Source organism: Comamonas sp. w2-DMI, assembly GCF_040187735.1.
Classification (GTDB): Bacteria; Pseudomonadota; Gammaproteobacteria; order Burkholderiales; family Burkholderiaceae_C; genus Comamonas; species Comamonas terrae.
Window position 1 is genome coordinate 167,227 of record NZ_JBANEL010000006.1, and the last position, 57,671, is coordinate 224,897.

The window sequence follows — 57,671 nt, forward strand, 5'->3', positions numbered from 1 at the left end:
GCCGTAGCAGTCGCCATGACTTCGGAGTTGCCCGTGAACGGGACAAGCTTGAGTGTCTGGCCGACAAGGGTCACACGTGCGGCATTGAATACGCCATTGTTTTGCTGGTTGCCTTTGTAGCCGTCCTTGGCAGTCCAGTAGCCGCATTCCACCTGCGTCTCTTTGTTTTTGGCCGTGATCTCGGGGGGCCATTGCGCATTTATGCTTTTCGTGCCTGCTTTCTGGGCGTCGGTGCAAACGGAGGCATTCTTGAACCCGTTGACTGACTCCAAAGCGGCCAAGTCCGCAATGCGCTGCAGGTCGCGCTTGGCCGAATACATGTAGCCGATCTGGATGACGCCCAGCAAGGCTAGCAGTACCAGCGCCAGCAGCGCAAATTGCACCAGCAGAGCTCCTCGCTGCACATGGTATGCGCAGCGGGGGACGGCTCGAGGTGCGTGGAAGGGCATATATGTCTCCCGCATTTTCTAGAGCACCTTGAAATGCACGACGATGCGGTCACTGATGTGCAGCTTGGTCGGCTCGGCCAACCAACTGCTGCTGCCGCCCAGCAAGGGGTGCAGCGTGTATTCCACGTCGAATTTGAACTCGCCCTTGCTGCAGTCCCATGTAGCAGGGCTTGGCATGGAAAACTGGTTCGCGTCCAGGCCGCTTTGCGTGAGATGCTGCCGTATGGTTGTCTGTACCTTGGATTGGATAACGACACGGTTGCTGCCTGCATTGCTGCCATCGCACGGTGGGGAAGTGCTGGTGATCAGCGTCAGCGCATGGCGTGCCCCATCGCCCGCTGCACGGTTCAGTGATTGCTGTGTCTGGAATGCACTCCAGAACACCAGCAGCCCCAGCAGCAGGACAATCATGAGTGTGGCGATCAGCGCAAACTCGATGGCGGCGACACCACGCTGACGCAGGCCAGAAACAATGATCCGGCGTGTTATCACAGCATCCTCCTGTCTACCAGCAGGCTGGCGCTGGCCTGCAGAGCAACCGGCAGAACAAGGCCCAGACCCGGAATGGCGGGAGCAATGGCGTTATCGCGGTAACCGGTAATGGTGTAGGACACCAGGACCATGCACGGAGTGCGTATATCGCAGACCAAGCCGGCGTTCAGGCTGGTGTCCTGCGTGCAACTCTTGTCATCGAGAGAGCTGACGCGGCAGACCGTGAATTTCACATTGCTGGCATTGGGCCGAAGGGTGGCAGGGAGCCAGGCCAGAGCGTTTGCCACGGTTTCCCGTGCATTCACCTCACGGTCGGCCCAGGTGGGGGCATACCGCAATGCCGCCCTGGCACCTTCCTCGACGGCATGCTGCATGGATGAGCGCACCAGAAATGTCAGGCCATAGCAGATGATTCCATACAGCAGCGCAAAAAACACCGGGAAGATGATGGCCCACTCCAGCGCATAGACGCCGCGCTGGCGGCCGCGTGGGGCTGCGCAGATGGCTGTGGAACTATGTCGCGGGAACATGGGATCGCTCCTTGAAAAAGGTATTGGCAAGAAGTGCGCTACTTGGCGCTTACGCCCGTTTCGTATTGCTCGGGGATGGTGGTCTCGAAGCTCTTGAGATAGCGCTGGTAGCTGCGGCTGGCCTGCTCGCCGTCGATATGGCGTGGGCGCAGGCCCGGCAGGGTGCTTTGCATGTCGAAAAGCCGTTGCGTCGCGCTGCCGATGGCAATGCGGTGCAAGGGCTGTGCGGGGGCCTCCCGGTGGTCCGAGGCAGCAGTTGGGGCTGGCGCACTCGCATGGTGGCTGCTGCCTTCGGGTATTGGAGCGGGCACAACATCGGCCTGTACGGAAGCCACGGTACGCTCCGTGGCTTCCTGCGTCTGGGCACTTGCTGCGGTTGCGGCAGATGCCAGCAGCATCGACAGCAGCAGGGGATGCAGCCGGGTCGACGGAAAGGTGAAAGGACGGGGCATGGCTGGCTCCTAAAGCGGGTTGTCGCGTGTACGGCTTTCCGATGCCAGTGCGGAAGCAGGCGCGGTGGTGGCATCTCCGGAAGGGGGTGCGAGCTGGCGGGTGGCCTGCAGCTCCGGACCGGCTTGCTGGACTTGTGTCTGCTGCAGCATCGGCACCTGTACCGGCACCGAAGGCCCAGCCTGTGCAGGACCTGAATCGGCACGTGCCTGCACAGCCTCACGTACGCTGGCAAGCTGGGTCTGCAGCGTCTGCAGGGAGTGCTGGTCTATCAGTGCGGGTGCATTCTTGCCCTGGGGCTGCGAAAGGCGTTGCAGCAGGCGCGTGGCTTCTGGCTGGTTGCCGCTGGCCAGCCAGTAAAGGGCGAGGTTCAGCTGCACGCGGGCGTTGGCAGGCGCCAGCTGCGCGGCCTGCAAGATGGGCAACTGAGCGGCCGCCAGGCGGCCGTCCAGCATATGCGCATAGGCCAGGTCGCTGAGCACGTTGGCATCGATGGGGTTGAGCTTGCGGGCCATTTCCAGCTGCGCCACAGCCTGGCCGTACTGGCCCTGGCTCGCATGGAGCAGCCCCAGACCGCGTCGTGCACGTGCCGTGGTGCTGGTGTCGCCTCCTGTCAGCAATGCGGTATAGGCCTGATGGGCCTGCGAAAACTGGCCGGTATTGCGCAATGCGTCGGCTCGCAGAAGCCGGATCTGCGGTGTGCTGCCGTATTGCTGTTCGAAGGCTTCGGTATGCGCGAGAGATGCATACCACTGGCCGGCCTGCTGCATCTGCGTGATCAGATCCAGATAGGTCTGTGCGGTATCGACCCTGGTGGCCTGTTCGGCCTGCAGCATTTGCTGCCGCGCCTCGGCAGCCGTGTTGTCCTGCGTCACGCCATAGCCCTGCGGCGGTGCCTTGCTGGCACAGCCGGTTGCTGCTGCGGCGGCCAGAATCACGGCAATCAGCCGGTGCTCGGGCCGGAGGTATTGGTGTGGCATGCTTAGCGTCCCCCCATGCTGGAAAGTGAGCGGATCACCGCCATGAAGCCGGGGCCTGCCGTGATCACCAGGAGTGCGGGCAGCAGGGTCAACACCATCACGCCCGTCATCTTGACGGTGATGGATCCGATTTTTTCCTTGAAGCCGGCCTGGCGCTTTTCGCGCAGGCGTATGCCGAATTCGCGCAGCGGCTCCTGGACGGCGCCCCCATGGCGGTCCACTTGCACCAGCAGGTTGACGACGGCGCTCATGTCTTCGTCGGCGCTCAGGTGCGTGAGCCGCTGGAATGACTGTTCGCGGCTGCGCCCGCTGGCATAGAGCTGATTGGCCAGAGTCAGTTCGCCGCTGAGTACCGGCAGCACGCTGCCGAATTCAGTGGCCAGGATCTGCAGGCTCTGGTCGATGCTCAGGCCCACGCCCTGCAGCAGCCGCAGCAGGTCCACAAACAGCGGCAACTCTTCCACGACCTGCCGGCGTCTTTGGCGGGCCTTGGACTGCATCAGCCATTTGGGCAGCATCAGGCCGAAGCCGAAGCTTAGAAATCCATAGATGAGAGCCTTGCTGCCGCTGGGCTGAAGCACCAGCAGGGCCAGCAAGGGCAGTGCCGCTGCCAGCACGATGCGGCTGCCTATGTAGGCTAGGCTGCCGTTACGCAGACTGATGCCGGCCTGGTCCAGCAGCTTGCGGTCCTCATCGGCCAGCAGCGCCTTGGCAATGCCTTTGTCCAGCCAGGAGGGTGGCTGCACGCTGGCCGCCAGGTCGTGGAATGCAGCAGCGCCGCTGTTCTGTACCGCGCCGGGCATGGAGCTGCTGCCGGGCAGGTTGAACGGATGGGCTGCCGAAGCCGCTGCGGAGGCCGGTGCCTGTGCACTGGCCTCGCGGGCGTGTAGCAGGTTTTCCACACGCTGGGCCGCCAGCGCCGAACGCCGCAGGCGCCAGATCATGTTGCCGGCCAGCAGGGCAATGCCAAGCGCACCCAGGCTCAGGCTGATGGTCCATAACTGCTGGGGCGTCATGAGCTGCCTCTTTCCGCACCGGCGGGTGCCATGGTGCCTTTTGCTTGCCGGGCTGTCATTTGAGCCTCGCAAGACGGTAGAGAAGGAATGCGCCCAGGGCTTCCAGTGCCGCTGCTGCCAGAACCATCTTCCGGCCGCTGGCGTCCTGCCACATGCGCATGAAGTAGCCCTGGTTGAGCACCATGATCAGGGTGCCCACCACGATGGGCAGCAGTGCCAGCACCCAGGCCGACAGGCGGATTTCTGCCGACAGCGCATGCAGCTCGCGCTCCGCCGACTGGCGATCCCGGATATAGGCCGACACGCGCTCCAGCACCAGATCGGCGCGTCCGCCATAGCGCACGCTCATGCGGAACACGGCCGCCAGCAGTCCGAACTCCGGGAGGCGCCAGTTGCGTTCCAGCTGTCCCATGGCCTGCCCCAGGTCGGGCAGGGCACTCAGGTTGGCAGCAGCCTGTTGCAGCGCATCGCCAAGCGGCGCAGGAACGTTGTTCACCGCCATCTGGAAAGCCGCATGCGGCGAGTTGCCGATGGTGATCAGGCGCACCATGTTGTCCAGAAAGCCGGGCAGTTGCTGCAGCAGCTTTTCACGGCGCTTGCTCAGCCGGCGCCAGATGCCGAAGCTGCACAGCAGGTCGTAGGCAGCCAGGGCCAGCAGTCCCAGCAGCGCGCCGCCTTGCAAGGCGGCGAGCACAGCCAGCAGCAGGCCGCCTGCCGCAAGCAGGGCCAGCATGCGCGGCGCGATACCCCAGGCATCGATACCCAGGTGGCGCTGCAACAGGGAGTGCAGCCTGTTCCAGGTGCCATGCGGCGTGGAGGACGAAACCGCAGATGCCGATGCGGCCTGCTGTACTCCCGGCATGGACTGCATGCCGTCGATGGCCGTCTGGCTTGGGAGAATGTCCAGACTGCGCTGCAGATGGCTCTGCACGGATCTGGCCTGCTCCTTGCGATGTGCGCGCGCAAACATCCACAGGGCAAGGGCCAGCAGCAGGCAGGCCATTGCACCCAGGATCAGCGTTGCGGGGGCCATGCCTGTCATCGCACGCCTCCCTGGCCTGCCTGCTGCATGCGCCACCAGCTCAGCAGCTTGGGCGAATGCGGGGAAATGCCCAGCGAAATCCAGTGGTCGATTTCCTGGCCGTCTGCGGTGACCTGGGGTTCGTAGCGGTACAGCTCCTGCATGGAGATCATGTTGTCGGTCATACCCGTCACTTCGGTCAGCGACAGCAGGCGACGACGGCCGTTGGACAGGCGCCCGATCTGCACGATGAAATCCACGGCGTTGGCAATCTGGCGGCGCAGGCTGACCTCGCTGCCCTGAAAGCCGGCAAAGCCGGCCAGCATCTCGGCCCGGTACAGGCATTCGCGCGGCGAGCTGGCATGGATGGTGCCCATGGAACCATCGTGGCCGGTGTTCATGGCCTGCAGCAGATCCAGCACTTCACCGCTGCGCACTTCGCCCACGATGATGCGGTCGGGGCGCATGCGCAGGCTGTTGCGCAGCAGGTCGCGGATGCTGACATGGCCTGTGCCGTCGAAGCCGCCGGGGCGGCTTTCCAGGCGCACCACATGGTTGTGGTTGAGCGACAGCTCGGCCGTGTCCTCGATGGTGACGATGCGCTCGCTGCCGGGTATGAAGCTGGCCAGCGCATTGAGCAGCGAGGTCTTTCCCGAGCTGGTTCCTCCGCTGACCAGGATGTTGCAGCGCGCCTGCACGGCCATTTCCAGAATCCGGCAGATATCGGAATTGAAAGTGCCCAGCTGCACGAGTTCTGTCGGCGTCAGGGGATCCTTGCGGAACTTGCGTATGGACACCGAGGGACCGTCGATGGACAGCGGCTCAATGATGACGTTGATGCGCCCGCCGTCGGGCAAGCGGGCGTCCACCATGGGGCTGGATTCGTCCAGGCGCCGGCCCAGCGGCGCCAGGATGCGGCGCACGATGCGCAGCACATGCTCGTCATCCTTGAAGTGCAGGTTTTCCCGCTGCAGTATGCCGCCGCGCGAGACATACACATTGCTGTGCCCGTTGATCAGGATGTCTTCGACACGCGGATCCTCCAGCAGCGGCTGCAGCGGCCCCAGGCCGGTGAGCTCGCGTGTCAGTGCATGGGCGACCAGCAGTGCTTCCTGCTCGTTCACCGGCACGGAGTGCAGGCGTATGTAGCTGTCCAGCTCCATCAGCACGAACTGTGCGATCGCGGCCTGTGACCAACGGCCGAATTCGGCGCCGAGTTCCTCGATGCGGCTGAGCAGATGCTCGTGCGTACGGTGCTTCAGATCGGCAAACAAAGGCGTGTGCTCGAAGTCGCTGGCCGGAGCTTGCGTCGTAGGGGCGTAAACCGTGGTGGTCATGGTGCGTTCAGCTTCTTCTGATGCGTTGGATGATGCGGCCCAGGGCGCTGGCAGGCGCCTTGCCGGCGAAGGAGTCCAGGGGCGCCAGGCCGGAGGTCTTGCGCTGCCCGGCTGCGATGCCGGGGTGGTATTGCGCCAGCAGGCCTGTCACCAGCCTGTCCACGGCCTGTACATAGGGATCGCGCCGCTGCTGCATGCCCAGCAGCTTCCCCTGGTTCACGGCCTGGGCCAATTCGCGCCGGTGCTCCGGGATGACGGCGAGCAAAGGAAGCTGCAGCTGTCGCGCAATCTGCCGGGCATCCAGCTCGAGCTGGCTGTCATGGCGGTTGACGATGAGCCTCATCCGTTCGCGTTCTATCTGCATCTCTTCCAGGCGCTTGAGCATCTCGGTCGTGGAAACGACGCTGGCCACGCTTTGTTCGCAGACCACCCAGACCTCGCTTGCCCGCCTGACTACGCGCATGGCCAGCTGGGTATGGGACACCGCGCCCAGATCGGTGACCACATGGCGGAAATACTGCCGCAGGCGTTGCACCAGGGCATCGGCATCGGAGTACGACACGTCGCGCAGCAAGGCAGCCTGGCGCGGCAAGGGCAGCAGGCGCAGGCCGCTTTCGTGGCGGGTGAGGCCCGATGAGGCCAGGCGCCGGTCGAAACGGCGCAGATTGCCTACCGCCTCGAGAAAGTCGAATTCGCCCAGAGTGTTCAGATACAGCGAGCAATCGCCGTTGGGGTTGCCCAGGTCGATCAGCAGATTGTCCAGGCCATCGCTGCTGTTCGCGCTGTCCGGTTTGCCGCGCGCCGCGTTGCACAGCTGCTGCTGCAGATACCAGGCCAGATGCGAGGCCAGCAGACTGCTGCCCAGGCCCGCGCGCGCCGCGATGATGGCCGTCAATGGCGCGGCGGGGCCCTGGCTGGAGATGGGTGGATGGCGCTGTATCAGCTCGCGCAGCGTCTGCTGGGCCGCCTGCAGGCTGCCATCCACATCCAGGAAATCCTGCACGCCGGCTCGCAGCGCCGCAAGCATGGATTGCGGATGCCGGGTGCGGCCCACGGCCAGGCAGGGCAGGTGGGGAGATGCCGTGCGCAGCTGTGCCACGAGCTGGGCCGCAGTCTCTGAAGAGCCGGGATCGAACTCCACCAGCACTGCCTGGGGCATGAGCTGCAGCGCCTGTTCGGGCACATTGTTCTGAAAGCCTGTGGTGTGCAGCTGAGCGCCGCTTTGCATGCGCTGCAGCCAGGCCTGGGCCATGGCACTGTCCGGTGTGCCGGCCGCAACAAACAGCAGGTGTATGTTGGCAGTGACCTCCTGGGAATCCAAGGAATCCCCAAGAGCCGGGCCTGCAGGGGGCTGTGCGTTATCCAGGGAACTCGGGACCATGGCATCTGCCGCTGCTGCGCTGGCGGCATTGGGTGCGTGGGGCCGCAGCGACAGCAATGCCTCCAGCGTCGCGGGCGACGTCAGCGAAAGAGAGGAGGGCCGGTCTGCCGAGCTGTCCGCGGCTGGACTGGTAGACGGTTCCGGCGTGAAAGGCTGGGTACTCATGAGCTGGCGTGGGAAGCTATGCATATCAGTACGAAAAGCCGGGCAGTGCCGCACCGGTCTGTACGCCGCCTGCCAGGTACGGACCCCATACCTGCCCCGCATCAGGCTGTTCCGAACGGTTGCCGGGCAGCAGGGCTTCCAGATTGGTATTGGGCGGAAGCGGTTGCACCAGACGTGGCGTGACGATGATGACCAGCTCTTTTTCGTCCTGGGAGTAGCTGAGATTCTTGAAGAACGTGCCCAGGATGGGCAGATCGCCCAGCAGCGGCACCTTGTTGACGCTGGAGGAGGTGGCGCGGCTGACCAGGCCGCCGATGACAAAGCTCTCGCCATCGGCCAGCTCCACCATGGTGTCGGCGCGCCGGGTGACCAGGGCGGGCACGGAAACGCCTGAAATCGTCACGCCGCTGGTGTAGTCCAGGTCGCTGGCTTCCGGAGCGACCTTGAGCGCGATGCGGTCGTCCGAAAGAATCGTGGGCGTGAGCTGCAGCTTCACGCCGAATTCCTTGTAGCGGATGGAAATGTTGTTGCTGGCGCTGCTGGGCACGGGAATCGGTATTTCGCCCCCCGCCAGAAAGCTCGCGCTCTGGCCGGTATGCGCCACCAGCGTGGGCTTGGCCAGCACGCGAACCAGGCCGTTGCCCTCCAGAAAACCCAGCTGGGCGCTCAGCCCATGGCCGCCAAAGGCCTTGCCGAAGCCCAGCACCAGATTCATGGCGCTGGACAGCGCCGTGGGATTGCCCGACGAAGAGCCGTTGTCGCCGCCCGAAGAGCCTGAAGAACCGGAAGAGCCCGAACTGGTGCTGGTACCCGGCGTGTACAGGCCAAAACTGAAACCGTGGCTGTTGGGGCCGCCGCTGACGAGGTTGATGCCAGCACGTTTGAGGGCGGATTTCTTGAATTCCACCACCTGCACGTCGACCTGGACGGTATTGCTGCGCACGGCGACTTGCGAACGGTCGATCAGCGCTGCCTGCTGTGGGCCGTTCAGGCGCAGCTCGGCCAGAGCACTGGCATGCTCGGTTAACGATGCGAGCCGCTTTTCCAGCAGCAGGCGGGGGCCGCCTACCCTTACCAGCCACTGCTGGGGCAAACCTTTGGGCGGCCAGATGGCCAGCGTGGTGCTGCCCGGTGCTTTGGGGGTCAGCAACAGTTCTGCATTCTGGGTGCTGCCCGCCGATGCTGCGCGCAGGACCTTGACATCCAGCACATTGGGATCACCCACGGCAATGCGGCCCAGCGCCATGCCGGGCTGCAGCACATGCTGGCGGCCCACCGAAAGCTGCAGCGCAGGTTCTGCCGCTTCCGGAAGCGCGCCTACGGCAGCCTGCGGCGCAGCTGCAGGCTGTGCCATGGCCGGCATGGAGCCGCACAGCAGAACGGCACCCGCCACAAGGCTGAAGAAGGTGGTTGGCGAGGTGTGTGCGGTCGTCATGTTCTATCCCTCTGGGGCAATGCAGCTTCGGCGTGGATCTGCGCTGTCTGCTTGTTGGGCTTTTGAGTCATCAATTGATAGCTGTAGACGCTTTGCAGGCAAGCGTTTGAGTTCGATTTCAATCCAATGCGGCTTCATGGTTTTCTCAGTAGCTCACGGTCTGTACGGCGGCGCCCTGATGGAATTCCACGGTCTGCTGGCGCGGAGCCTGGGGCGTACGCGTCGTGTTCAAAACCGGGGCCGGGCGGCGCGTGTTTCTGGCATCGGCGCCTGTGGCCAGATCCTTGAACCGCAGGCCTGCAAAAGAGCGATCGACGCCTTGCAGCTGCTCTCCCTTGGGCAGTCGCCCTGCCGCGGGCTGCAGCACGGTGGGCAAGGCTGCGAACAGCGATGCATCGGGCATGGAGGTGTCATCGGGATGGCGCAGCGCCAGGGTGAGCTGGCCGTATTTCTCGGCCAGCGTCAGGCGCTCCACGTCGTCCAGCGGCACGGCCAGCACGGCGGTATTGGCCGGCTGGGCCTGGCTTCGGTCACCATTGCCGCCGCTGCTGCCGCGGCGCATGCTGCCAGTGGCGCTGTTGCTGCCGGACTCTTCTTCCTGCTGGGCTCGCCTGCGCTGCGCAAGCGTCGGTGGCGGGTTTTCGACACTGGCCGTGCCATAGGCCAGCACGCGGCTGCGTGCCAGCAGCAGGCGCGTCTGGGTATCCACGCTGGCATTGTCGGCACCCTGCCTGCCGTCGAGCGTGAAAAACACATCGACAAAATCGCCGGGGCGTACATGGTTGCCGGCAGCCATGGGCTCCTTGACGGCAATGGAGACCGCGCGCTGGCCTGATTCCAGCTGCAGAGACAGGCCGCTGACCAGGTTCTGCTCCAGCAACGGGGCTTCGGCCGCGATGGCCGTGAGCGTGGTGCGGCCCACCGCCGCATCGACGGACTGGATGCCATCGGCAATCGGCGCAGACAGCTGCACGGTCTTGAGGTCCTCGGCCTCCAGGCGCTGCCCGGCCGCCACAGGCCTTGCCGCCACCACGGCACCATGTAAGGGCGCCTGTCTTGTGCTACTGGACTCCGTCTGCGGGATGGAGGATGCGGGTACCGCTGCCACAGGCCGCTGCGGCTGGCGGCCCAGCATCCATGCCATGATGGCCAGCCCGATTGCCACGACCACCAGCAGTCCGGCGAGAATCTTGGTGAGGTTCATGGCGTGTACTCCCTGCGTCGTTGTTCTGAAAGCGTTGATACAGAAGCTTTGCGATCACCGCACATGGAGGGGGCGGTGATGGCAAAGCACCCGTGAGGATGCTCGGCCGGGCTAGCTGGCCGATTGCGGCCCGGTGCGGATCACCACCCAGATGGCGGCCAGTGCCATATAGCCTGCATAGGGAATGCTGCGCTGTATGGTGCGTCTGCCTTCGGCCATGGTGGAGTGCGGCGCAGGCATGGCGAAGGCGACAGCCAGCCGTCTGGGCAGCCATGCCTGCAGCAGGGCCCCATAGTTGCTGCGCTGCAGCCCGCGCCAGGCCAGTACCACCAGGCCATGCAAGCACGCCAGCAGGCTGCCGCCAATCCAGATGAGCAGCAGGTAAGGCGAAAAGCCGAACCACAGGCCCATGACGGCGGCAAACTTCACATCCCCGGCTCCCATCCAGCGCAGCGCATAGAACGGCAGCAGCACGGCAAAGGCCGCGAGCATGCCGGCCAGTCCGTCCCAGGGTTCGACCCAGAACGGCTGCACGCCGCTGAACAGTGCTGTCGCGCCCGAGGCCAGGCCCAGCAGCACCATCCAGTTGCGTACCTTGCGCGTACGCATATCCATCATTGCTATGGCTATCAGCCATAGCAATAGGATGCGGGAGAGAAGCCATGTAGTGGTCATGACTCTTCAAGTAGGGCAGGTCGATGACGCGGCGCTAAATGTTGTGCTCGGGGTTTTAACGACATTAGCTATCTTGCAAAACATATCACCCAATTGGGATCCTACCCCGGAGGCTCCAGCAATGATTGCTACAGCAATCAGTCCCGCAATCAGCCCATACTCAATAGCCGTAGCACCTTCTTCGTCCTTCCAGAAGTTCTTGATGAAATTGGTCATGGTGTGATCTCCATTCACAAACAAGGCCCATGGAACAAGGCAGTGGCCGGCGATGGGCTGACACCGGACGCTGCGGAAAAACAGGCGCACTTCACCACCGTGCGGCGGTGGTGACAGGCTGGTTCTGTGGCAGCGCAAGCAGTTGCGGATCGAGCCTCGGCTCCATGCGCAGTTGCAGGCGCTGTGCAGTCAGTACAGGGGAAGCTGGCTTGGCAGCAAATGGGGCGGTGGCCAGAGCCGTGGCAATCGAGTCCGGCTCGTGGCGCAAGGGCGCTGGCTCGGCGGGGCTGGGGCCAGGCTTGTCGGGAGCGGGCTTGGACTGCTGGGCAAACAGCGAATCCAGCCAATGTTCTGGAAGCTGCCTGGGCAGCAACTGCCCTGTGGTGCGGACGAGGCGCAATTCATTGATGCGCTGGTCATAGATCGCATCGGCTTCGTCGAGCATGAGCCGTTGCATATCGAGCTGCGCATCCAGTACCTGGGAGAGGCTGCCGCGGCCGGCTTCGAGCAGGCGCCGGCGCCCTTCAAAGGCAGCCCGGGCTTCACGTACGGCGTCTGCCAGCTGCGCTTCACGCTGGCGGCCAGCCTGCGAACGGCCCCAGGCGGCGGAAGCGGCTTCGCGTACCTGGCGCCGTACGGCTTCCTGCTGAGCCTCCTGGGCCTGCAGCTCATTGATGGCCTTGAGGATACGGTCGCGCAGCTCGAAGCCGTTGCCGAAATTCCAGTTCAGCTCCACCCCATAGCGCGTGCCGTCGACATAGAGCACACCCTTGGGGTCGCGCGTATGGGCGACGACTGCAGCCAGTGTGGGGAAGCGCTGGGCCTTGCTGCGTTCGACCTCTGCACGGGCGCGTTCGATCTGCTGCGCGATTTCCTGCAACTCAGGGCTGTTGCTTTCGGAGGCCTGCAGCGCGTTGCCCTCATTGGCCGGCATCCATTGCGCAGGCACCTGCAGGTCGGGCAGCCAGTCGTTTTCCGGCGTGAAATTGAAATAGCGCGTGAAGCGCGCCATGGCATCGAGGCGCTGGGATTCGAGCGCATGCTGCTGTGCCAGCGCGCTGGCTTGGCGCGAGGATGCCTGGCGCAGGTCGTTGCGGCCGACGGCGCCCAGCTCTGCACGGCGTTCTTCAAGGCGGGCCAGCTGTCCGATGATGCGGGCCGATTCTGCGGCAATGCTGGCCTTGTGGCCGAAGCGCTGCAGCTCCAGCAAGGCTGTCAGGGCATCGAGCAGCACGTTCTGGCGCGTGCCGTACAGCACGCTGGTCTGGGCGGCTTCCTGAGACTCCGCCGAACGTATGCCGGCGCCGATCGCTCCACCGTCGAGCAGGCTCATGCGCACCTCGGCATTGATGGTGCTGTAGGACTCACGACTCTGGCGCAGCTGGGCATTGCCGGAAGAGGTGCCGACCTTGAAGGTGGGCCAGCGCGCACCGCGTGCCGTATGCACATCGTGGCCTGCAGATTCGAGTGCTGCCCGGGCCTTGCGCACGTCAGGGTGCTCGTCGAGCATGGTGTGCAGCGCATCCAGCAATCGCCGGTTGGCGCTGTCGCCCGCCAATGTACCCGGCGTGAGCTGGTGAGCCAGCTGCAGCTTGGGTGGCTTCTGCAGGGCCGCGGCGGGGTCGACCCCCTGTACTGCGATGGCTTGCGAAGCTGTATCCATGTCTTCGGCCAGCACCGGGAGGGTTACGGCCTGCAGCATGGGAATCAGGCATGCCGCTGGGGCGAGCCGACGCAGCTTGGCCGGCGCCGAAGAAAGTGGGAGCAGGATGCGTGCAATCATCATGGCTCCCTGAAGGCTTCGCTCTGGATGCGCAGCACGGGCCGCAGCAGATACCAGATGAAGGGTTCACGGCCCAGCAGCAGATCCAGCTCGGCCTGCATGCCGGTTGTGATGCGGTTGTCGGTGCGGCCGACCCAGGGCTGCTGCAAGCTGGCCTGGATACGGAAATAGGAAAGGGATTCGGGCTGGTTGGGATCCCGGTCCGCGTCCGGTGCCACCAGCGTGACCTGGCCCGGCACGGAGCCGTAGCGCAGGAAATCGTAGGCTGTGATCTTGACCTTGGTCGCCTGGCCAGGCCGCACGTAGCCGCGGTCAGCGGGACTCAGGCGGGCTTCGACGATGACTTCGTCCTTGTCGGGCACGATCTCCATGATGGGTTCGCCAGGCTTGACCACCCAGCCGGCACCCGAGCTGCGCAGCCCCTTGACCACGCCTTCCGTGGGGGCAAGCACCGCGGTGCGCGTGCGCTGGCTCTGGGCACGGGAAAGGTCCTCCGACAGGCTGAGCAGCTCGCGCTCGGTCTGGGCCAGTTCCTCGGAGGCTCTGCGGCGGAACGCACCCTGGGTCTCCAGCAGCTTGGCTTCGGCCTGCTCGACCTTCGCCCGGTTGCTTACCAGGGTCTGGCGTGCTGCCGCCAGCTCGGTACGCACCTGTTCGAGGGCGCGCTGCTTGTCAATGACTTCCAGCTGACCAATGAGCTGCTCGGCAGCCAATTGCTTGGAGATGGCGGCTTCTTCCTGATGCAGACGAAGGCTGGTTTCCAGGCCCTGAATGCGGGCCTGGATCTGCGCAACATCGCCGCGTGCCTGCAGTTGCTGGGCCTGTGCGGATGCCATGCTGCCCTGATGTTCCAGTGTGCGGGAGGCAAAAGCACCCATTTCCGCCTGCACGATCCTGGGCTCGAGCTCCTTCGGAAAGTCGTTGGCCTTGAGCTGTTTTCCCTGGCTCTCCGCCATCAGGCGCGTCTTGACCGCCTGGGCAGTCGCCATGCGGGCTGTCAACTGTTCAAGGTTGAGACTGTTGCCGCCCAGGTCGATCTCCAGCAACGGCTGCCCCTGCGTAACGGTCTGGCCTTCGCGGACATGAACTGCGGTGACGATACCTCCTTCCAGGTGCTGTACGGTTTGCACGCGATCGGAAGGAATGACCTGGCCGCTGGCGACCACCACGTTTTCCACGGGATAGAAAAGGCCTACGAGCACCAGGATGGCAAGGGCTCCCACGACCAGCTTGCGTTTGCGGGCTGCCTGGGGGCCATCCGCCTCAGCTTGCGGTACGGCGGGCTGTGCATTGGTGGCTTCAGCCGTTCGGGACTGGCGCAGCACCAGGGGCAGATCGTCTTCGCGTCGGGCCCTCATGATGCGAGCTCCTGCACCTGGGAGTTGTCCTGTTCGGTTGTTCCGGCACCTGTTTCTGCAGGCGAGGACGCCGGCTCGCGAGGTGTCCCGAACAGCTCGGGCAGCAGTTGTTTGGGCGAACCGTGCTCCACGCTGCCATCTCCTCGCACGTGATAGATATGTTGTGCCAGCGAAGCCACACGCACGGAATGCGTGACTACGATGACGGTGTGCTTGAGCGAAATATGCTTCAAGGTCTGCAGCAGTGAGGTCTCGCTTTCGAAATCGAGATCGTTGCTGGGCTCGTCAAGAATCAGGACGGAAGGATTGCGCAGGAAGAGCTGGGCCAGGGCCAGTTTGCGCAGCTCGCCTGCGGAGAGACCGGCACCACCTTCTCCCAGCACCGTCTGATAACCGTTGGGCAGGCGACTGATGAAGCCATGGGCTCCGGACAGATGGCATGCCGTGATGATCTTGTTGTCGTCGGCTTCGGGATTGACCATCCGAAGGGAGTCGACGATGGGGCCACTGAACCAGTAAACCTGCTGGGCCAGGCAGCCAATCCAGCGGCCCAGGTCGCTGCGTGGAAACTGGGCCATGTCGTATTCGTCAATGAAAATACGGCCCTGGGTCGGTTGGTAAAGCCCGGCCAGCAGCTTGGCCAGTGTGGATTTGCCCGCGCCATTGCGCCCCACAATTGCATGCAGGCCACCGGGGCCGATTTCCAGTGAAACCTGTTCCAGCGAGGCATGGCCTGAAGGGTACTGAAAGCTGACCTGATCGAGGTGGAACAGTCCGCGTGGACGTGGCAGCTCCACGGTCTGTGCTGCTGTTTCCAGGGGCTCTTCCAGAACTGCCTGCAGGCGCTCGGTGGCCTCGTTGGCGCGCGCCATGGATCGCCAGTTGCCCGCAAGCTGGGCAATGGGCCCCAGCGCCTTGCTCGACAGCAGGTTGACGGCCATCAGGCTGCCTATGCTCATCCATTGCGCATTGATGGCGATGGCGCCCATTGTGATGACCGAAATGGAAAAAAGCGTGAGCAGCACATGGCTGGTTTCCCGGGCATCTTCCATTTCGCCATTCTTGCGAAAGCTTTCGGCCAGCCACTGGTCGTAGCCTGCTTGCCATGATTGTTTGGCTGCGGTGTCGTAGCCCAGAACCTTGAGTGTGCCTCGCGCATTGCAGATCTCGGCAGTGCTGCGGTCCAGCATACGTGCCTGCGCTACTTCCTCCACGCGTCCGCTGCGTACTTCATCCGCCCACCACCAAGCCAGCACGCTCAGGACGACCATGGCAACCAGGATCACGGGAAGAACGGGCCAGGCAATGATGCCGATGACAATCAAGGCCAGCAAGGCCATGGGAAGGTCGAGAACGGAGGTGGCGAGCCCCCCCGACATGCCCGAGCGCATGGAACTGACATCCCGAAACAGCTGCAGCCACTGGCTGGAAGGCCTTTGCTCCAGCGTGGCCAGCGGGTGGCGGAGCATGGCATTCATCAGTGCCTGCGATACATCGCGATCAAGCATGGCGCCGGCTTCGCGCAGTGTCCGGGCACGCTTGCGGCGCAGCCACCATTCCAGGCTCAGAAAGCACAACACGCCTGCAACCATGGCAATCAGGGTGGCCGTGCCGCCGCGTGCAATGACACGGTTATAAACTTGTAACAAAAAGATGGAGGGTAGCAGTCCCAAAAGGCTGATGGGCAGTGATAACCATGCAGCCTGGCGTAGCTGCAATGTTGCCTTGCGGAAAGAATCTGCAATGGCGTTGGAATAGGAGGGGGCTGCTTCTGCTTCTGCTGCCGCCGGATTTGCAGTGGCTGATGCCAGCTGATGGGGAAGCAGATATCGAATCATTGTCTCGAACCGTATTAATTTCCGTTAATGGGAAAGTAGCTTTTTGTTTCCTCTAATGTATCAAAATATTTGCCGATCTATGAGATAGCACAAGTTTTTTAACTTTTTCAAAAATTTATCAATGAACATGAGTTGATAGAAATTACTGATGGCGGGGTAAATTTAGATATATCTGCACTGGTGTTTTTACTAATATTCATAGCAACCTGAAATTATATTTCTATGTTGATAGCTTGTTTCTATGAGATATGATGAATTAATTATTTAATTGGATTTATATTCAAGCTATTTCTTGCCCGTTTTCTCGCAAAGCATCTGCTGCAATTGCAAGATTGGTAGCGGTACGGCCGGCCAATAGGACGGTGTCGCCAGCACGAGTTGTTCTCAGCAGGAAGTCAACCAGGCGGTTCAAATCATTATACCAGTAGACCTGTGGCAAGTCATACAGCGCAGAGGCCAGTCGACGCAGGGGTTCACCGTAGAGCAGTACATGCTTTGCCTGGGTTGACCGGATCAATGGTTCAAGCAGGAGCTGGGAAGATTCCAGATCATTTGCAACAGCCTGTATGCCTGCTAGTGCGATCACCCTGTGGCCGCTGAGCGGAGCATGCGCTTGCAACTGGGTGAATGCTGCTTGCATGGAAACCATATGACTGCTTTGGCTGTGGTCCAGAAGCCGTACGCCATTCGATAGCAATTGAGGCTGTCCCGTACCTTGCAAAGGTTGCCAGTCTTGCAGCAGCTCCTTCACTCCTTCCAGATTTTTTCCGAGGCTTTGCAAAGTGGCCAAAACTGCTTGCGCGTTCTGTGCCATGTGGTGTCCGTCGGATTGCAGCCTGAGCTGTAGATTACCTTTGCCTGTCGATATTTCCCAGCTCCCCTGGCGGTAAGACAGTTCACGTATATGCGCGCCGGAACCGCGTCCAAATGTGGAAAGCCGAATTTCGGCTTCAACTGCGGCCTGAACAATGCATGGCTGGGCTCCCAGCTTGGAATCGATAACCAATGTGGAGCCCTGCCTGAGCGATCTGATGATTTTTTCTAGTAAATAATTTCGTTTCTTTTTGTGTAGGAGTAAATCTTTTTCTTTTGTAGGATTTTTTTGCTTGTGGTTTTCTATGAAATCCAGATTGGAGATAACGACGATATCGGGCTGGATCCAGGGCAACTCATCAAGCAAAGTGGATAGAGGCAGTTCAATCAATGCGCATGGCGCTGCTTCGCTCCAGTTAATCATTTGAATGGGGATATCCTGTGCCAGCAACGCATCTGCACGTGGATCTTCCATGCCTTGCAAACTGCGGCGCAGCATGCTCAGGATGGAAGTTTTTCCCGCGCATCCGGTGGCTGCCACGACCGGTGCCTTGATTCGGAGTCGCGAGGCTTGGGCCCAACTGCGCAATCCCTTGTCGATACGGGGTACATGGAGGACTGGCACGCCATAGCCCGACAGGCCATGGGGCTGATTGCTGATCAATGCAGCAGCTTGCAGCGTCTGCAAGGCAGCCGGGGGGATGCCAATGGAAGTACCTGCATGCCGTACAAGCACTGCTGAGCCGGGCAGATGGTGCAGGCGGTTGATATCCAGGCCTGAGCAAAGAAGCGCTTGCTGGTGCAAGTTGAACCAGGTGCCACCCGTGATGTGGGCCAAGGTGGAACTGTCCCAGCTCATAGGGGGGCTCGTTTGGTAAATTCGCGAAATTCCGGGGGATTCGGATTGCGTCGAGGCATGAGAAGGAGCCCTCATCGCCGAGCGATGCATACGATCCATGCTTTGATCTAGAGTGCGTTCATCTGTCCTGTGTGAGAACTCCTGGGCGTCCGGCCATGGAAAACTTCTCGATGGCTTTGCCCGGGCGCGTTGCAGTTCCAGTGCAGCAATGGCTGTCATGAGCAGATAGGCCGATGTGCGTGCGTCGGCCAGTAGTTCATCGTGGCCGCCTCCATGGAAAAAGGCGGCCTGTGAACGCGCGGTCGGGGAAAGATAGATGGCTTGCTCCGGAAAAACCATGCGATGGCTGAGGGCCTGGAGGATTTCTCGCAGGCTTCCCGACCTGTCGCTTGGTGGTCCGATGAAGCGTGGTGGGGAATCCAAACCCAATAGAACACTTTCTATGACGGCCGCTGGCAGCCAATGCACATGCAACAAACGGCCGGCCTGATGTTGCTGGCAAAAATGCTCTATGAAAAAGTCTTGTTGAAATGGAGACCCAAAGAGGGTTCCCGGAGCAGTGCGAAACCCTATGCCTGCATTGCACCGCATGAAGGCGCTCAGTGCCAGGCTGGACCAGGCTCTCTCGTCAGGCCGGGAAGAGTCAGCGAAGGGGAGCAAGCTTGATGCCACTCTTTCCATGGAGGCATGCAAGCTGTCTTTCTCTCCCTCGGCTTTCACTGTTTCCGCGAAATGTAGTTGATGGGCATGGCGGACCATCACCAGCATGGCCAGGGACAAGTGTTCATGGTCATGTGGCAGGTATTGCAGCTTTTCTTCAAGGTGCTTAAAAGCGCGGTGGATGGCGGTGCTCAAGTCTGCCTGCTTTGTGTAGCGTTGTATGAGCAGCAGCGTGTATGTCAGTCCCAGGTGATCCGCAAGACACCGGTTGCACGGCCAATCCCCATCTGGGCGCTGGTGGCTGAGCAGCAATCTGCTCGTGGAGCGTAGAAGGGCCTCTGGCAATATCGGGGATTGCTGGACACCTTCAAACAGGGGATGCATCCGAGGAACAGCAGTTGCTGCTTCTTTGCCTCCTATGAAGACACCTTGCAGGCCCAGTAGAAGAGCGCTGGATTTCGTGAGCGACTCTGGGGATGACTTGTCTTGGAACCCGGACAGCGTTTCATTGGCCTCATTGGAGAGTTGCTGCAACACAAGTCGAGCATGCTCCAGCTCTGTATCTGCCAATGCCCAGTTTTGGGTGGGGTCCGGAGGGAGTCTGAGGAAATCTGAATTTGGCAGTGAGGCGATATTCAGGACCCAGTCAACCCGAAGTTCCACCTTGCTTTGTTTGCGCGCCCAAGCCCACTGGCGAACTCTTGTTGCGCCTTCTCTCCATGCAGCTTCCAGAGTAGCTGCGCGGACATAGAAAACGCAAGCCTGCTGCCCCTGTGCAGCCACGGTGAAAAACAGGATGCAGCCAGGATATGGCTCTGGCAAGAGCACAAGATGCTGCTCCAGATATCGACGACACCGGCACAGCTGCTGAGACAGCGCAATCTCGGTATCGCTGGAGCAGGGACCGATCTTTTTGTTGCTCGGAGCCGTCGCACTGCTGTGGGCTCGCAACTCGAAGATCGGTTCTGCCATGGCGATCTGGCCGTATGCAGATGGCAAGAGCTTTTGCTTCAGCGGTACTCGAACTCCACGCGTCGATTGCGCTGGTGTGCAGCTTCGCTTGTTCCAGGATCTGCCAGCCTTTCCTTGCCATAGCTCACAGCTTCGACCTTTGAAGAGTCGACCCCCAGGATCTGCAGGCTCTTGCGCACGGATTCCGCGCGCTTCTGGCCCAGTGCCAGGTTGTACTCGCTGCCCCCGCGGACATCGGTATGCCCTTGGAGCATGAGCGATTGTCCGGGATGGCTGCGCAACCATTGCGCATGGCTTTCGACAATCCCCCTGTCGACAGGACGAACGGTGTATGAGTCAAAGTCGAAGTAAACAATATGGGCCACATTCTCCGGCCCGCTTTGACCGCGCTGTGGTTTTACTTCCACTGGCGCCACACTGGCGATGCTGGTGGCAGGGCGGCCAAAGGCATAGTGGTGTTCTATATGTTTTGAGCTGCTGCCAAATGAGGTGCTGCAGGCCGCCAAAACAGATGTCAGCAGCAAAGTGGCATAGAGCTGGTGTTTTTTATACATAAGGTTCTCCTTGGCCTCTGCCGGCACATTTCCTGTGAAGGTGCCGGCAGAGTTTTTAATGCAGCCATGGGGCTGCTGTGCTTCAGATCAGTTGGTGATGCTGCAGCTGCTGGGCCAAGTTCAGCGTGTTGACGGCAACATCTCCAGCGCTGCTCGACTGGCTGCTGATGGCTGAGGCAATCGGCTGCAGCTCTGCGACTGCAGCTTCTGCAGCCGTTGGGGTTACTGCATTGCCACACAGCACGCCGCCCAGGAGGCCCCCCGAGTGGCCTAGCAAGCCGCCCAGTAGACCGGCGCCACCATTGAGTCCTCCCTGCAGTCCACCCTCTCCGGTGACACAACCCAGCAGGCCGCCTTCGCCGGTGATGCTGCCGAGCAGCCCTCCTTCGCCGGAGACGCCGCCCAGCAGACCGCCGCCGGAGATGCCGCCGAGCAATCCTCCCTCGCCGGTGACGCTGCCAAGCACACCGCCGACCACCTGCGTTACACCGCCCAGGGAGCCTCCGTTGATGTTTGTCAGTCCTTCGACAATGCCCGTGACCGGAGCCAGTGCGCCATCATGGGGATTGAGCAACGCATCAGCCACATGGACAACGGGAGCAGCGGGCGTGTCGCCGAGGAGGTGATCAGCGGCGCTTTGCACCGTGGTGATCAAGCCGATGGTGGAGCCCGGGGTTCCGCTGTTGCCTCCACCGAGCAGACCGCCCAACAGGCCGCCTTCGCCGGTGATGCCTCCCAGCAGACCACCGCCGCCGGAGATGCCGCCGAGCAATCCGCCCTCACCGGTGACGCTGCCAAGCACACCGCCGACGACCTGCGTTACACCGCCCAGGGAGCCTCCGTTGATGTTTGTCAGTCCTTCGACAATGCCTGTGACCGGAGCCAGTGCGCCATCATGGGGATTGAGCAACGCATCAGCCACATGGACAACGGGAGCAGCGGGCGTGTCGCCGAGGAGGTGATCAGCGGCGCTTTGCACCGTGGTGATCAAGCCGATGGTGGAGCCCGGGGTTCCGCTGTTGCCTCCACCGAGCAGACCGCCCAACAGACCGCCTTCGCCGGTGAGGCTGCCGAGCAGTCCTCCTTCGCCGGAGATGCCGCCAAGCAGACCACCGCCGCCGGAGATGCCGCCGAGCAATCCGCCCTCGCCGGTGACGCTGCCAAGCACACCGCCGACGACCTGCGTTACACCGCCCAGGGAGCCTCCGTTGATGTTTGTCAGTCCTTCGACAATGCCCGTGACCGGAGCCAGTGCGCCATCATGGGGATTGAGCAACGCATCAGCCACATGGACAACGGGAGCAGCGGGCGTGTCGCCGAGGAGGTGATCAGCGGCGCTTTGCACCGTGGTGATCAAGCCGATGGTGGAGCCCGGGGTTCCGCTGTTGCCTCCACCGAGCAGACCGCCCAACAGGCCGCCTTCGCCGGTGAGGCTGCCGAGCAGTCCTCCTTCGCCGGAGATGCCGCCAAGCAGACCGCCGTTGCCGGTCAGTCCTCCCAGCAATCCATGTTCGCCCAGCACACTTTCGACAATGCCACCCAATCCCGGCAAGCCGCCGCCGGAGGGCGCTCCGGGAAGAGATAGCCCGGCAATAAGCTGATTGAGAGTACCAATCACAGGTTCCAGTGCCTGGTCGGGCACCTGGGTCAGGCCATTGACCAGTTGTGTGAGCACGCCCAGGGGGCCGCCGTCGACATTGGTCAGGCCTTCCAGCACGCCGGTCACAGTGGACAAGGTGCCGTCAGTGGGGTTGGTCAGTGCGTCAAGCAGCTGGCCCACGGGCTCGGCCACGGTGCCACCCAGCAGGTGGTCCACGACATCCTGCACCGAGGTAACAATGCCTCCTCCGTCGGAGCCCCCTGTACCGCCGCCAGGAATCAGGCCGCCCAGCACACCGCCGACGATGTCTCCGATCAGCCCGCCACCGATACCGCCACTGCCGTTGCCCAGACCATTGGTCAGCCCGGCAATGAGTTGATTGAGGGTACCAATCACAGGTTCCAGCGCCTGGTCGGGCACCTGGGTCAGGCCATTGACCAGTTGCGTGAGCACGCCCAGGGGGCCGCCGTCGACATTGGTCAGGCCTTCCAGCACGCCGGTCACAGTGGACAAGGTGCCGTCAGTGGGGTTGGTCAGTGCGTCAAGCAGCTGGCTCACCGGCTCGGCCACGGTGCCACCCAGCAGGTGATCCACGACATCCTGCACCGAGGTAACAATGCCTCCTCCGTCAGAGCCCCCTGTACCACCACCCGGGATCAGGCCGCCCAGCACACCGCCGACGATGTCTCCGATCAGCCCGCCACCGATACCGCCACTGCCGTTGCCCAGACCATTGGTCAGCCCCGCAATGAGTTGATTGAGGGTACCAATCACAGGCTCCAGCGCCTGGTCGGGCACCTGGGTCAGGCCATTGACCAGCTGCGTGAGCACGCCCAGGGGGCCGCTGTCGACATTGGTCAGGCCTTCCAGCACGCCGGTCACAGTGGACAAGGTGCCATCAGTGGGGTTGGTCAGTGCGTCAAGCAGCTGGCTCACGGGCTCGGCCACGGTGCCACCGAGCAGGTGGTCCACGACATCCTGCACCGAGGTAACAATGCCACCATCTCCGCCCGGAGTAGGCGTGGAGCCTCCGCCCAGCAAACCGCCAAGCAGGCCGCCAACCCCTGCAAGCAGGTCGCCGAGACCTCCATTTCCGAGAAGGCCTCCGAGCACATTGTCGACAATATTGCCAATACCTCCTGAGCCTGGATCTTTCAACCCTTGCAGTAAACCGTTGAGGGTATCGATCAGAGGCTCCAGGCCTTGGTCATCAATATTGACCAGACCATCGACAAGGTCGGTAAGAACTCCCAATGGACCGCCTTCGGTATTGGTGAGCTGTTCCAGCACACTGGTGACTGTGGACAAGGTGCCATTGCTCGGGTTGACCAGTGAATTGATCAAATTGGAGACTGGTTCAACTACCGTGCCGCTCGCCAGTCCGCCAATCACATGCTCGACTGACGTAATGAGGCCATGACCGTCGGAGGGGTCTGTCGGATTGGTGGGATCCGTCGGGTTGGTCGGATTCGTGGGATCCGTCGGATTGGTCGGATGCGTGGGATCCGTCGGGTTGGTCGGATGGGTGGGATCCGTCGGTGTGGTGGGGCGTGCGGCAGGAGTCGAATCGTCGTTATTGCTGGATGACGCAATCAATGCACCGGCACCTGCACCGATCAGGCCTGCAAGCAAGAAGTCTCCTAGAACAGAGCCTCCAGCGTCTGCAGTTCCCTTGGTGACGACCAAGCCCAATGAATCGCTTTCCCCGACCGGGGCGACGTCCACGTGGCCGGAAGCCAGATCCAGCACTGTCGCTCCAGCGCCGTTATCTGCCACTGTGGCTTGCGTACCGCCGGTAAAGGTTCCTACCAAGGTCTGGCCACCTTGTCCATTGAACAGTGCCTGAGCACTGCCTTCGGCTGGAACAATGACCTTGTCTCCAATATGCAGCGCACTGCCAGCTTCTGCAGGCATGACCTCTCCCGCGCGAACAATCTGGACTCCGGAAGATGCCTGCGACAGAGTGGCGACAGCACCAGTCTTTTGTACAGCTACCGCGGCAGGAGCCGCATTCGTAGTGCCAAGCTGGGCAATGGCAACGCCGGAGGCCTTGTCTTCCAGTTGAACTGTGCCGAGTGATGCATTGCCTGCTGGCTGTGCTGATTGAGCTGTCATTTTTCTCTCCAGAGGGGTTGAGACGTCAAAGGGCAGACGATGGCCAGAGGCCGTGGAATGTGTCTGGTACCTACATCTGCAACATGCATGCCACGCCGGGTGACGAGTTATGGAGAGACGGTTTGTTTATCTAATGTTTTGTTTTTAAATGGTTTTTTCGGATTTTTGGTTTCCGCCTTGAATGTGTGTTACGGCGCGCGTTACGTAACGCTGTCGTGATTCCTGCGTTACCCCTTTCGCTCGAAGGCCGCATTTATGCAGTGAGAGCCGACGGTCCTATGGGGAATGGCTTCTGCTTATAGAATCAACAGGTTTTGGTTGCAGCTGCCGGTCCGTTGCAACAAATAAAGGCCAATTTCCCCTCATTGCCATTGCGTAGAGAGCGCCAATATGCTGATTGCATCTCGAGTCCTGCCGTCTGTGCCTGGGCACACCTATTCGCTGCTTTCCCGTTCCGTGGCAGCATTAGTCGTTGGGTGGGGCATGGCTGTCCATGGAATTTCGGCCTATGCTTCGCAAGAGGCCGTGGATGAAGTCGCGAAATTGCTGGAGCAGGGCAAGGCAGCGCAGGCAGCCAAACAGGCAGAAAGCTATCTCAAGCAAAATCCCGGTGATGTGCAAATGCGCTTCATGCAAGGAGTGATTGCGGCGGAGCAAAAGCAGAATGCGCAGGCGATCAAGGTGTTTTCCGCATTGACCCGCGACTATCCGAATCTGCCGGAGCCCTATAACAATCTGGCGGTGCTGTATGCAGCCGAAGGGCAGGAGCGAAAGGCATCCGAAGTGCTGGAACAAGCCATTCGGACCAATCCCAGCTATGCGACTGCCCATGAGAATCTGGGCGACCTGTATGCACGCATGGCAAGTGAGGCTTACTCCAAGGCCTTGCAGCTGGATAGCGGACGCCAGGCCATCCAGCCCAAATTGGCCCTTATTACGCAAATTTTTCCCAAACAGGGTGGCCAGGCAAAAGCCGTGGTTGCTCAGGCTGCTCCTGCGCAACCCCTCGCAGCTTCCGCCAAGGCTCCAGAAGCCAAGGGGGCTTTGGCTACAAGCACTGAAGTCAAGCAGGTGGCTTCTGCAACTGCCAAGCAAGTGGATACAAAGCCCGCTGTGAAAGTTGCTGCCGAGACAAAACCAGCTGCGGCTGCGCCGCTTGCTGACACCAGGGCTGCGGAGGCCAAGGCTGTCAAGGTAGCGGTGGTGGAAGATGGGTCCAGAGCTTCTGCCAAGGGGGAGGCTAGCGTGAAGTCTCCAGATACGAAAGTCACGGAAGAAAAGCCCAAGCAGGCACAGGCTGCAGTGGCTGCAGCCGTTGAAAAACCGGCACAGGCCGAAAAGAAGGCAGCAGAAGCTTCCGCGAAATCCCCAGCGGCGGCGGAAGTGGAGTCGGCAGTCAAGGATTGGGCTGCTGCGTGGGCAGCACAAGACATGAATCGCTATCTGGATGCCTATAGCGAGAAATTCACGCCGGCAGATGGCAGCAGCTTGGCCAAGTGGAAAGAGACCCGCCGGCTGCGTATTGTCGGAAAGTCGTCGATTTCTGTTTCCTTGCGTGATCTCAAGGTATCTGTCGATGGCGACAAAGCCACGGCCCAGTTCCGTCAGTACTATGCGGCTGGCGCCCTGAAATCCACTACCAGGAAGACCTTGAAACTGCAGCGTGAGAAAGGGCACTGGCGCATCACGCATGAAGGAACCGGGGCCTGATGTCTGATCGTACAGACCATCTGCCACGATATTCCGGCAGATGGGGGATGCGCACCATGTTTTCCTGCAAGTCGTCCCATGCACTTGTTGCCGCCACAGCTGCGGTTGCGCTGGGTAGCGCATTACTTTGCTCGCAGGTGCATGCCAAGGTAGCCAAGGAGAAGCCCAAATCCAGGCCTGCTGCAGTGCAGCCGGCTGTACCCAACAAGGCGGAGGCCCGGCTCCTGGAAATCATCCAATTGGTAGAGCGGCAGAACTTGGATGGCGCATTGAAGGCGGCGGCAGATCTGACGGCCGAAGTACCTCATTTCCGCGCGGCGCAATTGGTGTATGCGGATCTGCTGCGCTTCAAGACCGGGCGGATGGGGGCAGCCATGGCTGCACCGAGCCCTGCTGGCGGAGTGCTGGTCAAGCACAATCCGGCTGCCGATGTGAAGCAGGCCGGCATGTCTGCCGAACTGCAGGAGCATCTGAGTGGCTTGCAGGATGAACTCAGGCGCCGTGTCCATGCGGCAAGCAGCCTGCCGGCCGCAGGCAGTGTTCCCAGCGAGTTCCTGGCGCTGGGAGGCTCGGTTCGGCGTGCTATTGCAATTGATGCCAGCAAGTCCCGGCTATACCTGTTTGCGAACGAAGGTGGGCATTTGCGCCTGATCGGAAACTTCTATGTCTCCGTTGGCAAGCTGGGTGTGGGCAAAACCGAGGAGGGCGATCAGAGGACACCACAGGGTGTTTATTTCATCGGACGCCAGATTCCTGGCATGAAGCTGCCGGATTTCTACGGCAAGGGCGCCCTGACCGTCAACTATCCGAACGATTGGGACAAAGCTGCTGGCCGCTCAGGCAGCGGCATCTGGCTGCATGGTGCTCCGCCCGACCAGTTTGCACGCATTCCCGAAGCCAGCGATGGCTGCGTGGTGCTTGCCAATCCGGATCTGACTTTCCTCATGCAGTCCGTGGACCCTCAGACTCCCGTGCTGATCCGCGACAAACTGCAGTGGACTATGTCCGGGGATCCTATGCAGCTGAAGGCCGCAGCATCCTTTGCCCAGGTGCTGACCGAGTGGAAAAATGCCTGGGCCAGCGCAGATCGGAGCAAGCTTGCAGATCTGTATGCGGCGGATTTCATATCCTCCGGTACCAAGCAGACGGCTCAGGAGCGTTTGTCGGCGTATTTCAATGGCTCTGGAGCTTCCCTGCAGGAGTTTTCGGTATACGCATGGAAAGATGCCAAGGGTGAAATCCGGATCGTTAATCTGAAGGCCGGCAGCAAGGCATTTGCCGAGGGGCTGCCCTTGCGTCAGTATTGGCGCAAAGTAGGCAATCGCTGGAAGCTCTTCTCAGAAGAAGTCATTGGCTGAGACAGGAGCGTTTTCGCACACAGACCCGGGGTGGACGCCTGCCGGCGCCCGGCAAAAACGTCCCTATGCACAAGGCCACGGGGCGTCTTTGCGACTCAATGCCATTCGGTCGGATTGCTTGTCAAGCAAGGCGTTCGCAACTTTCCTTGGCGTTCTCTGATTGCTGCCGGCGGTGTCATCGAGCACCTCTCAAAGGCCCCATTTCAGCGATGCCGTATATGTCCGCTGAGGGTAAGGGTGAAAGTTCCAATATCGGTAATTGTTGGCATTGTCGATGCCAAAGCTTGCCGACCACTGGCGGTCAATCTGGTAGCGTACACGCAGATCCACAGTGAAATACCTGCTGGCACCAAAGTAGGTGGACGCATTCACATCGCTGTTGTCGAGGTTGGAGAATTGCTTTCCGCTGTAGCGGGCAGCCACGGTGAAGGCCCAGTGGTCGTCAGGTGCATAGCTTGTCCATGCGGTGGCACGCCAGCGCGGCACGCGCGGCTGCCATTTGCCCACGGCCTGGGGGTAGGCCGCATCGGCCACAGTCTTCGAGTTGGCATAGGTCAAGCTGCCGCCCATGTCCACGCCTCGCAGTCCCCAGTTTTTGAAGACATTGCTTCCGTTGTAGGCCAGCTCCACCCCGGTGGTGCGCATCTTGTCCACGTTCTGCACGCGTGAGGTCGTGGTGTTCGGGATGAGCTGGCTGTAGAGTGCATCACGCGTTGTCTCATGGAACAGCGTGGCGCGGGCCAGGCCGGTGCCAAGATCCTTTTCCAGGCTCAATTCGCCTGTCCAGGACTTTTCGGGTTTGAGCGTCGGATCGTTGATGAAGGAGAGCGCCCCGCCGTTGGTCGCGCCGTACAGCTCTCCTACGGTGGGAAAGCGTACGGCACGGCCCATCGAGGCCTTGAGCACCGTGTCGCTGCTCCACTGGTAAGCCAAGGCGGCCTTGGGCGAAAAGTGCGATTCGCTACGGCCGGGATAGCTTTGCCGGCTGGCAGCGGTCGCTGTGTAGCCGTCGCGGGCTTGCCAGTCTTCCCAGCGCATACCCAGCACAGTCTTCCACTGAGAGGAGATGCGCCAGGTGTCTTGGGCCCAGGCACTGGTAGTTTGCGTGTGCCCGCCCACATTGCTAACCAGTGATTGCGGATTCATATTTCCGCTCATCCAGTCGCCGGTCACGTTGCTCTTCGCGATGGCGAGCTTATAGCGGTCATGCCCGATGCCGAAGTCCACGATATGCGCACCCTGCATTCCCCCGGGGCGCCAAGTCCCCTTGGCTGCCAGGGTGCTCCAGCCCGTCCCGTTCTGGTCCTGCAATGTTCCGGCCCCACCGGTGGCTGCCCACGGCAATGCGGCCGTGGGGGCTCGCTGCTGATCTTTAAGGTAGTCGAACATACTGGCGGCTATTTCCCAGTCGAAGGTTCCCCGGGGGCTGTTCTTGAGCGACAGGCCGTGCATCACGTGAGTCTGGGCGTCATTGGCGAGAGGGAAAGTCGCAGGGACCAGCGTATAGGTGCGGCCCTGGATGTTGATGTTGCCGCTGTATACGGGCTGCCCGTCAGGGCCAGCCAGGTAGCTTTGCGAGCGAGCGTGACCTGCGTTCTGCCACCATCCCAGTGTGTACGTGGCTCGCAATGTCGGCGAGAAGTCGTAGGCGAGCCTGAGTTTGGCCTGATCCTGTATCGAGTGATATTGGGTGCCGGTGCCCAGGATGTACCAGGGCTGGTTGGTGGTGTTGAGGCTCGGCACATAGCCGGTCACGGGGGTGCTTACCCCGCCTGTACGCCCCGATGCCTGGGTTGCCGTGGCGAAGGTCAGCGGCTGGCCTTTGTTGTCGCTGTGGTTCAGGCTCAGCCACCAAGACCAATCCCCTGTCTTGCTGCCCAGGCTGGCACTGGTCTGCCAGCTGTTGAAGGTCTGATGTGTGTTGTAGAGATTGTTGGGTTGTGAAGAGTAGCCTGCACTCACATGTGCCTCCAACTTCGTCGGCATGCGCGTGACGTAGTCCACCACGGCGCCGGCGGAATTGCCGGGATAAGCTGCGGAAAACGGCCCATACATCACATCGACGCGTTCGACCTCCTCAGGGCTGACCATGCCCCAGCGAGGTGCGTAGTTGGTGCCGTTGGCGATGCCGTTGCCCAGATAGTTGGAAAGGAGGATGCCGTCCGCATACACGGCCGAACGGGCGCTGTTGCCGGTGCCCGAAGCCCGCGTGGAAAGAACGGCGTGGTTGTAGTCGCCGTTGTAGCGCTTGCGCACCAGCAGGCTGGGCAGGTATTTGAGGACATCCTCGCTGTCGGTGGCATTGATGCGCACATCGATTTCTTCGCGCGTGACACCCTCGATCGTGGTCGGTATCTGCGTGGGCAGCGATGTGGGTTGCCCGCCGGTGACGGTTACCACGCCCAGGGACTTGATGCGTTCCGGGGCATCTTCGGCCGGGCCTGCCTGCTGGGCGTGGATAGAGAAGGAAAAGAGCAAGATAGCCGCAGCGCCAGGCGCATGCGACAGCACGGGGTGTTTCATGGGTAAAGCCTCTGGGCCCTGGGGCCATCGATCTGCAATGACATGCGCAGCCGCATCTACGCAGGACACGGAGCGCCAATGGTTTCAATGGCAAATCAGAGCAGAGGCGGGCCGCGCGCCGGCAAAGGCGCGGCGGTGATTGCCGCTATGCGGGCGGCGGGAATGGTTTGCAGCAGGTAGCTCAAGGGCTGTGGCAGCGGGGGCCGCAGTCCGGGCTCTACAGGGGGCGGGGCGCCCTGCAACATGCACATCGGGCAGTCGAAATGTGCAGCGCCCATCTCCTGAACACCTTCATCGGTCCTGACCGCGGTCTTTATCGTGCCAGCACTGGAGCACACCAGTTCAATCTCGGAGGGATTCACGAGGGGAGAGGCTGCCGCCGCCCCCAGGGACAGAAGGAACCATAGCAACACCATGCGGCCCAGGAGGCCGATGCTTCGCAGGCGAAGATGGTGAAGCGCGGGCATGGTGCAGGATTATCAATGGAAAGCCCGATGAAAGGATGTGGCCGATAGGCGCTTGACTTTGAAGTCAACTTCAATCTTAGAGTCTTGCCGTCATCAAGCAGGATTGCATCATGAAGGTGTTCGCAGCGCTTCAACTTTCCAAGGGTTCCGCTATTCCGATCCAGAAATTGAGCCCCTTGCACGTGGCGGAGCAAGTGGTCAACGGTGGCTGGTACGACCCACATGGTGGCAGCGATTTTTCGCTGGCAAGCTCCGCCGGGCGACGAAACCCAAAGGGGATCCCTTTGGGGCGGGTGATCTTGCAGCAGACGCCTAACGTACCGGGTGTTCGCCGGCACCCGCGTCGGAGAGCGGTATGTGCCAGTGCTGACAGACGCTGGTAATCGACGGAGAGCACATCATGACCATTCATTCACGTATCTCTACGGACTTTGCAGCACCGGCAGTACCTCGTGCAACGCTACCCGACTCACAGATGGCTACGATCAGCCTTGCTGGCCTGGCCGTCCCTGTGGTGAAGGGTGGGCTTTATGACCGCTATCGTTCCAATCCACCGCTGTCCGCCATTGCAGCAGAAGATCCCGATATAGACCTGAGTTGGTTCCGGCAGATCGGAAAGGAGAAGGTGGATATGGGATTCGAATCCTTCTCTCCGAACTTCTATTACCGGAGCAGGCGGATCACGGCCGTTTTCACGGCAGACCTGCAGAGACTGCAGGATCTCATGCCCGCCAAGGTTTTGGAGGCAGTCCATCCTCTGCGGATCTGGCCAGGTCGTGGCTTGGTGGCTCTGACCGCCTATGCCTATGATTGTTGTGACAATGACAGCTGCAACGAAATCGGCCTGTCTGTCATTACCAGCAGGCCCGGTTCGACCGGTCGGGGGCCCTTTGCCTTGTTGAGCCAATCGCTGTCGAGTGACTTATGGGGCTATGTGCTCAAGCTTCCCGTGAATACGGAGCTGGCCAGGGTCCGAGGTGTCGTGGGCTACAACCTGCCGAAATGGCGAACGGACATCAGGTACCGCGAGACGGAGAAATCGGTGATCGCCGAGATATTCGACAGCGAAACAAGTAGGATCGACGTCATGTTCGAAGGCAGGAAGCTGGGCCGTCTTTCCAACAGCGGTTCGCTGGTCACGAACAGCTTCACCAATCTCGATCATCAGGGGCAGCTGACGACAGGCCATGCGATATCTCGCCAGCTCGGTCATGCCAGCAGTTCGCATGCCGATTCGGTGAAAATCCACCTGACGGAGGGCGGCCTGTCGGCATACATCAAGGCTTTGAAGCTTGGGAGGCTGGTCAGGTATGAATACGTGCCGCTCTTTCAGAGCGCGCTGTACGCTCCCCGGCCACTGTGACAGCTCGCCACCGGATCAAGGAGGTCTCCATGCATTTGAACGTCGATGGCAAGCGGTACGAACTTGATGTCGAAGCCGAGATGCCCCTGTTATGGGTTCTGCGGGACGAACTCCACATCACCGGGCCGAAGTATGGCTGCGGCATCGCCATGTGCGGTGCCTGCACGGTCCACGTCGATGGCGCCGCAGTGCGATCTTGTTCATTGCCCGTCGGGCAGGTGCAGGGCCGGGTGACGACCATCGAAGGGCTCGGCACCCCCGATGCCCTGCATGCAGTCCAAAAGGCCTGGATAGAGCACCAAGTGGCGCAGTGTGGCTACTGCCAGCCCGGCCAGATCATGGCGGCAGCCTCCTTGCTCGCAATCAATCCGGCTCCCTCGGAGGCCGAGATAGACACTGCGATGTCGGGCAACCTCTGCCGCTGCGGTACCTATCCGCGCATTCGTGAAGCGGTAAAGGCCGCCGCGCACAACTTGAAGAAGGCCTGACATGGGCAAGCTTGCCAACGCGGCTCGCCGCACCTTTCTGGTCAGCTCGGTTGCCATTGCCGGTGGCGTGGCTTTTGGTACCTATCTGGTACGCAAAACGCCGGCCAATCCCTTGCTTGCAGATCGAGGCAAGGGCCGGGCCGTATTCAATCCATGGGTCAAGATCGACGCCCGAGGCATCACGCTCATCGCTCCCCATACCGACTTGGGCCAGGGCGTGCGTTCGGTCCAGGCGGCCCTCATTGCCGAAGAGCTTGACGTGGATTGGGGGCAGTTCACCGTCGAGCCCGGTGTTCCGAGCGCTGCTTACTACAACACGGCCCTGTCCGGCGAGCAGGTGCCTTTCATGTCCTCCGACACCAGCACCTCCGCAGAAGCCGCGAGGTCGGCCCTGGGGGCATTGTTCAAGGTGCTTGGGCTGCAGCTGACCGGTGGCTCGAGCACTGTGCCTGACAGTTTCACCAAGCTGCGCAGAGCCGGCGCCATTGCGCGCGAAACGCTCAAGGCCGCGGCAGCCCTGCATAGCGGTGTGCCCGTGGCGCAGCTGAGAACGGAGAAAGGCGCGGTTGTACTGCCCGATGGCCAGCGTCTGGACTATACCGATCTGGCACGCGAGGCAAGTACCATCGAGCCCGTGCAGGACGTCACGTTGCGCGATCCTGCGCAATGGCGCTTGATCGGCAGGCCAATGCAGCGGCTGGACATTGTTCCCAAATCCACCGGTACGCTGACCTTCGGCATCGACATTCGCATGGATGGCATGCTGCATGCCGCCGTGAAAGTCAATCCGCGCAAGGGCGGCAAGATGAACAGCTATGACGCCCAAGCAGCCGCAGGCATGCGAGGTGTAAGCAAGATCGTACCCTTGGCCAATGGCGTGGCCGTGATCGCCGACAACACCTGGCGAGCCTTTCGGGCGGCCGACGCGATCGTGTTCGACTGGGGGCAGGCCCCTTATCCCCCAGAACAGGATGACCATTGGCGTGCCGTCGCTGAGTCGTTTGTCGCGGAGCGCCTCGACAAGGAATGGCGCAATGATGGCGAAATGGAGAAGGCACTGGGCGGCGATGTCCTCAGCGCCGAATACCGGGCACCTTATCTGGCCCACGCGCCGCTGGAGCCTCTTTCCGCTGTCGCCAGGGTCGCGCCCGAACGGGTGGATATCTGGGTTGGCACCCAGGTGCCGCGTTTTGCGCAGGAGAGGGTCGCCAGAATCACCGGCGTGGCAGTGGAAAAAGTGCATTTGCACAACCAATACTGCGGAGGCAGCTTTGGCCATCGTCTCGAGAGCGAACATATTGCCCTCGCCGCCGAAGTGGCCAGGCAGGTGCCTGGCGTGCCCATCCAGCTGACTTTCAGTCGCGAGGACGATTTCGCGCAGGATTTCCCGCGCCAGATCTCGATGAGCCGCGCGAGCGGCTGCGTGAAGGACGGCAAGGTGGAGGCATACGCCCTGGACATTGCCTCGGTTTCCGCCAGCGCCTCGCAGATGAAGCGCCTGGGGCAACCGATGCCTGGGCCGGACGGGCAGATTCCTACCGGTGCCTGGAACCTGCCCTATGCGCTGCCGCACTTTCGCATGCGGGCCTACCGTGTACCCGAACTGGTACCCACCAGTTCATGGCGCTCGGTCGGCGCCTCGTCTGCCGGCTTCTTTGCCGACGGATTTCTCGACGAGTTGATCCATGCAGCGGGCGCTGATCCCATGCAGGAGCGCTTGCGCCTCGCACGGGACGCCGTGGCGCGCAAGGTGCTGGAGGCTGTGGCGGAAATGTCGGAGTGGAAGGGGGCCAAGCTGGGTGCGGGGCGTGGCCGCGGTGTGGCCCTCGTCGAGTCGTTCGGCGTGCCTTGCGCCGAGGTGGTCGAGGTCACGCAGACACCAAGCGGAATGCGTATCGACAAAGTGTGGGTGGCGCTGGATGTCGGCAAGATCGTCGATCCTGTCAATTTCGACAACCAGGTCAAGGGTGGCGTCGTCTGGGGCCTGGGCCATGCAATGAACTGCGAGCTTACCTATGCCGATGGCAAGGCGCAGCAGACCAATTTCCATGCGTACCAGGGCCTGAGGCTATACCAGTGTCCCGAGATCGAAGTGCGTGGTTTGGAAAATGGAGCCAAGGTCCGCGGTGCTGGCGAGCCCCCGGTGCCGCCGGCGGCGCCGGCGCTTGCGAACGCCATTTTTGCAGCGACTGGCTTGCGCTTGCGCGAGATGCCGTTCAACAAGCACATTGGCTTTGCCTAGGTGCAACCCGTAAATGGACCGGGATGGCCAGGCCACGAAGATTTTTTGTGCCGTTGAACCGATTGAGTTCCTGGACACGGGGTGACACTTGAATGGCTGCGAAAGCAGGACTGCCGACACCGGATTCTTCCCTGTCCGTGCAAGCCATTGATGAAGGTGGAGCCCGGTACCTCCGGGTTCAGAATTCTGCTCGATTGCGACCCGCAGTCTTGGCACGATACAACGCGCGATCCGCCGCTTCGACCAACTCCTCGGGTTCTTGCCGGCTCTGCAAGCTCGCGACTCCTATGCTGGCAGTGACGCAGCCGAAAGAGCTGGCCTTGTGGGCGATGCCCAGCTCCCGTATGCGTGCCAAGAGCTGTCTCGCAACCTGCATGGCTCCTTCTGCCGGGGTGGACGGAAGAACGAGGGCCAGCTCTTCCCCGCCATATCTGGCAGCAAGGTCTCCCGGGCGTTTGGCGGAGAGCGCCAGCTGGCGCGAAACCGCCTTCAGGCATTCGTCGCCCGCGACATGGCCGTAGTGATCGTTGAAACCCTTGAAACAGTCCAGGTCAATGAGCAAAAGCGACAGCGGCGTTGCTTCACGCGCGGCGCGCTTGGTTTCCCGCTTCAGTACGTCGTCAAAGCGGCGTCGATTTGCCAATCCTGTAAGAGGGTCCTGCGTTGCCAACTGCTCCAGCTGGTAGTTGGCTTCGAGCAGTTTCTCGCGTGCGGCAACGAGTGACGATTCAGCCTGCGCGCGCAGCCTTATGACCAGAATCAGGCGCCAGCCTATGACAGTGATCAATGCAAGCAGACTCGATACGACAGTGGCGGTCAGAAGGGCATGGCGTCGCCATGCGCGTAATGCCTCGTCTCTGCCCTGCGCTACGGTGATGAATATCGGATAACGATCATTGCTCCTGAAGGCATAAAGCCTTTCGGTTCCGTCGATGCTGGATTCGAAGGAGGCCGTACCAAATTTCAAGCTGGGATAGTGGCGCAGGAAATTGGGTGAGCGCGAGAAATCACGCCCAAGATCCTGCTCGCGGAATGGATGCCGGACTAAGAGCAGACCACCGGTAGTCGCCAGTGCAATCACTCCATGTTCGCCGATGTCTATCTTCCCGAACAGGCGCAAGAAATTCTCTATGCCCAGTGTCGCAACAATGACGCCGCCGAAGCGTCCCTGCCCATCCTTGAAGCGACGGCTCACGGTAATTACCCATTCGCCCGTGGACCGGCTACGTATGGGTGCGCCGATAAAGACATTGTCAGAGGCATCTTCGCGGTGATGCAGGAAATAGCTGCGGTCAGCGCTGCTTGTGCCTGTGGGAAACCTGCCTTTGGAAGACATCAGCCATTTGCCGCGAGCGTCAACCACGAGCAGTTCGTTAAGCTGGTTGAGAAGGCTTTCCTGTCGATTGACGAGCTGCTGTATGCGTTGCAAATGCTCTGGTGCAACCCCTTCGGCTTCCAGGCGCTCGGCCATCCCCAGCAGCAGCATGGAACTCTGGGTGAGGACCCCTTCCGCATAAGTGTTCAGTGTCTGTGCCAGATTGCGGTTGTTGGTGTCGATTTCAGCCAGGGTACGCTGGCGCGCCGTCCAGATCTGCCAGCAGGTAGCAGCCAGTACGGAAAGGACGACCACCACCAACAGGTAGGCTGCTAGCTGGGCATCGTGCTTTGCTGCCAATATCTTGCGGATACTGCTTCGAATTTCTCCGCCCAGGGAATGGTCTTCCGCCTTCCCCTCCCCAAAGGACATGTTCTAGTTCTCCTGATCGTCAATCCAGCGTGAACGGTTCTTTGGTCTCGCCGTGGTTAAGCCCTCTTGCTGTCAAGTGTGGATGGGGCTGACGAAATTCTCCTCCATCTTCAGAAAACCTGTCGCATGCCGGGCCCGGTCCCGGCGGCCAGGGAGCATGCACGAAGAAGTGGGATCTTTCCGGCAGAGTGATGCCTGATATCAATCATCCCGATACGTCGGGCAGGGAGCCACTGCCCGACCGCCTGAAGTCGTCCGAGGGGACCGCCTGTGTTGCGTCCGACAGAGGCAGACGTATGCGTTATGGCCGGCTGTGCATGATGAGCGGGTGCACGATCAGCCCGATGAGTGCCGCTGTCACCACGACCACTGGCTCGGGAATCTTCTTGAAGCGCCACAGAATGGCTGCTGTGCCAGTCGTCAATGCGGCAGTGATCCCATCGGAGATGGAACGCTGGCCAATGACAATTACCGCGCCTGCGATGGAGCCGATGGCAGCGGCCGTGACGCCATCCACAAACGCGATGACGTCCGGGCGCTTGCCGTATTTCTTGAAGTACGGTGCAGGGATCACCGTGAACAGGTAGCAGGGTACGAAAGTGGCTAATGCTGCCACCACTGCCCCCCAGAAGCCACTGACCAGGTAGCCGATGAAGCCCGTGGTGATCACCACCGGACCCGGCGTGATCATGGCCACGGCCACCGCATCCACGAACTGCCGTTCGGACAGCCAGCCGTATTCCTTGACGACGCCACCGTAGAGAAAGGGTACGATCGCCAGGCCGCTGCCGAAGACGAAACTGCCCGCATAGGCGAAGTACAGGCCGATCTGCTTGAGCCTGGTCCAGTCGACGGTACCGAGTGCGAACAGCCCCGCCAGATGCACTGTAACGCTGTTGAGGTCACGCTTGCGTACCAGCCAGGCCGGAGGCGCCCGCCAGAACCACACCAGCATGCCCGCGCCGAGGAAGAGCCAGACTTCTTCCGACTTGGTGATCACGGTAATGGATGCGCTGGCCAGAAAGATGGGCCACAGCAGCTTGTCCTTGCCGATGCTCTTGTTCGCCAGCTTGTAGGCGCTCAGGGCGATGATGCCTGTCACGGCAGCGCCAACGCCATAGAACACCGACTGCATCCAGCCGATGCCGCCGTAAGCCACGTAAGCTGCACCAAGCGCCACGACCATGCAGAAGGACGGCAGAACAAAGGCTATCCCGACCAGGGAAGCACCCAGAAACCGATAGTGGACATAGCCGAGGTAGATTGCCAGCTGTGCGGCCAGAGGCCCCGGCATCAGTTGGGCCAGGGCCAACCCCTCCTTGTAGTCGGCATCGGTGATCCATTGGCGCTTTTCCACCAAGTCGCGGTACATGTAGCCCGCCAGTGCAACCGGGCCGCCGAAGCCCCAGGTGCCCAGGGCGAGCATGTAGCGCACGAGTTGCCAGAGCGTGTAGCCAGGTGCATTTGCCGCGTTGGTGGCGGCTACTGCTGTTGTACCGGGGTCGTTCATGTTCATCTCCGGAGTGCTTGGAGGTTACGGTTTGCGTGGGTTGGAAAAATGTGCGTGCAGCGAATCCAGCACTCCGCCAATGTCTGCAAGGAGCGAGTCGTCGTCAGGCCAGCGCTTTCTAGCACCGGCCAGCACGGCTTCGAACCCCGCAGCCTCGGCGGTGGGCGTGCCACCCACATCCAGCGCATGCACCATCGCGCCGAGCTGCGCCAGGCCACGGTCGCCTTCCAAGCCAAAGCTCGCCAGCAGGACCTCGAACGTCACACGCTCGCCGATGTGCGAAAAGGTTGCGCCGTCGAAGTCGAAGCCCAGTGCTTCGGGCGGGCAGTCGGCAGGGTCGTCCAGCCACAGAAAGCATGCATGTGGGTCGATGAAGCGCTGGATCAGCCAGGCGCTGGCCACGCGGTCTACCCAGAGGTTTCGGCGCGTTGCCCAGCGCCGTCCCTGATACTGCATGCGATCTCGCCTGGCAATGCTTCCGGTAGTTGCCAGGGGCTCGCCAGGCGATTGCATCGTGGCGACGGCGTTGACGAAGTCGCGCCATTGGGCCTGGGCGCGTATTGAAATTTCACCGGGAAAGAAGTCGATCTTGCGGATGGCGTCATAGGCACGGGCTTGCCGACGCTCCAGGCGGTTGAGCTCGGTCGAGCCAAGGCTGGACAGTGTTTTGCGTGCTGCGGCCAAGTCCAGCAGCCATTGGGCGTAGTCTTTGGTGCGGTCAAACAAAGCCTGGTAGGCGGCTTGGTCTGCCATGTTCCTGGCTTGGACATGCAGCAGCCAGGCTTGGCCTCCCTCTTGCCGGACCTCATCTGCCAGGGACTGCAGTTGCGTTGCCTGTTCGGCCTTTTCAGGGAGCAGGTAGGCTCCGTCACGCAAGGCGGCGCAGCCCAGGCTCTTGACGGCACGCCAGATCCGCATGCGCGGTGTGGCACTTGAGGCTGGAAGACTGATGATCAGAGCCAGCCAGGAGTTGGAGATGAGCGTCATGGAAAAAGCTTAGGTTTTTGTCGCGCTTGCTGCAATGCTGTAGCTGTCACTACAAATGTCCGTCATAGAGAACGATTGCGTTTCTGGATAGAATTATTCAAATAATATTGTATTATTGAATAATGAAAGAAGTTCAGGCTGTATGTGCTTTAAGCGCTCTTGCGCATACCCAGCGCTTGCGCGCATTTCGGGCCCTGGTGGTAGCCGGCAACCAAGGGTTGACTCCCAGCGTGATGGCCGAGCAGCTTGATGTGGCCCGCAACGCGCTGTCTTTCCATTTGAAGGAACTGGCCCATGCGGGGCTGGTCACGGTGGAGCAGCAGGGGCGCAACTTGATCTATCGCGCTGATTTCACGCAGATGAACGGCTTGCTTGCTTATCTGACCGAGCATTGCTGCCAGGGCGGCGCATGCGAAGTCACGGGCCCTGCCCATATCTCCCGTTCTTGCTGCTGACGCCAATTCCTATGACACAAGCTGCAACCGCAAGCTGTACGCCGGGCTCGCCCTCGATGAATGCCTTCGAGCGCTATCTGACACTGTGGGTATTTGTATGCATCGTGCTGGGCGTTGCTCTGGGCCAGTTCTTCCCCCGCATGTTCCAGGCCGTCGCGCGATGGGAAGTTGCGCAAGTCAATCTTCCGGTCGGCGTCCTGATCTGGGTGATGATCGTCCCGATGCTCCTCAAGGTGGACTTCGGCGCGCTGGGCTTGGTCAGGCAGCACTGGCGCGGCATTGGCGTGACGCTGTTCATCAATTGGGCCGTCAAGCCGTTTTCCATGGCCATCCTGGGCTGGCTGTTCATTCGGCATGTCTTTGCACCGTGGCTGCCTGCTGGTCAACTGGATAGCTATATCGCCGGCTTGATCCTGCTGGCGGCTGCGCCTTGCACGGCCATGGTATTCGTCTGGAGCCGGTTGACGGGAGGCGACCCTGTGTTCACTCTGTCTCAGGTTGCGCTGAACGATGCCATCATGGTGTTCGCTTTTGCCCCCATCGTGGGCTTGCTGCTGGGCCTGTCATCCATCGCCGTGCCCTGGAGTACGCTGCTGGTGTCGGTGGTGTTGTATATCGTGGTTCCGGTCGTTCTGTCCCAGCTCTGGCGCCGCGCATTGCTGAACCAGGGGAAAACAGCCTTCGAGGCCGCACTGTCCCGCATGGGCCCGCTGTCCATGGCTGCGCTGCTGCTGACACTGGTGCTGCTGTTCGCATTTCAGGGCGAAACCATCCTGAAGCAGCCTCTGGTGATCGCCATGCTGGCGGTGCCCATTCTTATCCAGGTACTCTTCAATTCCGGCCTGGCCTATTGGCTCAATCGTCGTGCAGGCGAGCAGCACAGCATTGCCTGCCCGTCGGCATTGATTGGCGCCTCCAACTTTTTCGAACTGGCCGTGGCTACAGCCATCAGCCTGTTTGGCTTTCACTCCGGTGCAGCGTTGGCCACGGTAGTCGGCGTGCTGATAGAAGTTCCGTTAATGCTGCTGATTGTGCGTTGGGTCAACCGTAGCAGGGGCTGGTACGAGCGCAGTTCGACGGCCATTGACCAATAAAGCCTTTCCGCCATGAGCAACATCACGATCTATCACAACCCCGCCTGTGGCACCTCGCGCAACGTGCTCGGCATGATCCGAAACAGCGGTGAAGAGCCTACGGTCATTGAATATCTGAAAACTCCGCCTGACCGCGATACGCTGAAGCGGCTGATCTCCGCCATGGGTGTCCCTGTGCGCGCGGTACTGCGCGAAAAAGGCACTCCTTATGCCGACCTGGGCCTGGACGACCCCCAGTGGACCGATGAACAACTGATCGACTTCATGCTTCAGTATCCCATCCTCATCAATCGGCCCATCGTGGTCACGCCGCTTGCCTCGCGGCTGTGCCGGCCATCGGAGCTCGTACTGGCCATACTTCCGCAAGCTCAGCGCGGAGCATTCTGCAAGGAAGATGGCGAAGTCGTTGTTAATGCCGAAGGGCAACGTGCCTGAGCCGGTGTCCTGACTTGCTGTGCTGCAAACAAGATATTTCTGGAGCGTAAAGTTGATGTAAAACGAGATTGATTCTCGTTTAATATTCATGTGCTCCAGCGGAGCAGATCAGGTTTTAGCCACTTGACGCCAGAACAGCCCTCCTGGCAGACCCAGCCAAGCCCCGTCAAAAACTTCATATAACGAGGCATTCATGGCATTGAGGTATACGCCGCTGGCAGCGGTATTGGGTCTGGCGTTTTCCGGCGCTGCCGTGGCGCAGCAGACGGCCGAGGTCACGCTGCAGGAAGTTCAGGTCCGCAGTGACAGAGAGGTGGGGCCCAGTTACAACCCTCCCACGGCCACCAGCGCAACAAAAATTGAAGCGCCGCTGCGCGATATTCCCCAGACCGTGAATGTGGTCCCGCAGAGCCTGCTGCGCGACCAGGTGGTGCAATCCATGCAGGATGCACTCAAGATGGTGCCTGGCGTGGGGCTTTCCCATGGCGATGGGCAGCGCGACCAGGTCACCATTCGCGGCTTCTCGGCCATTGCCGACCAGTTCGTGGATGGCTTGCGCGACGACGCGCTGTATTTCCGCGATCTGTCCAACATCGAGCAGATCGAAGTGCTCAAAGGCCCGGCCTCGGTGCTCTACGGCCGCGGCTCCTCGGGAGGCCTGATCAACCGCATCACCAAGAAGCCCGGCATCAACCTCAGCGAAGTGGGCTTGACGCTGGGCAGCTGGAACCAGCGCCGCGGCGATTTCGACCTGGCGCGTGCGCCAGAGGACAGCCGTTTTGCCTTCCGCATCACCGGTGCATTGGAGCGTGCGGACAGTTACCGCGACCAGCAGTTCCTGGACCGCGATGCGCTGGCGGCTTCGCTGTTGTTCAAAGCCAGTGCCGACACCAATGTTCTGCTACAGATGGATCATCTGAAGGATCGCCGCCTGACCGATTTTGGCATTCCAGCACTCAACGGACGACCGCTCGACGTTCCGGCAGGTGCCTACTACGGCGCAGCGAATGCCCGGGACGTGGACTTCACCCAGTCCAGGGTCGATTCGGTCGGCCTTACATTGAATCACCGCTTCAACGAAAGTCTGGCACTGCGCAATGCCTTTCGTTACTACACCTATTCTCTGGACCGCAACAACACGCTGACGCGTAGCGTGAACGAGAAAAACCTCTCGTTCACGCTCAACCACGGCAATGTCTACCGCGATGAACATGGATGGTTCAACCAGACAGAACTGACACAAAAGGCGAAATTCCTGGGCATGAAGCACCAGTTGCTGTACGGCATGGAAGTGGGGCAGCAGAACAAGAATCTGGTGAATTACTCGGCGCCCGTGACCGACGCCACCGGCAGGATCCGAGACTTTGCACTGTTCAATCCTGTGCTCCCGACCCTGCCCCTGAGCACTTCCCGTGTTCCCGGCGCGGATAACCTTGGTACCTTCAAGACCCTGGCGTTTTATACCCAGGACATGATCGAGCTGAGCCCGAAGTGGAAGGTCCTGGCCGGCCTGCGCTACGACCGTTTCGAGCAGGAAACCTATGACCGCCTGCCCGGCCGGTCGAACCTGGGCCGCACGGACTCCACCTGGAGTCCGCGCGCCGGCCTGGTCTACCAGCCCTCGGCCACCTGGTCGTACTACGCTTCCTGGAGCAAGTCCTTCCAGCCGTCGGGTGAGGCTTTCTCGCTGGCTGCCAACAATGCGCAAATCGCGCCGGAAAAGACCACCAACCAGGAAGTCGGCGTCAAATGGAACATGCCGGACGGCAAGTCCTCGTTCACGGCCTCGCTGTTCCAGCTGGAGCGCACCAATATCAAAAGCACCGATCCTGTGAGCAATACCTTGGTCCCTCTGGGCGTGCAGCGTACTCGGGGCCTGGAGCTGACCTTTGCCGGCGAGGTCGCACCGAGCTGGCAGATATGGGCTGGCTATGCCTACCTGGATGGCGAGATGAGCACGTCGCCCGCGGTTGACGCCGGCCAGCCGGTGCAAGGCAAGCGACCCACGCTGACGCCCAGGCACAGCGCCAACCTGTGGCTGACCAAGGCGCTGGGCAATGGCTTCGGCGTGGGCGGTGGCCTGAACTACGTCGGTGCCCGCTTCGCCAATCCCGGCAACACCGTCACCTTGCCCAGCTACACCACCGTGGACGCCATGGCCTACTACCGCATGGGTCCCTGGGATGTGCAGCTCAAGCTCAACAACCTGCTGGACCGCCACTACATCGTGGCCGGCCATGGCAGCTCGCCCAACCTGAATCTGCCGGGAGCGCCGCGCTCGGCCCAGGTCGTGGCGCGTTACCGATTCTGAGGCGGCAGGTTGTTGCTGGCACTTGTGGCTGGCAGCATGGCAAAGCCTGGACCGGCAACCATGCTCAGACGCCGATCACTGCGGAAAGGGGGCATGCGCTGACAGGCCTGTCCCGCATCTAGGCCAAAGGGGACATCGACAGCACGACCTTGTTTCGGCCTTGGGCCTTGGCGTCGTACAGTGCCTTGTCGGCCGCATGGATGACTGCGGATACGTCCGCATCCTGTTCCGGTGTCCACGTGGCTGCGCCAATACTGGCAGTGATATGGCCGTATTCGCTTCCCGAGTGTTCAATGCAAAGGCCGGAGATGGCCGCTCGAATATTTTCGGCAATATGAGCGGCACCTTCTGGCGAGGTATCCGGCAAGACCACGATGAATTCCTCGCCGCCATAACGCGCCGCACTGTCTGCCGGCCGGCGGATATTGTCGCCAATGCATTTGGCCACGGCCGTCAATGTGTCGTCGCCGGCTTGATGTCCGTAGGTGTCGTTGTAGACCTTGAATTTGTCGATGTCGACAAACAACAAGGAGAAAACGCTGCGGGTCCGTCTGGCCCTGCGCCATTCTCCATCCAGGATTTCGCCAAGTGTGCGGCGGTTGCTCAGCCCGGTGAGCCCATCGGTCCGAGCCAGCATTGCCAATTCTGACTCTGCACGCAGCCGGCGCCTGAGCTGTATTCCGAAGGCAAAAGACAGACCGATGAAAGCTGCCGCGAGAGCTCCCATGACCGTGGCGATGAGAAGAGCACGATGCCGCCAGACAGCATATATATCGGTATGCGCCTCTGCCACCATGATGATGAGCGGGAGATTCGGCAGGTTCTTGAAGTAGTACAGCCGCTGGACGCCGTCGATGACCGAGGTGTCCGAAAAACTTCCTTCCGTTGCCGAGAGAAAATGCTTGAACGTGCTTGCGTCGCGAATGTTTCTGCCTATGACTTTTTCATCATAGGGCTGGCGCATGATCATGGAGCCGTCACGCCCTATGAGTGCCACCGAGCCATGCGGCCCCAATGACAGGGACGCAAACAGCTTGCGGAAGTATTCCAGCTGAACCGCGATCAGCACGACGCCGGCGAAAGAGCCATCGGCACGCGATATCCGGCGACTCAGCGGAATGCTCAACGAGCCGCCGCGCAGCCGTGATGCATAAGGCTTGCCGACGTACAGGCCTATGTTGGGATCGTTCTGATGCACCTTGAAATATTCGCGGTCTGAAAAGTTTCCCTTTCTAGGCACTTCGCTTGCGGCATCGATCACCGTATTGCCCTCGGCATCCAGCACCAGGATGGAACCCAGATATGTCGCAGTTGCAGCGCGATCGAACAGGGCCATCGCTCTCAGACGAGGTGAGGCTGCCATCAGTTCGGGGTCATTCACTCCGTCGACTACGTTTTGCAGCGACAGTGCGTAGAGCTCGAAATTGCGTTCGATATCGTGTTCCGCAAGGAGCGCGACATTGCGCGATGCTTCTGTGGCATGCGCCATGGCATCCAAGCGGCTTTGGTACAGGGCCATTGCACAGATGGCAGCCATCGACAGTGCAATCAAAACTCCCGCGATCATCATCGCATAGGGGGCGGTGAGCCTGCTGTAGTTCCATATGAAGGAAAGACAGCGAGGCGATTGGTTTTTTTGGGCGTCTTTCACCGCTCTCTTCCTGTCCGTATATTCCGGCCGCACAATTGCTCGATGAACTGACCCGACTCCAATGGGCGGCCCAGCAGGTAGCCCTGGGCAATGTGACAGCCATGCTGCTGCAGGAAATCAAGCTGGGCTTGTGTTTCGACGCCTTCTGCCACGACCGTCAGCCCAAGACTCTTGCCCAAAGAGACAATGGTCCGTGCAATGGTTGAATCCGCTCTGGAGTCAGGGACGTTTTGCACGAAGCTGCGATCAATCTTGAGGCATTGGATGGGAAAGCGGGACAGGTAACCCAGGCTCGAGTAGCCTGTGCCGAAATCGTCAACGGCCAGATGCACGCCCAGTTGGCGCAAGGCACGCATTGTGGCGGCTGCCTCGTCGGGCTTGTGCATCATCATGCTTTCGGTGATTTCAAGTTCAAGCCGGGAGGCTGGCAACCCCGAGCATGCCAAGGCCTGGCGGACTTTCTCCAGCAGTGCTGGGTCCTGAAATTGCTTGGCCGAAAGATTGACGGCAATGGTCAGCCACATGTCGAGACTGCGGCTCCATGACATGGCTTGGATGCAGGCGGTGCGCAATGCCCATTCGCCAATGGATACGATGAGGCCGGTTTCTTCAGCCAGCGGAATGAATTCCGCAGGAGACACAAGGCCTCTGACCGGGTGCTTCCAGCGCAGCAAGGCTTCAGCTCCGATGGTCCGGCCGCTGGCAATATCGACCTTGGCCTGATAGTGAAGTTCGAAAGCCTCTGTTTTGACGGCTTCCCGCAACTGGTCCACCAGCTGCAGCCGTGTCTGGGCAGCGTGATCCAGCGCGGGAGAAAAGAACGCCATCTGGTTGCGTCCGCTCTTCTTGGCGCGGTACATGGCGACATCCGCAAGACTCAGAAGGCTTTCTGCATCGCTGGCGTCCTGTGGATATATGACGACTCCAAGGCTGGTCGTGAGCTGAATCTGCTGACCCTGTATGAGATGTAGCTGGGCGACTGCGGCCAGGATTTTTCTTGCGGTGGCTCCGGCAACATCCACGTCGCCGAGCTGATTCAATACGATGACGAACTCGTCGCCCCCGAGCCTATAGATCGCATCCATGGTACGTACACAGCGCTCCAGAGCCTGTGCTACTTCCTGCAGCATGGCATCACCCGCGCGATGGCCCAGGCTGTCGTTGATGCTCTTGAAATCATCTAGATCCAGCAGCATCACTGCGAATTGGACACTTTGGTGCTGTCCATTTCCAATGGACAGATTCAGGTCATGCTCAAGCCGTATCCGGTTGCCCAGCCCCGTGAGACTGTCATGGGTAGCTTGTTGCTTGAGATGGTGGTTGGCGATTTCCAGTGCACGTGTACTGCGCCGAACCATTTGCGCCAGTTCGACAGGGCGCATGAGCATGGATCGGATCAAGGCAGCAATGGCTGCTGCTATCAAAGCCGCCAGCAGACTCCCTGTCACGCGAGTGGAGTTGAAGAAGGCGTCGGGATCGACCGGCGAGACGGTGAGCTGCCAGCGGCCTCGCGGAACACCAATGGATGTAGTGGCCGAGGCCTCGGTGACTGGTGCTGCGCTGCGTAGCAGCGTCTGCGGCTTGCCCGTAACCGGATGAGTGCGCCAGAGGTGATAAGCAAGCCCCTGCTGTTTTAAATAATCGAACTGGCCTATGTCCTTTACAGTATCCAAAAGCACCACTGCACTGACAAACCCCCAGAAATGCTGGCTGCCTCGGTTGTCGGCAATAAACACTGGATAGCGGCCCACGAAACCTGGTTTTCCCTGTCGAAGCTGGGCGGGAACGGCAATATGGAGGTCGTGAGCCGCCATGGCCAGCTCCGCTTCTTCCCGGCTCTGCGGATCGTTGAGCAGATCGTGGCCGACAGGGCCTTGGTGAGCCGTGGCAGGAAACACATTGCGAACCACGCCGCCTGGGGCAAGCTGCACGTTGTCTACCCCGGAATAAAGGGGGAGCAGTTCGCCTGACAGCTGCTCGATGCTGGCCAGATCTGTGGGGTGCTCGCGAAGCACCACAGCCATGGCGTAGGTGATCGACAGCGTTCTATTCACCAGCTGCTGCACCAGTGCCCCATGTGCAGCAGCTGTTTCGGTGAGCTTTCGCTGGCGCTCGGATGCTTGTACCCGGTCAATGGAAACCACGATGACCATTCCAATGCCCAGCCCCAAAACAAATGCCAGGCTCGCGAGCAGATTGGCCTGTCTCGTCTCGGAGAACCGCGCTCTCGGTGGCTTGCTCGCTGGTAAGAGAATGGATGTGAGCATCGGGCCCTTGCAAAGATGACGATCGTGGCGTAATGGCTGCTGATATCGCGATGTCGCAAAGCGCAGCTCGCCGGATGACGAGGCGCCCATACGGAGGCTGCCTGCAATGGCTAGGCTTCCAGCTCGCGATGAACGGCTGCGGGTTATGGCCTCATTTGCGAACTGGCTGCGGAGCAACCGATTGCTTTGATATTTTTCTTGAATTGTGTCGGTTTTTGAAAGGATTTTTTCTTGGCCGACACTCTAAAAAGAACGTGCGTTATCCGTTCATGGCACCCGTCATGCACACTGGCTGTCTTTAAGAGAGCTGATGAAAGAATGCGCCAGTGCTGGCAGGAATTAGGCAGGCGCAGCTTTGGTCGCTCGGGTTGCCAGGACGGAAGCGGGGGGCAGCTTTGCTTGCGCACGACAGACATCAGTGAAGAAAGCTGGGAACCCTTGCCTAACTGTGCTGCGAGGCTCGGCTGTGCGAGCGACGTGCGAAATTTCTTGGGCTGGGTAAGCCACGTCTCAGCCGTTGTGGCTGCGGTGCATATTCGCGTCGTGGTTGGACGGAATTTCTGCCTTGTGTGTACCAGTCTGGCAGAAGGGTTCTATGGCCGCGTGCATATTCCGGTTGTACTGAACGACTGTGTCAGCCATCACTGACTAGACTGCCGGCCGCTCCGTCCGGCCACAAGCGGGCGTGACAACATTCTTGGTACTGCTCATGTGCTTTATGGAAACTTCTCCAAATCGATGGATTAGTTTTACTTAATTAAAATTGCCTAAATGATAGAGACGGAATTTTTATCATTGCTCGATTTCTTACGCTCGACCGCTTTGCTCAGTACCTTTGTACTTGAAAGCCATACCGTCAGGCGCGATAACGAAGATGGGTAGATTACCAAGCATGGCCGCATGCCGCTTTGCACAGTCTCCGTCCATGCACGGGTCATCATAAAAACGGATACCACCATCCGAGCCACAGGGGACATGATTGTTCCTGTATGAAGTGGGCTTTCCGATGGGGATGACTAATTCCTTCAAATGGGGACGGCGCCCCCTCGGGGGCCTTGCTGCCACGCGCGGATATCTTGCTCTTCAAGGGGGAGTACCAACTCGTAGTGGCACAACCATTCATCATCGAAGCCCGTTTGCTTTTTGCACTTGTCCAGCGCATTTGCAGGCGCGGTGCCGGTAATTTTTGTTTAGGCATGCTGCTGCACCTCCTGCGCCGCGGCGCGTTGTGCTCCACCAATACCTTGACTTGAGCTGTAGCTCCAGGTTGTAGCCGATCTACTCAGCGTTTGGCAGACATGCCGCCACGAATTTGTAGCGACAGGTAGTCGGCAGCCGCTGCCGGTCTTCAAGCGCAAGCAATCCAGCTACAAAACCATGTGATTTTTGTATCGCGGCCAAGTAAGCGTAAGGGCGAGATTCGCTGATCCAGTCCCCGTCTTGAGGCTATCTTTCTGTGAAGGAGAGCGAGCTGTGCTCCAGATGCAAAAAAGCCACCCAAAGGTGGCTTGAGACGCGTTCCCGACAAAGCTAGAAGACGTTATGGGATCGTGGCGAGTCAATGTCCTCTAGTTGCGGCTGCTCCTTTTCCTTCTTCTTTTTGTCTTTAGCAAAAGAAGCCTTTTTGTCATGCTCCCGTAGGGAGGGATATGCATCACGAAGTGAGAACATCAGTTTCACGGTATCCCAAATGGGAGGGGCAGATACGGGGATAGGGTTCTTTGGCATATAGACCTCCGGTCCGTGGTGACGAAGCAAGATGGATCGTCTGGATTCAGAGTACGCTTTTTGAAGTCCTCAATTCGTAAACGTGAGAAAAGTCGGTAGCTGTTACCAGTGAAGCCCTTTCGGACGGCTGACAGCTGTGCTTCAGTTATCCAACGGTTCAGGGGAAACAACTCTTTCCGCTTCGGGATCTTGCGGGATAACTGGATCGGTTTGTTGGGTGGCTTGCCGCGGCGGCTGGTCGCTGACATCGGGCGTTTCAGGTTCCTGAGCAGGGTAAGGCTCCTCGACCGGATTTCTGTCCTCATCTCCGGGATATGCTGGTCTTTGAGGCGTTTCCCATGGGACGCTTTCGCTCCCGGAAGCCGGACTTTCATCCGGCAGTGTGCCCGCACCCGAATGTGTTGGCTTTTGAGAAGTGGCTGGCATATCAATCCTCGAAGAGCCGGCCCCGGTGTGCAAGGCCGGCCCAGATCACGCATTAATGCTGATTCTGTTTCTGGGTGTTCTGTCCAGCCTGCTGACGGTTCGGGTTCTGCTGCTGTTGCTGGTCAGTGCGCTTTTGCGGCTGCTGCTGATGCCCCGGCTGATTCAGCCAGCGAGAACGTGGCGGTATAGGTGCCAGGAACGATGTTGCCGATCATCTCTTTAGGCACATCGAGCACGCCGACCTGCGAGACTTGACCGTCACCATCGAGCAGGATGCATTCAGCCTCTTGCATCCTCCATTCTTTGTTGTTCTTACCGATGCCCGAACGGGGCTCATTGACTTTGAGAATCTGAACGACGGACGAATGCTGCATATGGCCTCCTATGGCGTGATATCCCCTGCAGATGGGGCACAACGAGCAACAGCGCTCTAGGCTTTCCCGCAAGCGAGAGAGCCTGCAGAGCTGTCATGAGAAACTCGCAAACCGAGGGAAGGAGAACTTGGAATGCCGCAAAAAACGCTGCTGGCCATACTCATTTGCATCGGAGGCGGCGCATGGGCACAAAACACGATCTACCGATGCGGAAACGCATACAGCGACGAGCCATGCAAGGGAGGCACAACCGTAGACATACGACCAACTGATGGCGCGCACAGCATGAGCGGACAACGGCGAGACAGCCACGAAGCGTTTGCACGCTGGCGAAACAGAGAGATTGACAAGGCGCTGCAGCCACTCACCGGGGTATCCCCGGAAGAAGGCGAACGACTTCGCGAAGAACGCCGCTACAAGACGATCCCCCGCATCAAGACCAAGCCTTGACTGGGTGCCCCCCGCCTGGCCGACCTTAGCGGGAGCCGCCAGGCTTGCGCTTTGGCCAACTTGTCCAGGCGAGGGACTTAACGCAGACGTGGGAATGGGGACAGGCATGCTGGCGGCTCCTAGATAAAATGGTCCAAATGACACCGATGTCATTTGTATACCAATGTATCACGAATTGGAGTCGTATGTACACCATAGAGCAGGTAAATTCCCTAATAGATAAAGCAAGTGAAGCCGCGGGGAGTCAAAGAAAACTCGCAGCCCTGCTCGGCATAGAGCACGCGAATCTTGTGAAGATCAAGAAGGGGGAGCGCCCGTGCAACTGGCGTGTACGAGGCAAGCTACGCGCAATACTGGGTGAAGACCCTGCGCATGCTTTCGTGGCCGCGATGGCAGAGGACCTAGACGGCTCAGAAAATGAAGACGAAAAAAAAAGCCGCAGACGGCTTGAAGGCCATGCTTGCGGCGTTTCCTGATGACTGGCGGAGGCTGTGGCAGTCGAACTGATGTTTCATTTCGCATCATAAAATATCAAAATTCAATGTTTTTTCAATAAAAAACAATGGGTTATGATTTTATTTGTCTCAAGTTGACTCATTGTGCATCGCACAATATTCTGTTTTTTCCGTATACGATTCCGTATAACGAGAGCAAAATGGGCCTCCAGTTTCCGTCGAACTTAAACGTATGGTGAAAGCGAATAAATTGACGCAATTGCAAGCCAGCCGAATCAAGGTTGCTGGCATGCATGGTGATGGTGCAGGGTTGTGGCTGAAGGTCACCGAAGGGGGCTCAAAATCCTGGATCCTGCGCTACACGATGGCCGGGCGCGAGCGTTGGACGGGGCTTGGGCCGTACCCCGATGTTTCGCTGGCCGAAGCACGCGACAAAGCCATGGCATGGCGCAAGCAAGTACGCGAAGGCATTGATCCGATGAAGGTCAAGCAGGAAGCTTTGGCAACGACGCGCGCAGAGCAGGCTAAAGCGGTGACATTTGCTTGGTGTGCCGCGCAGTACATTGAATCACATCGGGCGGGATGGAAAAATGCCAAGCATGCAGAGCAGTGGGTCAGCACGCTGGCCATGTACGCTGAACCTGTGATGGGCAAGATGGATGTGGCCCTGGTGGAGACCGAACATGTGGTGCGCGTGCTTGAGCCTATTTGGAACAGCAAGCCGGAAACTGCTTCTCGTTTGCGGGGGCGCATTGAATCCATCCTTGGCTGGGCTAGTGCTCGCCGCCTGCGCAACGGCGACAACCCCGCGCGTTGGAAAGGGCATCTGGATTCATTGTTTCCTGCCCGCACCAAGGTCTCTCGGACGCGCCACTTCGCGGCACTTCCGTGGAAGGACATGCAGTCGTTCATGACTTCGCTGGAGGCGCAGGCCGGAGTGGGTGCGTTGGCGTTGCGCTTCACGATCCTCACAGCCGCTCGCTCCGGCGAGGTGCGCGGCATGGTGTGGGACGAAGTGGACTTGTCAGCCCGTCTGTGGGTTGTTCCTGCTGAACGCATGAAGGCGGGGCGCGAACACCGGATTCCATTGTCAGATGCTGCCGTGGCCTTGTTGCGTCAGCAGGAACAAGCGCTCCTGGCTGGCACGAATGTCGTTTTCCCCAGCGTGCGGGACCATAAGCCTCTTTCGGATATGACGCTCACGGCAGTGCTTCGCCGAATGCAGCGCAATGATTTGACGGTGCACGGCTTTCGCTCGACCTTCCGCGACTGGGCTGCCGAAGCGACGGATTACCCTCAGGAAATGGCCGAGATGGCGCTGGCACACGTGGTCAGCAATAAGGTGGAGGCTGCTTACCGGCGAGGTGACATGTTGGAGAAGCGTCGTGAGATGATGCAGAAATGGGCCGAGTTCATTCTTTAGCGCTAAGGCTTTGGAAGTGATCGCCAGCCTTTTCTTCCCTGTGGCGCATTGCGCATAATTGAGTAGAGCAAGGAGTTTCCCATGCGACCATCACAAGCACTTGAAATTAGGCGTAGCGATATACGCGCAGCAGTGGGCCGTTATCGCACTGAAAACCCGCGTGTATTTGGCTCCGTCGTGCATGGAACCGATCAAGAAGGCAGCGACTTGGATTTGATCGTTGATGCTCTTCCGGGTGCCACTCTCTTTGATCTGGGGGGCTTGCAGGATGAATTGGAGAGCATCCTTGGTATTCAGGTCGATTTGCTGACCCCCTACGATTTACCCGCCAAATTCCGCGATCAAGTCCTTTTGGAGGCCCGGCCTGTATGAATATGAACAGGTTGCCTGATTACATTGATCATATGCAGCAGGCGGCTGCAGATGCATGTGGCTTTGTTGTGGGCATGACCCGAGACGAATTTGAGGCAGACAAGAGGACGCAGCAAGCGGTCATCATGAGCCTCATCATTCTTGGCGAAGCAGCCACCAAGGTCATGGATGGTTATGGTGATTTTGCAGCAGCGAATCCTAATGTTCCTTGGAGAGCTATGCGCGGGATGCGCAATCGCATCGCCCATGGATATTTCGATATCAATCTAGATGTGGTCTGGGATACCGTACAAACAGCATTGCCTGAATTACAGAAACAACTAATCGCAGTTGGAAAAAATCCTGATTTATGATTTCTATGTGAGTTGAATATAATTTTCAGTACTAATCTTCAGAAAAAAGGGACACATTTTGTGTCCCTTTTTTGTTTGTAAGTTATTTAAATTTCTCAGCCTGAAGGCTAAGTTTTTCGTCTGAAAATTCTTATAAATTGGAATCACTACAGCTGAAGAAAAGAGGTGTATTTTTGAGAATATAGCCATGAAATGATTGACTTAAGTGATTGTGAGATTAAATTTCATGTATTGCTTTTAATGGTGTTAAAGGTTTTGTTTTTCTAAGTTTGATGATTTGAATCTGAGCAGAAGATAGATTGCATTTTTTCCGAGTCACGTTAACTAATTTAGATGAGGCTTGGCAATATGATTTGTAAGTGATGTCTAAAGAATATTTTTCAACTAATATATTGTATAGATCTTCTCTTTTTCCATAAAATAAATGTTTACCTTTATCGTGCCCATGATATGGGAGAAGATTTTTTATTTGCATATTTAAGGCGGCCTTTTTCATCATTTCTTCTAGTTTTATGAAAGCTGGCTCTCCAATATTGCAATATGGGTCTTTTTCCTTTTTTGTCTTTTTTGCGACTATTCCTTTTATTTCCTCAAGGTGCCACTCGGAAGTTTTTAAAATTTGAGGAATCCTCTTATAACCTGTCTGTACTAGGAAGAGATCAAAAGGGATGATTTCCGATTTACCTTTACTTCTTCTTGGTGAATAAACCAATTGTAGGTTTTTACCATCATTATTACGCCACTTTGAGTAATCCTCTACAACACTATCAATATTGATTTGGTATTGGTTGTGAAGGCTCAGTGCGAGTCTCATCCAAAAAATAATAGGCAAACTCATTTCTAATGAAATGTTCGCTATGGTATTGGATAGCACTCCTACGATTCTTTCAGCCGCTTCTACTAGACAAGTATCGACTTCGTCAGGTGCCTGATAAAAATTTTCACTAACTCTATTTTTTTTAATCTCATGAAAAATATGCTTTATAAGCTGTTCGTCATGGATGGGTATTTCAGTTTTAATGACGATTAATCGAATGAATTCTTCAAGTGACCAGTGATGAATATCATGCTGAAAGATTTTTGTCATGGTTTTATTGGATGAATATTTTTATCTTGTTGAGCTATGAAGATCAGTACCTAACACTGTGCCTAACAGATGGCCTAACACATACCTAACTATACTACCTCACACCTAATAGTTCAGCAAAGCAAGCACCTGCCTTGCCTGCAAATTTTCTAAATCTGTAAAGCCTGGTAGCTGGGCGACTGCATCCTGCATGTCGTCCGTAGCACTAGGAGCTTGCTATGGCATATCGCCAAAAACCTATCCTTGCTACAGGCGCTGACTGCGCAGCTGCCTCAACCAAGCTTGCCCGTCCACGCCTTGATCCTTTGCTGGACTTCGATCAGCTTCCCAATTCCGCCCATGTCCGCATAGATGTGGTGCAAGGGCTGTATGCGTGCTCACGCGCAACCGTTTGGCGTCACGTTAAAGCAGGTCATATCCCCGCCCCTGTGAAGATCTCAACGCGCATAACTGCTTGGCAGGTAGGCTCGTTGCGTAAGCACCTTATGGAGATGAATTGATGCTTATTCATTGCCTGACTTTTGCATGTGAATAGCTGTAAAAGTCAGGTGTATTTGTATGGCATAAAAAGAAAATTTATGCCTGATAAATAAGCTGAAACTTGATGATTGAGTAGATTTTTTTTGTTGAAAAGCAGCTTGCAAAGTAATTATTTGAGCCTAGAGATAACTAAATGTAGGCATTACCTAGCAAGGTACTTATAAAGGTAGTAATGAAGTAACTATCGTATAGCTGTAAATCAACATTAAGAAATCAATTTATGGAGTGAAAAGAAATGTGTGATTCACCTGGAATAATGTATTTTCTTAAAAAGCCAATGCCTTACAAAAAGGCAGAAAAGTTCTTTAAGTGTAATTTTTGGCCATCATTCTCTGGGGATGGAGTTACGGGAGGACGAATGATTACTTTAATGTCACGCGTCACAGGAAGTGAGTTTAAGGTTGCACCTTGCTTAGATAAGGCTAAGGAAAACTTAATTGGTTTTTTTGTGAGTATCAATATTCCTGCGTGCGTTATCGGTAATAACGCATTCCTGCATATTTTGGTGTATGAATCTGCAAAGATTGCCATGAATTTTTTGAAGGACTATTTGAAAAATATTGGAGTTCATGAAAAATATATTAAACTCATAAAGTTGAGGAATGCTTTTATTAAAAGCTTGGATCTTACCTATTTGCTCAAATTCGATAGTGTTGAGGAAGCAATCGCTATGCGCGATGAGCTTGAGCTTCGTATAAATTCAATTTATCACTATCTGCCCACAACCGATAGACCTCATATTGGTGAGGATATAAGTAGGTCTGTTTATTTGAATGTCCGCAACTATCCATCTTTGTGCGCATATATAAAATGGCAGGATAATCCTAGTAAAAAGAAGTATGGGCTATATGATGGTGCGGATTCTTTAGATCCCAAGGTTAAGGAGAAAATCTATAGTGTGAGTAAATGTGGTTTGCGTATCGAGCTAAAAATCACCGAAGCTTATTTGAAGAAAAACCATTCAGATATGATGAGCGTTATGGAGTGGAAAGATCCAAAAAAATCAGAAAAAGTAATCGCTGACGTTTTTGAGAAATTTCGCTCAATGTTGCGTTTAGATGAGAATTTTCGTCACAACAAGCATCGTTCTTATGACTTTGCCAAGCTAGACGAGAATGTTCAAAAATTCTTGACTTCTTACTATGCTGGTAAGGAGAACTGCAAAAACGAAGAGGGTGATATTTCTGAAAAAGTACCGACTCTCGATGAGCTGACAAAAAGCCAGCGTTATGAGCTGAAGAAGAAAATTTACGAGAAAACGCGGATTGATATCTCTATTCCATGGAAATATCACAAACTACTGAAGGCGATGGATTGGCTCGTCCAGCCAAAGCCACCAGTGCTTTCAAAGAAGTATCGTGAGCTTTGGCCTTACGTTTTCAATCAAAAAAATATGCCAATTTTCTTGAAAAAGGTGAAAAATGCTGGTGCTGTCTGGGCGTACAAGCCGAACGTTGAATCCCAAACTTCAGATATCTCTGACCTGATGGGCGATAAGCCCTGTGTCGAGGCTGTAGCTGCCAAACCCTATCGAGGTATTGGAAGTTTGAAGATCCTGAACCTTACAAACATGGCTGATGATTGAGCAGTAGTTTGAAAAATAAAAAAGGCATGTAACTTATTGGTTACATGCCTTTTTTGCATCGTTGCCGTTGCAGTCGAGAGAAGATTTGGTCGTCTTCGGAGTTCCTATGGACGACATCATCTTTAGACTCGAGTGGAGGTGGATTTCATTGAAGTGCTAGAGCGCTGAAGGTAATTGCGCCAGCACGGCCTGTGCATCGCGCAGATCCATGCGATTGACGGCGTTGACGAAGTTCTCGGCCATACCGTTGCTTTGCTGGCTGCACACCGGCGTGTCGATGGGCTTGACTCATGAGCAACATAGGCGCTGCCGTTGTCCGTCAAGAATTCCAGCTTCCCCCCTCTTCAGGCGTTGCCTCGACGCAGCCGAAGCGGCGCTCCACCGCTTCAATCAACATCTCACGCGCTGGCTCGCCAGGTAGCCCTTTACCATCCCAGGCTTGCCGCGCCAGAATCTCCTAGTCGCAGCAGTCTTTGGTAAAGGTGGCTGTGCCAATCTGGCCGGAATCGCACTTGATCTCAAAGCCGTCTAAGCACCAGCGTATGTCGCTCATTGGCTCTAGAGCTCGAATGGCGTCGTCTGGGCGCCTTGGGTAACAGCAATTGGTGCTGAGCCATGAGTCGGTAGACGCGCTTTTGATTCAACGGTCCTTGACCCTGCGAGCGTCGTTCCCGGTTGAGCAGCGCTGCGGCTCGGCGATAGCCATAGCTGGGCAGCTCGGTAATGTGGTGATGGATGTCTAGCAGCAGCACCTCATCATCGTGGGTCGGTATGCGGCAACGGCGACTATCTTGCCAGTCACGGGCGCGATGAGACAGGACATGCAGATTCCAGCGCTACGCCAAGCGCCAGGGCAACGGACTTCATTGGCTGTTTCCGGGCAACAAGGGTAAACGCGCAATCCACTTTTTTGCAGCGACGATCTCCACGGCCTCCTTGACAATCTCGTTCCCCAGGTCTTTTTGCCCAGCACATGCTGGAGCTTGGCGATCTCGGCCCGCGCAGCTGCCAGCTCGCATGCTGGTACAACGGCCTCGTCAGCACTGACGACTACCAGCGCACCCTCACGCTCAAGCCTTTGCCAAGTAAAGAGCAAGCTGGCAGATACGCTTTCTTGGCGAGCCACGAGTGACATGCTCATGTCTGGCTTATAGGTTTGACGAACCAACGCAGCCTTCTCGGTAGCCAACCAGCGCCTGCGGCGTTGGTCCCGGGTGATGACTTCGATAGTATCTGTATGCCTAGTCATATGCACAGTCCTATTCTTTCTATTTCTATGCTTAATGCAGAGACCGTGTCCGGGGATTCAGATGGCTATCTCAGCTAAAGGTCAGCATCACCTGTAGCCGTCTTTGCCGATTGCAACGTCACCTTCTCAAGCGCAGTGCATTGAAGATCACAGATGCCGAACTCAGGCTCATAGCAAGTGCCGCGATCATTGGCGACAGAAGCCACCCTGTGAACGGATACAGAACTCCCGCTGCAATTGGCACACCAATTCCGTTGTAGATGAAGGCAAACAGCAAGTTCTGTCGCATATTGCGCACTGTGTCAGTTGAGATTTCACGAGACTGGGCAATGCCACGTAAATCACCCTTGACCAGCGTGATCTGACCGCTGTTCATTGCTACGTCGGTCCCTGTTCCCATGGCTACACCTACATCAGCTTTCGCCAAGGCCGGCGCGTCGTTGATGCCATCGCCAGCCATGGCAACTACATGACCTTCACTTTGCAATCGCTCCACGAGAGCTAGCTTGTCGGCGGGCTTGACTTCGCCATGGACTTCATCAATTCCAAGCTTGGCACCAACAGCCTTGGCTGTGGTCAGACCGTCTCCGGTCGCCATGACAATTCGCAAGCCGCTTGCATGAAGCGTTTGAATAGCATCCAAAGTGCTAGCTTTGATAGGGTCTGTTACTGCCAGGATGCCTGCGAACTTCCCATCAACCGCTAAATGCATGATGCTTGCACCCTCTCCTCGCAGGCGTTCTCCGTCGGCTTGCAAGGAAGATACAGATACGCCCTCTTGGGCCATCAGTGTGGTGTTGCCTAATGCCAAGCGCCGCCCCTCAACGGTTCCACGTACACCAATACCGCTGGCGGAATCGAAGCCCGCAGGTTTAGCGAGTTGCAAGCCTTGTTCACGTGCAGCTCGGACGATGGCATCCGCAAGCGGATGCTCGCTAGCCTGGTCCAAGCTAGCGGCAAGCCTCAAAACTTCGTCAGCGGTGAAATCTGGAGCAGGAATCGCTTTATCGAACGCAGGCCGACCTTCTGTAAGGGTGCCCGTTTTATCTACGATGAGCGTATCCACTTCACGCATTTTTTCGATGGCGCCCGCGTCACGGAACAAAACGCCTTGCTCT

The 57,671-nt window shown here is 58.7% G+C and carries 44 protein-coding genes and 1 pseudogene (2 of these 45 only partly in view); 15 read left to right on the forward strand and 30 right to left on the reverse strand.

The window, feature by feature from the left end; all coding sequences use genetic code 11:
* The 19 genes from V8Z74_RS08860 to V8Z74_RS08950 all read right to left on the reverse strand — a co-directional run.
* On the reverse strand, positions 1-383 hold the start of the coding sequence (locus V8Z74_RS08860) for a pilus assembly protein TadG-related protein (RefSeq protein ID WP_349708928.1). Its footprint begins 1,474 nt before the window's first position; the window shows 383 of its 1,857 coding nt (coding positions 1-383); it begins with the start codon at positions 381-383; its stop codon lies beyond the left edge, outside the window.
* Between the two features lie 84 nt (positions 384-467).
* Entirely contained in the window at positions 468-941 is a 474-nt protein-coding gene (locus V8Z74_RS08865) for a TadE/TadG family type IV pilus assembly protein (protein WP_157082213.1), read from the reverse strand.
* Positions 938-1,471, reverse strand: coding sequence for a TadE/TadG family type IV pilus assembly protein (locus V8Z74_RS08870; RefSeq protein ID WP_066483502.1), 534 nt, complete (start codon positions 1,469-1,471; stop codon positions 938-940). The genes V8Z74_RS08865 and V8Z74_RS08870 overlap by 4 nt, the downstream gene beginning before the upstream one ends.
* A gap of 38 nt (positions 1,472-1,509) precedes the next feature.
* Complete coding sequence (locus tag V8Z74_RS08875; RefSeq protein ID WP_349708929.1) at positions 1,510-1,923, reverse strand: DUF3613 domain-containing protein; 414 nt, start codon at positions 1,921-1,923, stop codon at positions 1,510-1,512.
* A gap of 9 nt (positions 1,924-1,932) precedes the next feature.
* Entirely contained in the window at positions 1,933-2,901 is a 969-nt protein-coding gene (locus tag V8Z74_RS08880; RefSeq protein ID WP_349708930.1) for a tetratricopeptide repeat protein, read from the reverse strand.
* Between the two features lie 2 nt (positions 2,902-2,903).
* Complete coding sequence (locus tag V8Z74_RS08885) at positions 2,904-3,917, reverse strand: type II secretion system F family protein (RefSeq protein ID WP_349708931.1); 1,014 nt, start codon at positions 3,915-3,917, stop codon at positions 2,904-2,906.
* Between the two features lie 55 nt (positions 3,918-3,972).
* On the reverse strand, positions 3,973-4,959 hold the full coding sequence (locus V8Z74_RS08890; protein WP_349708932.1) for a type II secretion system F family protein: 987 nt from the start codon (positions 4,957-4,959) through the stop codon (positions 3,973-3,975).
* Entirely contained in the window at positions 4,956-6,275 is a 1,320-nt protein-coding gene (locus V8Z74_RS08895) for a TadA family conjugal transfer-associated ATPase (protein ID WP_349708933.1), read from the reverse strand. Before V8Z74_RS08895 ends, V8Z74_RS08890 begins: the two co-directional genes overlap by 4 nt.
* 7 nt (positions 6,276-6,282) lie before the next feature.
* A complete protein-coding gene (locus tag V8Z74_RS08900; protein WP_349708934.1) occupies positions 6,283-7,821 on the reverse strand; it encodes a pilus assembly protein CpaE in 1,539 nt (512 codons plus the stop codon).
* A 25-nt stretch (positions 7,822-7,846) separates the two neighbouring features.
* Positions 7,847-9,256, reverse strand: coding sequence for a type II and III secretion system protein family protein (locus tag V8Z74_RS08905; protein WP_349708935.1), 1,410 nt, complete (start codon positions 9,254-9,256; stop codon positions 7,847-7,849).
* 145 nt (positions 9,257-9,401) lie between these two features.
* Entirely contained in the window at positions 9,402-10,460 is a 1,059-nt protein-coding gene (gene cpaB, locus V8Z74_RS08910) for a Flp pilus assembly protein CpaB (protein WP_349708937.1), read from the reverse strand.
* Positions 10,461-10,571: 111 nt separating this feature from the next.
* On the reverse strand, positions 10,572-11,135 hold the full coding sequence (locus V8Z74_RS08915) for an A24 family peptidase (RefSeq protein ID WP_349708938.1): 564 nt from the start codon (positions 11,133-11,135) through the stop codon (positions 10,572-10,574).
* 6 nt (positions 11,136-11,141) lie between these two features.
* Positions 11,142-11,351, reverse strand: a complete 210-nt coding sequence (locus tag V8Z74_RS08920) for a Flp family type IVb pilin (protein ID WP_349708939.1) — start codon at positions 11,349-11,351, stop codon at positions 11,142-11,144.
* Between the two features lie 91 nt (positions 11,352-11,442).
* Positions 11,443-13,137 (reverse strand): TolC family protein, encoded by a 1,695-nt coding sequence (locus tag V8Z74_RS08925; RefSeq protein WP_349708940.1) that lies wholly within the window; start codon positions 13,135-13,137, stop codon positions 11,443-11,445.
* On the reverse strand, positions 13,134-14,492 hold the full coding sequence (locus V8Z74_RS08930; RefSeq protein ID WP_349708941.1) for an HlyD family type I secretion periplasmic adaptor subunit: 1,359 nt from the start codon (positions 14,490-14,492) through the stop codon (positions 13,134-13,136). Before V8Z74_RS08930 ends, V8Z74_RS08925 begins: the two co-directional genes overlap by 4 nt.
* A complete protein-coding gene (locus V8Z74_RS08935) occupies positions 14,489-16,330 on the reverse strand; it encodes a peptidase domain-containing ABC transporter (RefSeq protein WP_349708942.1) in 1,842 nt (613 codons plus the stop codon). The genes V8Z74_RS08930 and V8Z74_RS08935 overlap by 4 nt, the downstream gene beginning before the upstream one ends.
* A gap of 280 nt (positions 16,331-16,610) precedes the next feature.
* Positions 16,611-19,661: a UDP-N-acetylmuramoyl-tripeptide--D-alanyl-D-alanine ligase gene (locus tag V8Z74_RS08940; RefSeq protein WP_349708943.1), complete on the reverse strand. Its 3,051-nt coding sequence runs from the start codon at positions 19,659-19,661 to the stop codon at positions 16,611-16,613.
* A gap of 11 nt (positions 19,662-19,672) precedes the next feature.
* On the reverse strand, positions 19,673-20,188 hold the full coding sequence (locus V8Z74_RS08945; RefSeq protein WP_066483562.1) for an OmpA family protein: 516 nt from the start codon (positions 20,186-20,188) through the stop codon (positions 19,673-19,675).
* Positions 20,189-20,270: 82 nt separating this feature from the next.
* Complete coding sequence (locus V8Z74_RS08950; protein ID WP_349708944.1) at positions 20,271-23,903, reverse strand: hypothetical protein; 3,633 nt, start codon at positions 23,901-23,903, stop codon at positions 20,271-20,273.
* A gap of 390 nt (positions 23,904-24,293) precedes the next feature.
* Between V8Z74_RS08950 and V8Z74_RS08955 the strand changes: the two genes are divergently transcribed.
* A complete protein-coding gene (locus V8Z74_RS08955) occupies positions 24,294-25,613 on the forward strand; it encodes a nuclear transport factor 2 family protein (RefSeq protein WP_349708945.1) in 1,320 nt (439 codons plus the stop codon).
* The gene (locus tag V8Z74_RS08960) at positions 25,613-26,971 is read left to right on the forward strand and encodes a L,D-transpeptidase family protein (RefSeq protein ID WP_349708946.1); all 1,359 of its coding nucleotides are present in this window, start codon (positions 25,613-25,615) and stop codon (positions 26,969-26,971) included. Before V8Z74_RS08955 ends, V8Z74_RS08960 begins: the two co-directional genes overlap by 1 nt.
* A 189-nt stretch (positions 26,972-27,160) precedes the next feature.
* Here V8Z74_RS08960 and V8Z74_RS08965 read toward each other — a convergent pair whose 3' ends face one another.
* Positions 27,161-29,494, reverse strand: a complete 2,334-nt coding sequence (locus V8Z74_RS08965; RefSeq protein ID WP_349708947.1) for a TonB-dependent receptor — start codon at positions 29,492-29,494, stop codon at positions 27,161-27,163.
* A 95-nt stretch (positions 29,495-29,589) separates the two neighbouring features.
* On the reverse strand, positions 29,590-29,961 hold the full coding sequence (locus tag V8Z74_RS08970) for a DUF2946 family protein (RefSeq protein ID WP_349708948.1): 372 nt from the start codon (positions 29,959-29,961) through the stop codon (positions 29,590-29,592).
* Between the two features lie 400 nt (positions 29,962-30,361).
* Here V8Z74_RS08970 and V8Z74_RS08975 point away from each other — a divergent pair, with 400 nt between their 5' ends.
* From V8Z74_RS08975 to V8Z74_RS08985, 3 genes are read left to right on the forward strand one after another with little or no spacing between them, the layout of a single operon-like run.
* Positions 30,362-31,324 (forward strand): acetoacetate decarboxylase (ADC), encoded by a 963-nt coding sequence (locus V8Z74_RS08975; RefSeq protein WP_349708949.1) that lies wholly within the window; start codon positions 30,362-30,364, stop codon positions 31,322-31,324.
* A gap of 29 nt (positions 31,325-31,353) precedes the next feature.
* Positions 31,354-31,812 (forward strand): (2Fe-2S)-binding protein, encoded by a 459-nt coding sequence (locus V8Z74_RS08980; RefSeq protein WP_349708950.1) that lies wholly within the window; start codon positions 31,354-31,356, stop codon positions 31,810-31,812.
* Position 31,813: 1 nt separating this feature from the next.
* Positions 31,814-34,054: a xanthine dehydrogenase family protein molybdopterin-binding subunit gene (locus V8Z74_RS08985; RefSeq protein ID WP_349708951.1), complete on the forward strand. Its 2,241-nt coding sequence runs from the start codon at positions 31,814-31,816 to the stop codon at positions 34,052-34,054.
* 178 nt (positions 34,055-34,232) lie between these two features.
* Here V8Z74_RS08985 and V8Z74_RS08990 read toward each other — a convergent pair whose 3' ends face one another.
* The 3 genes from V8Z74_RS08990 to V8Z74_RS09000 all read right to left on the reverse strand — a co-directional run bounded on the left by V8Z74_RS08990 (position 34,233) and on the right by V8Z74_RS09000 (position 38,298).
* Positions 34,233-35,801, reverse strand: a complete 1,569-nt coding sequence (locus V8Z74_RS08990) for a sensor domain-containing diguanylate cyclase (protein WP_349708952.1) — start codon at positions 35,799-35,801, stop codon at positions 34,233-34,235.
* 301 nt (positions 35,802-36,102) lie between these two features.
* Positions 36,103-37,311, reverse strand: a complete 1,209-nt coding sequence (locus V8Z74_RS08995; protein ID WP_349708989.1) for a chromate transporter — start codon at positions 37,309-37,311, stop codon at positions 36,103-36,105.
* A gap of 24 nt (positions 37,312-37,335) precedes the next feature.
* Complete coding sequence (locus V8Z74_RS09000) at positions 37,336-38,298, reverse strand: chromate resistance protein ChrB domain-containing protein (protein ID WP_349708953.1); 963 nt, start codon at positions 38,296-38,298, stop codon at positions 37,336-37,338.
* 122 nt (positions 38,299-38,420) lie between these two features.
* Between V8Z74_RS09000 and V8Z74_RS09005 the strand changes: the two genes are divergently transcribed.
* The 4 genes from V8Z74_RS09005 (at position 38,421) to V8Z74_RS09020 (ending at position 42,593) form a co-directional block, all read left to right on the forward strand.
* Positions 38,421-38,753, forward strand: a complete 333-nt coding sequence (locus tag V8Z74_RS09005; RefSeq protein ID WP_349708954.1) for an ArsR/SmtB family transcription factor — start codon at positions 38,421-38,423, stop codon at positions 38,751-38,753.
* Positions 38,754-38,764: 11 nt separating this feature from the next.
* Entirely contained in the window at positions 38,765-39,847 is a 1,083-nt protein-coding gene (gene arsB / locus V8Z74_RS09010; RefSeq protein ID WP_349708955.1) for an ACR3 family arsenite efflux transporter, read from the forward strand.
* A gap of 12 nt (positions 39,848-39,859) precedes the next feature.
* The gene (gene arsC, locus V8Z74_RS09015) at positions 39,860-40,282 is read left to right on the forward strand and encodes an arsenate reductase (glutaredoxin) (RefSeq protein ID WP_349708956.1); all 423 of its coding nucleotides are present in this window, start codon (positions 39,860-39,862) and stop codon (positions 40,280-40,282) included.
* 193 nt (positions 40,283-40,475) lie between these two features.
* Positions 40,476-42,593, forward strand: coding sequence for a TonB-dependent receptor (locus V8Z74_RS09020; protein WP_349708957.1), 2,118 nt, complete (start codon positions 40,476-40,478; stop codon positions 42,591-42,593).
* A 118-nt stretch (positions 42,594-42,711) separates the two neighbouring features.
* Here the strand turns inward: V8Z74_RS09020 and V8Z74_RS09025 are convergent, their stop codons facing one another.
* The 3 genes from V8Z74_RS09025 to V8Z74_RS09035 form a co-directional block, all read right to left on the reverse strand.
* Positions 42,712-44,163, reverse strand: coding sequence for a sensor domain-containing diguanylate cyclase (locus tag V8Z74_RS09025; protein ID WP_083526799.1), 1,452 nt, complete (start codon positions 44,161-44,163; stop codon positions 42,712-42,714).
* 77 nt (positions 44,164-44,240) lie between these two features.
* Positions 44,241-46,601, reverse strand: a complete 2,361-nt coding sequence (locus V8Z74_RS09030) for a putative bifunctional diguanylate cyclase/phosphodiesterase (protein WP_349708959.1) — start codon at positions 46,599-46,601, stop codon at positions 44,241-44,243.
* A 2,186-nt stretch (positions 46,602-48,787) separates the two neighbouring features.
* The gene (locus V8Z74_RS09035; RefSeq protein WP_349708961.1) at positions 48,788-49,039 is read right to left on the reverse strand and encodes a hypothetical protein; all 252 of its coding nucleotides are present in this window, start codon (positions 49,037-49,039) and stop codon (positions 48,788-48,790) included.
* 132 nt (positions 49,040-49,171) lie between these two features.
* Between V8Z74_RS09035 and V8Z74_RS09040 the strand changes: the two genes are divergently transcribed.
* The 5 genes from V8Z74_RS09040 to V8Z74_RS09060 all read left to right on the forward strand — a co-directional run bounded on the left by V8Z74_RS09040 (position 49,172) and on the right by V8Z74_RS09060 (position 52,092).
* Positions 49,172-49,489: a hypothetical protein gene (locus tag V8Z74_RS09040; RefSeq protein ID WP_349708963.1), complete on the forward strand. Its 318-nt coding sequence runs from the start codon at positions 49,172-49,174 to the stop codon at positions 49,487-49,489.
* 185 nt (positions 49,490-49,674) lie between these two features.
* On the forward strand, positions 49,675-49,965 hold the full coding sequence (locus V8Z74_RS09045) for a hypothetical protein (protein WP_349708965.1): 291 nt from the start codon (positions 49,675-49,677) through the stop codon (positions 49,963-49,965).
* Positions 49,966-50,176: 211 nt separating this feature from the next.
* Positions 50,177-51,367: a tyrosine-type recombinase/integrase gene (locus tag V8Z74_RS09050; protein WP_256631179.1), complete on the forward strand. Its 1,191-nt coding sequence runs from the start codon at positions 50,177-50,179 to the stop codon at positions 51,365-51,367.
* Positions 51,368-51,448: 81 nt separating this feature from the next.
* Complete coding sequence (locus tag V8Z74_RS09055) at positions 51,449-51,739, forward strand: nucleotidyltransferase family protein (RefSeq protein WP_003052268.1); 291 nt, start codon at positions 51,449-51,451, stop codon at positions 51,737-51,739.
* Positions 51,736-52,092 carry a HepT-like ribonuclease domain-containing protein gene (locus V8Z74_RS09060; protein ID WP_003052269.1) on the forward strand — a complete coding sequence of 119 codons (357 nt, stop codon included), beginning with the start codon at positions 51,736-51,738 and terminating at the stop codon, positions 52,090-52,092. The genes V8Z74_RS09055 and V8Z74_RS09060 overlap by 4 nt, the downstream gene beginning before the upstream one ends.
* Positions 52,093-52,309: 217 nt before the next feature.
* On the opposite strand, the gene V8Z74_RS09065 is transcribed toward V8Z74_RS09060, so the two are convergent.
* A complete protein-coding gene (locus V8Z74_RS09065; RefSeq protein ID WP_003052271.1) occupies positions 52,310-53,179 on the reverse strand; it encodes a hypothetical protein in 870 nt (289 codons plus the stop codon).
* A gap of 775 nt (positions 53,180-53,954) precedes the next feature.
* On the opposite strand from V8Z74_RS09065, the gene V8Z74_RS09075 reads away from it, so the two are divergent.
* Positions 53,955-55,304: a hypothetical protein gene (locus V8Z74_RS09075; protein ID WP_349708969.1), complete on the forward strand. Its 1,350-nt coding sequence runs from the start codon at positions 53,955-53,957 to the stop codon at positions 55,302-55,304.
* Positions 55,305-55,463: 159 nt separating this feature from the next.
* On the opposite strand, the pseudogene V8Z74_RS09080 reads toward V8Z74_RS09075, so the two are convergent.
* Together V8Z74_RS09080 and V8Z74_RS09085 are read right to left on the reverse strand one after the other, a co-directional pair.
* Positions 55,464-56,553, reverse strand: a pseudogene (locus V8Z74_RS09080) (transposase); the annotation flags it as partial.
* 118 nt (positions 56,554-56,671) lie between these two features.
* Positions 56,672-57,671, reverse strand: partial view of a heavy metal translocating P-type ATPase gene (locus V8Z74_RS09085; protein ID WP_349708970.1) — the 3' end only. It continues 1,505 nt past the right edge of the window; only the last 1,000 of its 2,505 coding nucleotides appear in the window; its start codon lies beyond the right edge, outside the window; the stop codon is at positions 56,672-56,674.

Coding starts and splice junctions, on each gene's coding strand:
- V8Z74_RS08905 (WP_349708935.1), bottom strand. CDS start 9,256: ATGACGACCGCACACACCTCGCCAACCACCTTCTTCAGCCTTGTGGCG.
- V8Z74_RS09005 (WP_349708954.1), top strand. CDS start 38,421: ATGAAAGAAGTTCAGGCTGTATGTGCTTTAAGCGCTCTTGCGCATACC.
- V8Z74_RS08870 (WP_066483502.1), bottom strand. CDS start 1,471: ATGTTCCCGCGACATAGTTCCACAGCCATCTGCGCAGCCCCACGCGGC.
- V8Z74_RS08955 (WP_349708945.1), top strand. CDS start 24,294: ATGCTGATTGCATCTCGAGTCCTGCCGTCTGTGCCTGGGCACACCTAT.
- V8Z74_RS08895 (WP_349708933.1), bottom strand. CDS start 6,275: ATGACCACCACGGTTTACGCCCCTACGACGCAAGCTCCGGCCAGCGAC.
- V8Z74_RS09060 (WP_003052269.1), top strand. CDS start 51,736: ATGAATATGAACAGGTTGCCTGATTACATTGATCATATGCAGCAGGCG.
- V8Z74_RS08915 (WP_349708938.1), bottom strand. CDS start 11,135: ATGACCACTACATGGCTTCTCTCCCGCATCCTATTGCTATGGCTGATA.
- V8Z74_RS09075 (WP_349708969.1), top strand. CDS start 53,955: ATGTGTGATTCACCTGGAATAATGTATTTTCTTAAAAAGCCAATGCCT.
- V8Z74_RS08975 (WP_349708949.1), top strand. CDS start 30,362: ATGACCATTCATTCACGTATCTCTACGGACTTTGCAGCACCGGCAGTA.
- V8Z74_RS08950 (WP_349708944.1), bottom strand. CDS start 23,903: ATGACAGCTCAATCAGCACAGCCAGCAGGCAATGCATCACTCGGCACA.
- V8Z74_RS09020 (WP_349708957.1), top strand. CDS start 40,476: ATGGCATTGAGGTATACGCCGCTGGCAGCGGTATTGGGTCTGGCGTTT.
- V8Z74_RS08945 (WP_066483562.1), bottom strand. CDS start 20,188: ATGTATAAAAAACACCAGCTCTATGCCACTTTGCTGCTGACATCTGTT.
- V8Z74_RS08985 (WP_349708951.1), top strand. CDS start 31,814: ATGGGCAAGCTTGCCAACGCGGCTCGCCGCACCTTTCTGGTCAGCTCG.
- V8Z74_RS08875 (WP_349708929.1), bottom strand. CDS start 1,923: ATGCCCCGTCCTTTCACCTTTCCGTCGACCCGGCTGCATCCCCTGCTG.
- V8Z74_RS09050 (WP_256631179.1), top strand. CDS start 50,177: ATGGTGAAAGCGAATAAATTGACGCAATTGCAAGCCAGCCGAATCAAG.
- V8Z74_RS09045 (WP_349708965.1), top strand. CDS start 49,675: ATGTACACCATAGAGCAGGTAAATTCCCTAATAGATAAAGCAAGTGAA.
- cpaB (WP_349708937.1), bottom strand. CDS start 10,460: ATGAACCTCACCAAGATTCTCGCCGGACTGCTGGTGGTCGTGGCAATC.
- V8Z74_RS08890 (WP_349708932.1), bottom strand. CDS start 4,959: ATGACAGGCATGGCCCCCGCAACGCTGATCCTGGGTGCAATGGCCTGC.
- V8Z74_RS08930 (WP_349708941.1), bottom strand. CDS start 14,492: ATGAGGGCCCGACGCGAAGACGATCTGCCCCTGGTGCTGCGCCAGTCC.
- V8Z74_RS09025 (WP_083526799.1), bottom strand. CDS start 44,163: ATGATGATCGCGGGAGTTTTGATTGCACTGTCGATGGCTGCCATCTGT.
- V8Z74_RS09040 (WP_349708963.1), top strand. CDS start 49,172: ATGCCGCAAAAAACGCTGCTGGCCATACTCATTTGCATCGGAGGCGGC.
- V8Z74_RS08885 (WP_349708931.1), bottom strand. CDS start 3,917: ATGACGCCCCAGCAGTTATGGACCATCAGCCTGAGCCTGGGTGCGCTT.
- arsC (WP_349708956.1), top strand. CDS start 39,860: ATGAGCAACATCACGATCTATCACAACCCCGCCTGTGGCACCTCGCGC.
- V8Z74_RS09055 (WP_003052268.1), top strand. CDS start 51,449: ATGCGACCATCACAAGCACTTGAAATTAGGCGTAGCGATATACGCGCA.
- V8Z74_RS08970 (WP_349708948.1), bottom strand. CDS start 29,961: ATGCCCGCGCTTCACCATCTTCGCCTGCGAAGCATCGGCCTCCTGGGC.
- V8Z74_RS08900 (WP_349708934.1), bottom strand. CDS start 7,821: ATGAGTACCCAGCCTTTCACGCCGGAACCGTCTACCAGTCCAGCCGCG.
- V8Z74_RS08880 (WP_349708930.1), bottom strand. CDS start 2,901: ATGCCACACCAATACCTCCGGCCCGAGCACCGGCTGATTGCCGTGATT.
- V8Z74_RS08960 (WP_349708946.1), top strand. CDS start 25,613: ATGTCTGATCGTACAGACCATCTGCCACGATATTCCGGCAGATGGGGG.
- V8Z74_RS09065 (WP_003052271.1), bottom strand. CDS start 53,179: ATGACAAAAATCTTTCAGCATGATATTCATCACTGGTCACTTGAAGAA.
- V8Z74_RS09035 (WP_349708961.1), bottom strand. CDS start 49,039: ATGCAGCATTCGTCCGTCGTTCAGATTCTCAAAGTCAATGAGCCCCGT.
- V8Z74_RS08965 (WP_349708947.1), bottom strand. CDS start 29,494: ATGAAACACCCCGTGCTGTCGCATGCGCCTGGCGCTGCGGCTATCTTG.
- V8Z74_RS09030 (WP_349708959.1), bottom strand. CDS start 46,601: ATGGGCGCCTCGTCATCCGGCGAGCTGCGCTTTGCGACATCGCGATAT.
- V8Z74_RS08980 (WP_349708950.1), top strand. CDS start 31,354: ATGCATTTGAACGTCGATGGCAAGCGGTACGAACTTGATGTCGAAGCC.
- V8Z74_RS08925 (WP_349708940.1), bottom strand. CDS start 13,137: ATGATGATTGCACGCATCCTGCTCCCACTTTCTTCGGCGCCGGCCAAG.
- V8Z74_RS08995 (WP_349708989.1), bottom strand. CDS start 37,311: ATGAACGACCCCGGTACAACAGCAGTAGCCGCCACCAACGCGGCAAAT.
- V8Z74_RS08935 (WP_349708942.1), bottom strand. CDS start 16,330: ATGATTCGATATCTGCTTCCCCATCAGCTGGCATCAGCCACTGCAAAT.
- V8Z74_RS08990 (WP_349708952.1), bottom strand. CDS start 35,801: ATGTCCTTTGGGGAGGGGAAGGCGGAAGACCATTCCCTGGGCGGAGAA.
- V8Z74_RS08920 (WP_349708939.1), bottom strand. CDS start 11,351: ATGACCAATTTCATCAAGAACTTCTGGAAGGACGAAGAAGGTGCTACG.
- arsB (WP_349708955.1), top strand. CDS start 38,765: ATGACACAAGCTGCAACCGCAAGCTGTACGCCGGGCTCGCCCTCGATG.
- V8Z74_RS09000 (WP_349708953.1), bottom strand. CDS start 38,298: ATGACGCTCATCTCCAACTCCTGGCTGGCTCTGATCATCAGTCTTCCA.